55 protein-coding genes and 2 pseudogenes (1 of these 57 only partly in view) are annotated in these 55,135 nt (G+C 68.5%); 34 read left to right on the forward strand and 23 right to left on the reverse strand.

Translation table 11 applies throughout. From position 1 onward, the window contains the following. On the reverse strand, positions 1-258 hold the 5' portion of the coding sequence (locus QZH52_RS18760) for a response regulator transcription factor (RefSeq protein WP_286535772.1). Its footprint begins 468 nt before the window's first position; 258 of the gene's 726 nt are visible here — the first part of the coding sequence; it begins with the start codon at positions 256-258; the stop codon falls past the left edge of the window. Between the two features lie 96 nt (positions 259-354). Between QZH52_RS18760 and QZH52_RS18765 the strand changes: the two genes are divergently transcribed. The 4 genes and pseudogenes from QZH52_RS18765 to QZH52_RS18780 form a co-directional block, all read left to right on the forward strand. Continuing rightward, the gene (locus tag QZH52_RS18765; protein WP_286535773.1) at positions 355-963 is read left to right on the forward strand and encodes a cytochrome b/b6 domain-containing protein; all 609 of its coding nucleotides are present in this window, start codon (positions 355-357) and stop codon (positions 961-963) included. Further along, a complete protein-coding gene (locus tag QZH52_RS18770; protein WP_301811893.1) occupies positions 960-1,751 on the forward strand; it encodes a molybdopterin-dependent oxidoreductase in 792 nt (263 codons plus the stop codon). Before QZH52_RS18765 ends, QZH52_RS18770 begins: the two co-directional genes overlap by 4 nt. 97 nt (positions 1,752-1,848) lie before the next feature. Continuing rightward, entirely contained in the window at positions 1,849-2,085 is a 237-nt protein-coding gene (locus QZH52_RS18775; RefSeq protein ID WP_301811895.1) for a pentapeptide MXKDX repeat protein, read from the forward strand. Positions 2,086-2,244: 159 nt separating this feature from the next. Then, a pseudogene (locus QZH52_RS18780) lies at positions 2,245-2,718 on the forward strand (thioredoxin family protein); the annotation flags it as partial. A gap of 42 nt (positions 2,719-2,760) precedes the next feature. On the opposite strand, the gene QZH52_RS18785 reads toward QZH52_RS18780, so the two are convergent. Together QZH52_RS18785 and QZH52_RS18790 are read right to left on the reverse strand one after the other, a co-directional pair. Then, positions 2,761-3,606 (reverse strand): hypothetical protein, encoded by an 846-nt coding sequence (locus QZH52_RS18785; protein WP_301811896.1) that lies wholly within the window; start codon positions 3,604-3,606, stop codon positions 2,761-2,763. A gap of 137 nt (positions 3,607-3,743) precedes the next feature. Further along, positions 3,744-5,126: a HipA domain-containing protein gene (locus tag QZH52_RS18790; protein ID WP_301811898.1), complete on the reverse strand. Its 1,383-nt coding sequence runs from the start codon at positions 5,124-5,126 to the stop codon at positions 3,744-3,746. Positions 5,127-5,200: 74 nt separating this feature from the next. Between QZH52_RS18790 and QZH52_RS18795 the strand changes: the two genes are divergently transcribed. Continuing rightward, positions 5,201-6,049 (forward strand): class I SAM-dependent methyltransferase, encoded by an 849-nt coding sequence (locus tag QZH52_RS18795; RefSeq protein ID WP_301811900.1) that lies wholly within the window; start codon positions 5,201-5,203, stop codon positions 6,047-6,049. Here QZH52_RS18795 and QZH52_RS18800 read toward each other — a convergent pair. After that, positions 6,030-6,620: a TetR/AcrR family transcriptional regulator gene (locus QZH52_RS18800; RefSeq protein WP_301811902.1), complete on the reverse strand. Its 591-nt coding sequence runs from the start codon at positions 6,618-6,620 to the stop codon at positions 6,030-6,032. The genes QZH52_RS18795 and QZH52_RS18800 overlap by 20 nt on opposite strands. Before the next feature lie 87 nt (positions 6,621-6,707). On the opposite strand from QZH52_RS18800, the gene QZH52_RS18805 reads away from it, so the two are divergent. After that, positions 6,708-7,157, forward strand: coding sequence for a PaaI family thioesterase (locus tag QZH52_RS18805; RefSeq protein ID WP_301811903.1), 450 nt, complete (start codon positions 6,708-6,710; stop codon positions 7,155-7,157). Position 7,158: 1 nt separating this feature from the next. Here QZH52_RS18805 and QZH52_RS18810 read toward each other — a convergent pair whose 3' ends face one another. Next, positions 7,159-7,599 carry a hypothetical protein gene (locus QZH52_RS18810; protein WP_301811905.1) on the reverse strand — a complete coding sequence of 147 codons (441 nt, stop codon included), beginning with the start codon at positions 7,597-7,599 and terminating at the stop codon, positions 7,159-7,161. 202 nt (positions 7,600-7,801) lie between these two features. Between QZH52_RS18810 and QZH52_RS18815 the strand changes: the two genes are divergently transcribed. Further along, entirely contained in the window at positions 7,802-11,341 is a 3,540-nt protein-coding gene (locus tag QZH52_RS18815) for a helix-turn-helix transcriptional regulator (protein ID WP_301811907.1), read from the forward strand. A gap of 1 nt (position 11,342) precedes the next feature. Here QZH52_RS18815 and QZH52_RS18820 read toward each other — a convergent pair whose 3' ends face one another. The 6 genes from QZH52_RS18820 to QZH52_RS18845 form a co-directional block, all read right to left on the reverse strand. Then, a complete protein-coding gene (locus tag QZH52_RS18820) occupies positions 11,343-12,719 on the reverse strand; it encodes an FAD-binding oxidoreductase (protein WP_301811909.1) in 1,377 nt (458 codons plus the stop codon). 120 nt (positions 12,720-12,839) lie between these two features. Further along, entirely contained in the window at positions 12,840-13,133 is a 294-nt protein-coding gene (locus tag QZH52_RS18825) for a DUF4242 domain-containing protein (protein ID WP_301811912.1), read from the reverse strand. Positions 13,134-13,231: 98 nt separating this feature from the next. After that, positions 13,232-13,624 carry a hypothetical protein gene (locus QZH52_RS18830; RefSeq protein ID WP_301811914.1) on the reverse strand — a complete coding sequence of 131 codons (393 nt, stop codon included), beginning with the start codon at positions 13,622-13,624 and terminating at the stop codon, positions 13,232-13,234. A gap of 52 nt (positions 13,625-13,676) precedes the next feature. Further along, positions 13,677-15,971 (reverse strand): LamG domain-containing protein, encoded by a 2,295-nt coding sequence (locus QZH52_RS18835; protein WP_301811915.1) that lies wholly within the window; start codon positions 15,969-15,971, stop codon positions 13,677-13,679. A gap of 19 nt (positions 15,972-15,990) precedes the next feature. Then, entirely contained in the window at positions 15,991-16,968 is a 978-nt protein-coding gene (locus tag QZH52_RS18840) for a tripartite tricarboxylate transporter substrate-binding protein (protein ID WP_301811917.1), read from the reverse strand. A 34-nt stretch (positions 16,969-17,002) separates the two neighbouring features. After that, complete coding sequence (locus QZH52_RS18845) at positions 17,003-18,400, reverse strand: aminotransferase family protein (RefSeq protein WP_301811919.1); 1,398 nt, start codon at positions 18,398-18,400, stop codon at positions 17,003-17,005. Positions 18,401-18,471: 71 nt separating this feature from the next. Between QZH52_RS18845 and QZH52_RS18850 the strand changes: the two genes are divergently transcribed. Next, on the forward strand, positions 18,472-19,389 hold the full coding sequence (locus tag QZH52_RS18850) for a LysR family transcriptional regulator (RefSeq protein ID WP_301811921.1): 918 nt from the start codon (positions 18,472-18,474) through the stop codon (positions 19,387-19,389). Between the two features lie 6 nt (positions 19,390-19,395). Here QZH52_RS18850 and QZH52_RS18855 read toward each other — a convergent pair whose 3' ends face one another. Continuing rightward, positions 19,396-19,815, reverse strand: coding sequence for a hypothetical protein (locus QZH52_RS18855; RefSeq protein ID WP_301811923.1), 420 nt, complete (start codon positions 19,813-19,815; stop codon positions 19,396-19,398). 222 nt (positions 19,816-20,037) lie between these two features. On the opposite strand from QZH52_RS18855, the gene QZH52_RS18860 reads away from it, so the two are divergent. Beyond that, positions 20,038-20,859: a TorF family putative porin gene (locus QZH52_RS18860; RefSeq protein ID WP_301811925.1), complete on the forward strand. Its 822-nt coding sequence runs from the start codon at positions 20,038-20,040 to the stop codon at positions 20,857-20,859. A 160-nt stretch (positions 20,860-21,019) separates the two neighbouring features. After that, entirely contained in the window at positions 21,020-21,508 is a 489-nt protein-coding gene (locus QZH52_RS18865; RefSeq protein ID WP_301811927.1) for a ferritin-like domain-containing protein, read from the forward strand. A 142-nt stretch (positions 21,509-21,650) separates the two neighbouring features. On the opposite strand, the gene QZH52_RS18870 is transcribed toward QZH52_RS18865, so the two are convergent. Beyond that, positions 21,651-22,382 (reverse strand): hypothetical protein, encoded by a 732-nt coding sequence (locus tag QZH52_RS18870; protein ID WP_301811929.1) that lies wholly within the window; start codon positions 22,380-22,382, stop codon positions 21,651-21,653. A gap of 257 nt (positions 22,383-22,639) precedes the next feature. Here QZH52_RS18870 and QZH52_RS18875 point away from each other — a divergent pair, with 257 nt between their 5' ends. From QZH52_RS18875 to QZH52_RS18920, 10 genes are all read left to right on the forward strand, one after another. Beyond that, positions 22,640-22,945, forward strand: coding sequence for a BufA1 family periplasmic bufferin-type metallophore (locus QZH52_RS18875; protein ID WP_301811930.1), 306 nt, complete (start codon positions 22,640-22,642; stop codon positions 22,943-22,945). 28 nt (positions 22,946-22,973) lie between these two features. After that, positions 22,974-23,450, forward strand: a complete 477-nt coding sequence (locus QZH52_RS18880; protein WP_301811932.1) for a DoxX family protein — start codon at positions 22,974-22,976, stop codon at positions 23,448-23,450. Positions 23,451-23,507: 57 nt separating this feature from the next. Continuing rightward, positions 23,508-24,290 (forward strand): 3-hydroxybutyrate dehydrogenase, encoded by a 783-nt coding sequence (locus QZH52_RS18885; RefSeq protein WP_301811933.1) that lies wholly within the window; start codon positions 23,508-23,510, stop codon positions 24,288-24,290. Positions 24,291-24,306: 16 nt separating this feature from the next. Next, entirely contained in the window at positions 24,307-25,443 is a 1,137-nt protein-coding gene (locus QZH52_RS18890; protein ID WP_301811935.1) for a patatin-like phospholipase family protein, read from the forward strand. 27 nt (positions 25,444-25,470) lie between these two features. Continuing rightward, complete coding sequence (locus tag QZH52_RS18895; protein ID WP_301811938.1) at positions 25,471-26,433, forward strand: YeeE/YedE thiosulfate transporter family protein; 963 nt, start codon at positions 25,471-25,473, stop codon at positions 26,431-26,433. An 87-nt stretch (positions 26,434-26,520) separates the two neighbouring features. Then, positions 26,521-27,378: an MNIO family bufferin maturase gene (gene bufB, locus QZH52_RS18900; protein WP_301811940.1), complete on the forward strand. Its 858-nt coding sequence runs from the start codon at positions 26,521-26,523 to the stop codon at positions 27,376-27,378. Then, entirely contained in the window at positions 27,362-28,135 is a 774-nt protein-coding gene (locus tag QZH52_RS18905) for an HvfC/BufC N-terminal domain-containing protein (RefSeq protein ID WP_301811943.1), read from the forward strand. The genes bufB and QZH52_RS18905 overlap by 17 nt, the downstream gene beginning before the upstream one ends. Next, the gene (locus QZH52_RS18910) at positions 28,132-28,848 is read left to right on the forward strand and encodes a response regulator transcription factor (protein WP_301811946.1); all 717 of its coding nucleotides are present in this window, start codon (positions 28,132-28,134) and stop codon (positions 28,846-28,848) included. Before QZH52_RS18905 ends, QZH52_RS18910 begins: the two co-directional genes overlap by 4 nt. Positions 28,849-28,862: 14 nt before the next feature. Beyond that, positions 28,863-29,852, forward strand: a complete 990-nt coding sequence (locus QZH52_RS18915) for a sensor histidine kinase (RefSeq protein ID WP_301811949.1) — start codon at positions 28,863-28,865, stop codon at positions 29,850-29,852. After that, complete coding sequence (locus tag QZH52_RS18920; protein ID WP_301811952.1) at positions 29,849-30,952, forward strand: PAS domain-containing protein; 1,104 nt, start codon at positions 29,849-29,851, stop codon at positions 30,950-30,952. Before QZH52_RS18915 ends, QZH52_RS18920 begins: the two co-directional genes overlap by 4 nt. Here QZH52_RS18920 and QZH52_RS18925 read toward each other — a convergent pair. Further along, positions 30,895-35,970, reverse strand: a complete 5,076-nt coding sequence (locus QZH52_RS18925; RefSeq protein WP_301811956.1) for an AAA family ATPase — start codon at positions 35,968-35,970, stop codon at positions 30,895-30,897. The genes QZH52_RS18920 and QZH52_RS18925 overlap by 58 nt on opposite strands. A gap of 172 nt (positions 35,971-36,142) precedes the next feature. Here QZH52_RS18925 and QZH52_RS18930 point away from each other — a divergent pair, with 172 nt between their 5' ends. Together QZH52_RS18930 and QZH52_RS18935 are read left to right on the forward strand one after the other, a co-directional pair. After that, positions 36,143-36,652, forward strand: coding sequence for a cupin domain-containing protein (locus QZH52_RS18930; protein ID WP_301811958.1), 510 nt, complete (start codon positions 36,143-36,145; stop codon positions 36,650-36,652). Positions 36,653-36,686: 34 nt separating this feature from the next. After that, positions 36,687-38,069, forward strand: a complete 1,383-nt coding sequence (locus QZH52_RS18935; protein WP_301811961.1) for an FAD-containing oxidoreductase — start codon at positions 36,687-36,689, stop codon at positions 38,067-38,069. A 67-nt stretch (positions 38,070-38,136) separates the two neighbouring features. On the opposite strand, the pseudogene QZH52_RS18940 reads toward QZH52_RS18935, so the two are convergent. Further along, positions 38,137-38,241 (reverse strand): annotated as a pseudogene (locus QZH52_RS18940) (SDR family oxidoreductase); the annotation flags it as partial. 1 nt (position 38,242) lies between these two features. Further along, positions 38,243-38,572: a c-type cytochrome gene (locus QZH52_RS18945; protein ID WP_301811963.1), complete on the reverse strand. Its 330-nt coding sequence runs from the start codon at positions 38,570-38,572 to the stop codon at positions 38,243-38,245. A 208-nt stretch (positions 38,573-38,780) separates the two neighbouring features. Between QZH52_RS18945 and QZH52_RS18950 the strand changes: the two genes are divergently transcribed. Then, the gene (locus tag QZH52_RS18950) at positions 38,781-39,188 is read left to right on the forward strand and encodes a CBS domain-containing protein (RefSeq protein ID WP_301811966.1); all 408 of its coding nucleotides are present in this window, start codon (positions 38,781-38,783) and stop codon (positions 39,186-39,188) included. A 30-nt stretch (positions 39,189-39,218) separates the two neighbouring features. On the opposite strand, the gene QZH52_RS18955 is transcribed toward QZH52_RS18950, so the two are convergent. Then, complete coding sequence (locus QZH52_RS18955) at positions 39,219-39,509, reverse strand: DUF1488 family protein (protein WP_301811969.1); 291 nt, start codon at positions 39,507-39,509, stop codon at positions 39,219-39,221. A 230-nt stretch (positions 39,510-39,739) separates the two neighbouring features. Between QZH52_RS18955 and QZH52_RS18960 the strand changes: the two genes are divergently transcribed. Both QZH52_RS18960 and QZH52_RS18965 read left to right on the forward strand, forming a co-directional pair. After that, positions 39,740-40,393, forward strand: a complete 654-nt coding sequence (locus QZH52_RS18960) for a BON domain-containing protein (protein WP_301811972.1) — start codon at positions 39,740-39,742, stop codon at positions 40,391-40,393. Positions 40,394-40,448: 55 nt separating this feature from the next. Next, positions 40,449-40,988, forward strand: coding sequence for a hypothetical protein (locus QZH52_RS18965; protein ID WP_301812059.1), 540 nt, complete (start codon positions 40,449-40,451; stop codon positions 40,986-40,988). A gap of 11 nt (positions 40,989-40,999) precedes the next feature. Here the strand turns inward: QZH52_RS18965 and QZH52_RS18970 are convergent, their stop codons facing one another. Then, positions 41,000-41,608, reverse strand: a complete 609-nt coding sequence (locus QZH52_RS18970) for a nitroreductase family protein (RefSeq protein WP_301811975.1) — start codon at positions 41,606-41,608, stop codon at positions 41,000-41,002. A 158-nt stretch (positions 41,609-41,766) separates the two neighbouring features. Between QZH52_RS18970 and groL the strand changes: the two genes are divergently transcribed. Both groL and QZH52_RS18980 read left to right on the forward strand, forming a co-directional pair. Then, entirely contained in the window at positions 41,767-43,401 is a 1,635-nt protein-coding gene (groL, locus tag QZH52_RS18975; protein ID WP_301811978.1) for a chaperonin GroEL, read from the forward strand. Between the two features lie 11 nt (positions 43,402-43,412). Further along, on the forward strand, positions 43,413-43,829 hold the full coding sequence (locus QZH52_RS18980; RefSeq protein ID WP_301811981.1) for a hypothetical protein: 417 nt from the start codon (positions 43,413-43,415) through the stop codon (positions 43,827-43,829). A 144-nt stretch (positions 43,830-43,973) separates the two neighbouring features. Here the strand turns inward: QZH52_RS18980 and QZH52_RS18985 are convergent, their stop codons facing one another. Further along, the gene (locus tag QZH52_RS18985) at positions 43,974-44,843 is read right to left on the reverse strand and encodes a lipid-binding SYLF domain-containing protein (RefSeq protein ID WP_301811985.1); all 870 of its coding nucleotides are present in this window, start codon (positions 44,841-44,843) and stop codon (positions 43,974-43,976) included. Positions 44,844-45,262: 419 nt separating this feature from the next. Here QZH52_RS18985 and QZH52_RS18990 point away from each other — a divergent pair, with 419 nt between their 5' ends. From QZH52_RS18990 to QZH52_RS19005, 4 genes are all read left to right on the forward strand, one after another. Beyond that, positions 45,263-45,475 carry a hypothetical protein gene (locus tag QZH52_RS18990; RefSeq protein WP_366919307.1) on the forward strand — a complete coding sequence of 71 codons (213 nt, stop codon included), beginning with the start codon at positions 45,263-45,265 and terminating at the stop codon, positions 45,473-45,475. After that, positions 45,442-46,362, forward strand: coding sequence for a L,D-transpeptidase (locus QZH52_RS18995; RefSeq protein ID WP_301811987.1), 921 nt, complete (start codon positions 45,442-45,444; stop codon positions 46,360-46,362). The genes QZH52_RS18990 and QZH52_RS18995 overlap by 34 nt, the downstream gene beginning before the upstream one ends. A 107-nt stretch (positions 46,363-46,469) precedes the next feature. Beyond that, on the forward strand, positions 46,470-48,212 hold the full coding sequence (locus QZH52_RS19000) for a PHA/PHB synthase family protein (RefSeq protein WP_301811989.1): 1,743 nt from the start codon (positions 46,470-46,472) through the stop codon (positions 48,210-48,212). Positions 48,213-48,246: 34 nt separating this feature from the next. Beyond that, a complete protein-coding gene (locus tag QZH52_RS19005) occupies positions 48,247-48,966 on the forward strand; it encodes a beta-ketoacyl-ACP reductase (protein WP_301811991.1) in 720 nt (239 codons plus the stop codon). A 26-nt stretch (positions 48,967-48,992) separates the two neighbouring features. Here QZH52_RS19005 and QZH52_RS19010 read toward each other — a convergent pair whose 3' ends face one another. Together QZH52_RS19010 and QZH52_RS19015 are read right to left on the reverse strand one after the other, a co-directional pair. Further along, complete coding sequence (locus QZH52_RS19010; protein ID WP_301811992.1) at positions 48,993-50,399, reverse strand: phenylacetate--CoA ligase family protein; 1,407 nt, start codon at positions 50,397-50,399, stop codon at positions 48,993-48,995. Between the two features lie 181 nt (positions 50,400-50,580). Beyond that, a complete protein-coding gene (locus QZH52_RS19015; protein ID WP_301811995.1) occupies positions 50,581-51,003 on the reverse strand; it encodes a universal stress protein in 423 nt (140 codons plus the stop codon). Positions 51,004-51,139: 136 nt separating this feature from the next. Here QZH52_RS19015 and QZH52_RS19020 point away from each other — a divergent pair, with 136 nt between their 5' ends. Further along, the gene (locus QZH52_RS19020; RefSeq protein ID WP_301811996.1) at positions 51,140-51,664 is read left to right on the forward strand and encodes a universal stress protein; all 525 of its coding nucleotides are present in this window, start codon (positions 51,140-51,142) and stop codon (positions 51,662-51,664) included. A gap of 9 nt (positions 51,665-51,673) precedes the next feature. Here the strand turns inward: QZH52_RS19020 and QZH52_RS19025 are convergent, their stop codons facing one another. Together QZH52_RS19025 and QZH52_RS19030 are read right to left on the reverse strand one after the other, a co-directional pair. Further along, the gene (locus QZH52_RS19025) at positions 51,674-53,236 is read right to left on the reverse strand and encodes a bifunctional aminoglycoside phosphotransferase/ATP-binding protein (RefSeq protein ID WP_301811998.1); all 1,563 of its coding nucleotides are present in this window, start codon (positions 53,234-53,236) and stop codon (positions 51,674-51,676) included. Position 53,237: 1 nt separating this feature from the next. Continuing rightward, complete coding sequence (locus QZH52_RS19030; protein ID WP_301812000.1) at positions 53,238-53,750, reverse strand: universal stress protein; 513 nt, start codon at positions 53,748-53,750, stop codon at positions 53,238-53,240. 212 nt (positions 53,751-53,962) lie between these two features. Between QZH52_RS19030 and QZH52_RS19035 the strand changes: the two genes are divergently transcribed. Beyond that, the gene (locus tag QZH52_RS19035) at positions 53,963-54,385 is read left to right on the forward strand and encodes an Hsp20/alpha crystallin family protein (protein ID WP_301812002.1); all 423 of its coding nucleotides are present in this window, start codon (positions 53,963-53,965) and stop codon (positions 54,383-54,385) included. Positions 54,386-54,479: 94 nt separating this feature from the next. Beyond that, complete coding sequence (locus tag QZH52_RS19040) at positions 54,480-55,133, forward strand: BON domain-containing protein (protein ID WP_301812003.1); 654 nt, start codon at positions 54,480-54,482, stop codon at positions 55,131-55,133. Positions 55,134-55,135: the final 2 nt, after the last annotated feature.

A 55,135-nucleotide genomic window follows, 5' to 3' on the forward strand; every position in this document is an offset into this window, starting at 1 on the left:
CGAGCGCGCGCTGGTGATGATGATCGGGGTATAGCGCGTCATGGCGCGGGCGCGGCGGCAGATTTCCAGGCCGTCGATGCCCGGCAGCATCAGGTCGAGCACCAGCGCATCCCAGCTGCCGCGCTCCAGTTCGCGCAGGCCGGCGTGACCGTCGGCGGCGTGCGTGACCGCGTAGCCCTCGTCGTGGAGGTGCATGCGCAGCAACTCTGCGATGTGGGCATCGTCCTCGACGATCAGAACGCGCTTGGCGGTATCCATGGCTCATTCTCCCGCTTCCGCGGGGCCCGAGTTATCACGATTAATTGAACTTTTCGTGATGAAACGGCCACCGGGTGCGCCCAACAATCCGGCCTCATGAACCGCGACACCCCGATCCATCCGCTGTGGCTGCGCATCACGCACTGGCTCAACGCCCTGGCGGTGCTGGTGATGGTGGCCAGCGGCTGGCGGATCTACGATGCCTCGCCGTTGTTCCCGTTCGAGTTCCCCGCCGCGCTGACGCTCGGCGGCTGGCTCGGCGGGGCGCTGCAATGGCACTTCGCCGCCATGTGGCTGCTGGCCGCCAACGGCCTGGTCTACCTGGCGCTGAACCTGGCGAGCGGCCGCCTGTGGCGCAAGTTCTTCCCGCTGTCGATCTCCGGCATCTGGCACGACGCGCTGGCGGCGCTGCGCGGCCGGCTCTCGCACGCCGACCCGCGCCACTACAACAGCGTGCAGCGCTTCGCCTACCTGTTCGTGATCTTCGACATCGTGCTGCTGGTGCTGTCCGGGCTGGTGCTGTGGAAGTCGGTGCAGTTCGGCCTGCTGCGCGATCTGCTCGGCGGCTACGAATTTGCCCGCCGCATCCACTTCTTCGCGATGGCGGCGCTGGTGGCCTTCGTCGCCGTGCACCTGGTGATGGTCGCGCTGGTGCCCCGCTCTCTGCTCGCCATGCTCGGCAGCCGTTCCGGAGTCGAATCATGAATCTCTTCAAGCGCCCTGCCCTGGACACCGTCGACGCCGAGGCGGCCCTGGCCGAGGCGCGCGTGCTGATCGGCCGCCGCGTCGCGCAGCCGGCGCGTCGCGCCTTCCTGCAGCGCTCGCTCACGCTCGGCGGCCTGTCGCTCCTGACCGGCTGCAGCATCAGCGACAACGACAGCGTCGAAGCCGCGCTCGGCGCGGTCTCGCGCTTCAACGACAGGGTGCAGGGGCTGATCTTCGATCCGTCGCGGCTGGCACCGACCTACCCCGAGTCGATGATCACGCGGCCCTTCCCCTTCAACGCCTACTACGGCGAGGACGAAGTCCGCACGGTCGCGGAAGAAGGCTTCACGCTCGAGGTGACCGGCCTGGTGGCCGACCGGCGGCGCTGGACGCTGGCCGAGCTGCGCGCGATGCCGCAGCAGGACCAGGTCACGCGCCACATCTGCGTCGAGGGCTGGAGCGCGATCGGCAAGTGGGGCGGCGTGCGCTTTGCGGACTTCCTGCAGCGCGTCGGCGCCGACACCGGCGCCAGGTACGTCGGCTTCAAGTGCGCCGACGACTACTACACCAGCATCGACATGCCGACCGCCCTGCATCCGCAGACGCTGCTGACGCTGAGCTACGACGGCCAGCCGCTGCCGCCGAAGTACGGCTTCCCGATGAAGCTGCGGATGCCGACCAAGCTGGGCTACAAGAACCCGAAGCACATCCAGGCCATCTTCGTCACCAACACCTACCCTGGCGGCTACTGGGAAGACCAGGGCTACAACTGGTTCGGCGGCAGCTGAGTCGCCTCAGGCGACCCGGCGCTGCTGGAACGCGCGGCCGTGTTCATTCGGAACCGAGCCTTTTTTTCGCAAACGACTCTCTTGAAGGACCACTGACATGAACACGCTTTCCGCCACACTGCTCGCCACCTGCCTGGCCATCGGCTCGGTCTCGGCCTTCGCCGCCGACGAGATGAAGAAGGACGACATGGCCAAGGACAGCATGTCCAAGGACGCCATGGCCAAGGGCGGCATGAAGAAGGACTCGATGGCGAAGGACGCCATGAAGAAGGATTCGATGGCCAAGGATGCGATGTCCAAGGACGCGATGGGCAAGGACGAGATGAAGAAGTAGCCGCCACCGCGCCGTCGCAGAGGCCTTGCCATGCTGCTCTTTCTCTTTTCGCGCGTCGGCCGCGTTCTCGCCATCGGCGGCTTGTCGCTGCTCGCCGGCGTCGCACCGACGCTCGCCGCTGCCGACGCGCCGACGCAGGAGCGCGGCAGCGCGGCGCGGCTCGAACTGCCGGTCGAGGGGACGCTGCCGCGGCTCGTCGGCGCCGTCGACTGGCTCAACTCGCCGCCGCTGAGCGCCGAAGGGCTGCGCGGCAAGGTGGTGCTGGTCGACTTCTGGACCTTCGGCTGCATCAACTGCCGCAACGCATTGCCGCACGTGCGCGAATGGCATCGCAAATACAAGGACCAGGGCCTGGTGGTGCTCAGCGTGCATGCGCCCGAGTTCGCCTACGAGAAGAACATCGCGAACGTGAAGAAGGCCGTCGCCGACCTGGACATCGAGTTCCCGGTGGCGATCGACAACGACTTCGCGATCTGGCGGGCGTTCGGCAACACCTACTGGCCGGCGCTGTACTTCGTCGACGCGCAGGGGCGCGTGCGCTTCCACCACTTCGGCGAAGGCGAGTACGCGAAGTCGGAACAGGTGATCAGGCAACTGCTCGACGAGGCGGCCAGGGACCGCAAGCCGGGCTGAAATCCAACGGACGCCACCCGGCAGGTCTTCGACCGCCTGGCGTCAAGGCCCTGGCAGGTGTTGATCCGGCGACAGGCCGGCGATCGCGCCGGCCGGCGGCAAGGCGGCCGGCTGCACCCGGCAGTTGCCGAACTCGCAGCGCACCGACAGTTCGACCCTGGCCGTGCACGGCACCCGATGGACCTCGAAGCCGGCCCCACGCTCGATCAGCACCGCGCGCGGCGTCGCGCTGCATTGCATCGCCAGCGCGAGCTTCTCGGCGTTGTAGGTATCGCGGCCGGTGCGGCGGGCACCGGGGCGCAGCAACTGGCTGGCCGTGACGCTGTAGTTGGCGCGGTAGTAGTTGGGGCCCTGCATGACGGGAGCGACCGTCAGGGCCACGGCACCGGACGCACCAGGCGCACCGGCACCGAGCCGGCTGACGAAGATGCCGCCCGAAGGCCCATCGGCACTGTCCCGGCGGTCGTAGCTGCGCTCCTCTCCGGCCACCAGCGTGATCCAGCCCGGGTACGCGAAGGCCGCGCCGGACAGATGGTCGATGGTCGCGCTGAGCACGCCACCCACCGCCAGGCTGATGAGCCCCATGTCGGAACGCGAGATCACCTTGGCGGACGCCACCACGCGGCCTTGCGACAGGCAGCGAACCGAGAGGTCGTCACCCGAGCGCCTGACCGTGAGCCGCGGCGCGGAGATGCCCGCCGGTGCCGCCGCCACGGCGTCGCCTGCGCGGCACTCGACGCCGTCGAGCGCCTTGCCGTCGGCGGACACCGCGTCGACCTGGATGTCCTGCTGCGTGCCGCGCACGACCAGCGCGCAACCCGGCAGCGCCAGGGCGGCGCACGCCCCGAGCAGGGCCGACGCTGTGCAGGATCGCAGGCGGGGTCTCATCGGACTGCATTCCTCTGGAAGCCTGTCGGAGGGAGTCGGTCGAAAAGAGAACTTTAGATGTATCTAAAAGTATCTATTTCGCGCCACTCGATCATAGAGGCCAGGCGGCATTGCGCAAGGACCCTGTGCAAAGACGTTCAGCGCGTCGGCGCGGCGGGCAGCAACGGGGCGACCACCTCGGCCACATGCATGCCGTTGGCGCCGCTGATGGCGCGCATCGGCGCGGACAGCCTGGGATCGGCGGCCGCCGCGGCCCAGAAGCTGCGGGCGGCCTCGAACGCCGGCTGCCAGACGTCGGTCCTCGCGCCCAAGCCGAGGAACGAAGGGGCGACGCGGCGGAGCTCCGGCTCGATGCCGCCGCCCACCGGCGCATAGACCATCGGCAGCATGTCGTAGGCCGGCGCGAGCGCGTTCGGCCGATCGTGGTCATCGGTCAGCAGCGACAAGTTTTCGAAGTGACGGTCGCCGTTGCCGATGAGTTCCGAGAAGGCGGCGAGGACGAGGACGCAACGCACGGCGTCGGCATCGAGGATCCGGGCCTCTTCGCATCGCTGCGCGAAGGCCGGCCAGTTGTCCCTCATCCCGAACCGTTCGTCGTCGACCGCACCTGCGGAGATCAACCCGCGCCGGCCGAAACGGCCCACTCGGTCGAAACGCTCGACTTCCAGGTAGCCGTAGTCATCCAGTTCCAGGTAGTGGGCGCGGGCCGCCGCGATCCCCGCCTTCGACAAGGACCGCAGCGCCAGTTCCTCCAGGACGAGCAGCTCGGCCGAGCGGCTCGCACGGCGCGCGAACTTCACGATCAGGTGGCCGCGCGCCTCCGTCTCGCAGGTGAACTTCGGCTGCTCCCCTCCGGCACTGCTGCCTGTACCGGTCTGTGCGGTCCCGGTCGCCAGGTCGCGATACACACGCGGAATGTCCGCCGCCGGCACGGCCGCGGCCCGGCGCGACGCCATGTGCAAGGCAAAGGAATCGGCGCCCCAGATCAGCGCCCCGCCGACGTCCGCACCGAGGCGGCACAGGAAGCTGGCGCGATGATCGTCCGACCAGTCCCGCAGCGGTGGTGGCACCCCCAACGCAGCCGCCACGGCCTTTGCCAGGCGGGCACCCAGATAGCCCGACGGCGCGGCGAACGCCATCGCCGGGGGAAGACCCTCATGGAATGAACTCGTCCCGCGAGGCGCGTCCACCCACGTGCCGCCCCCGCGCAGGAAGCTGACCGAGCCGATCTCGGCGACCCGGCCCTCCGCATCGACCCGGAACATCGGTTGCGGCGAGGCGACCGGCTCCGCGCGAAGCAGGCCGTAGCGAGGCGTCCGCACCCCCGGCTCCCGGAAACGGATGACCTCGGGCCCCAGCTTCTGAATAGTTCGAGAGAAGGTCGGTTGACTGGCCTGAAGCATCGCCAGCAGTTCCACCGATGACCGCGGTCCCTGGGAAAGTGCGCTGCGCAGCAGGGCGACCCGCTCGGCTTCGCCCTGCACTTTGGATGTCGATGAATTGTTCAATGAATAGTTCAATGAATTTCATCGGGATTCTAGCGCGGCGAAGCAGTGGCAGACTGCATGTTTCGCGCGTTGCGAGGAGTCCTGACATGGCGTTCCACCTGCCCCTGCCCCGCCCTTCGGGCATTGTTCGGCCACTGGCTGCCGCGGCCGCCATCGCGCTCGCCGTGACCCTGGCTGGCTGCGCAACCCGCGCCCCGACCTTGACCCGCGACCAGGTCGCCGCCCTGGTGGCCGACCCGGAGCGCAGCGAAGCCGATCGCACCAACGACCAGCGCCGCAAGCCCCAGGAGATGCTGATGTTCATCGGCGTCAAGCCGGGCATGCAAGCGCTGGACATCAGCGCCGCCGGCGGCTACACCACCGAACTGCTGGCCCGCGCGGCCGGCCCGTCGGGGCGTGTCTATGGGCAGACCCCGCCGCGCCGGACCGGCCCGCCGCCGGCCCAACCCGAAGGCGGCGCGCCGCCGATGGCTGCCGGCGCCGCGCCGCGACCGCCATCGACGGGCCTGGCGGGCCGCGCCGAACGGCTGCGCAGCGGACACATCGTGGCGGTGGTCCAGCCGTTCGAGCAGCCGGTGCCGCCCGAGGTCGCGCCGGGCAGCCTCGACCTCGTCACGCTGATGTTCAACTACCACGACCTCGGCCACCTGGGTGCCGACCGCGCTCAGCTGAATCGCGCCGTCTTCGCGGCGCTGAAGCCCGGCGGTCTCTACGTGCTGGCCGACCATGCCGGCCGACCCGGCACCGGCATTTCCGAATCCGGCACGCTGCACCGGATCGAGGAATCGTTCCTGCGTGCCGAGGTCGAACAGGCCGGCTTCAGGTTCGCCGATGAAGGCTTCTTCCTGCGCAATCCGAACGACCCGCGCGATCGCAACACGCCGGAGCCGCCGCAGCCGAAGGACGACTTCGTGCTCAAGTTCGTGAAGCCCTGATCGCGGCCTCGAACGCCAGCGCCAGTTCCTCGGCCGCGTCGACCAGCGGTTGCCGGCTCTCGGCCACGCGGGCCTGCAGCAGCGCCCCCTCGATCGAGGCGACCGCCAGCGCCGCCAGTCGGGCCGCGCGCAGCGGCTCGGCGCCCCGGGCTTGCAGCGCATCGCTGAACACACGCGCCCAGGCCGCCAGCGCCACCGCACCCGCGTCGCGGATCGCAGCCGAGCGCGGCGCGGTCTCCAGCAGGGTCGTCGCGATCGGGCAACCGTCCCTGAAGTTCGATTCGGCCATCCAGCCACCGAGCAGGGCCGCATAGCGGCGCAGAAGTTCGCCGGGCCCGTCGCTCTCGCTGGCCAGGCCGGCCAGCGTGTGCACCACGCGTTCACCGGCCCAGGCCACCGCGGCGGCGCCGATGGCCTCCTTGCCTTCCGGGAAATAGTGGTAGATCGACCCCTTGGGTGCCGCGCTCTCCTCGACGATCTGGTTCAAGCCGGTCGCCGCGAAGCCCTGCTGGCGAAACAGGCGGGCCGCCGTCTCGACGATCGCTTGCCGGTGTCTGGGCGCCTGAGCCATTCGTGTGTGTCCCTGAGGTGTCTGGATTCGAATGCCGAATTATATAGACTGGTCTACATCAAATCACTACGTAGAAGAGGTGCGCCGATGACCGATGCCACGATCCCCCCACCGGCCGCCGGGCCGGCGCTGCTCGCCGCCATCCAGGCCGTGAACGCCAGCGCAAAATTCAACCGCTGGGCCGGCTTCGAGGTGCTCAGCGCCAGCCCCGGCGACGTCGAATTGCTGATGCCCTGGCGCGAGGAAGCCGGCCAATACAGCGGCTTTCTGCATGCGGGGCTGATCGGCGCGTTGATCGACACCGCCTGCGGCTTCGCCGCCAGCACCCTGGCCGGACGCGTGCTGGCCTCGCACTTCTCGGTGAACTGCCTGCGGCCCGCGGTCGGCCAGCGATTCGTGGCCCGGGCGCGGGTCGTCAAGGCCGGGCGCACGCAGATGTTTACCTCTGCCGAGCTGTTCGCCGAAGAGGCACCCGGTGCCGCGCGCAAGCTGGTGGCGACCGGCGACGCGATCCTGGTGCCGGTGGCGGCGCAATAGCCTAGTAGCGGCGCCGGCCGCGCAGCGCCGACATCAGCAACGTGGTCAGCACCGCCCCGGACGCGGCCGCGATCAGCGACGCCTTCACGGGCTCGTCGGCAATGAACTGCGTGCACGCATCCCGGGTGCGCTGCATGCGCCCCTGGGCGTCGTGGAGCTTCTTGCCGGCGGCGTTGACGGCGTCCTTGGCATAGGCGCGGCCGGTGGCGGCCGCATCGGCCGCAATGTCCCGGGCATCGCCCGCGATGCCCCGCACGGTGTCGAGCCCCTCGCGGCCCGTGGCTTTCGCGTCCTCGATGCTCGGCCGGATCGACTGCATCGCGTCGGCACCGACCCGCCGGGCCTCGGCGGCGTAGCCCTGCGCCGCCTCGACCGCATCGCGGCCGACCTGGCGCGCTTCGTCCGCGAGTTGGGCGGGTGTCTTGACGTTGTCTGATTCCATGGCGTCGCTCCTTTGTTGCGTTCCCTGTACTGTCGATGCCCGCGGCGGCCCGGACTGTGAGCCTGGGGATGCGGGCCGTGTAGGGCAATGGCGAGGCAGGAAATCTTCTCACAAGGACCGGGCCGGGGGATCCCCGCCGCAAGACCGGTCGACGTGCTTCAATACCGCAGTTCCCGTTTGCAACGACGAAGGCCGCAAAGCCATGGACGATTTCTCGGTCAGGCAGCGACTCATCGCCATCCTCTGCGCCGATGCCGCCGGCTTTTCGCGGCTGATGGCCGGCGACGAGCACGCCACGCTGGCGGCGCTCGACGCCGCGCGCGCGCTGTTCAGGGCCCGGATCGAGTCGAACCACGGCCGCGTCATCGACATGGCGGGCGACTCCATCCTGGCCGTCTTCGAAACCGCCACCGGCGCGGTCAGCGCGGCGATCGCGATCCAGCAGGACCTCGCGCAGGCCGCCACTGAGGCCGCTTCCCAGCCGCGGATGCCGTTTCGCATTGGAGTCCACCTGGGCGACATCATCGAGAAGCAGGACGGCACGGTCTACGGTGACGGCGTCAACGTCGCCGCCCGGCTCCAGGCGCTGGCCGAACCCGGCGGCATCGTCGTCTCGGATGCGGTGCGCGGCGCCGTCGGCAGCCGGGTCGATGCGAGCTTCGCCGACAAGGGCGAACAGCCGCTCAAGAACATCGCGCGCCCGATCCACGCCTTCGTGGTCCGTCCGGGCCGCGACTCGGAGGCACCGGCGGCCGCTCCCCCGCCCCGCGCCAGCCCGCGGCCATCCGGGGTGTTCGTGGGCCGGAGAGCCGAGCTGGCGCAGCTCAAGAGCGCGCTCCAGGGCGCTCGCAAGGGTTTCGGCCGGATCGTCCTGTTGGCCGGCTCCAGCGGCATGGGCAAGACCAGCCTGACCCAGCAACTGGCCCTGCACGCCCAGGACAGCGGCACGCTGGTGCTCTGGGGCCGCTGTCTGGAGGAAGCCGGAGCGCCCCCCTACTGGCCGTGGCGGCAACTGATCCGCAGCTACCTGCGCGGCAGCGGCGACCCCGCCCTGGCCCAGACCTTCGGGGCCGGGCTGGCCGACATCGCCAGCATCGCGCCCGAGGTGGCCGAGCAATTCGCCACCCCGCCGGGCGACGCCTCGGTCGTCGATTCGGCGCAATCGCGCTTTCGGCTGTTCGATGCGATCGCCGGGTTCTGGCGCCGCGCGGCGCAGCGCGCGCCTGTCCTGCTGATCTTCGAGGACCTGCACTGGGCCGACGCCACCTCGCTTCGGCTGTTCTCCTTCCTGGCGGGCGAACTGGACGATTGCGCCATGCTGGTGGTCGGCACCTACCGGGACACCGAGCTGTCGCGCCAGCATCCGCTGTTCGAGACCCTGGCCGAACTCGCCCGCTCGCCGGTGTGCCAGCGCGTCGAACTGCAGGGCCTGAGCGCACGCGAAACCGCGGAGTTCGCGATCGCCGCCAGCGGCGGCACGGCCAGCGCCAACCTGGTGGATGCACTGCACGCCCGCACCGAGGGTCATCCCCTGTTCCTCGAGGAAATGCTGCGCTACATGATCTCGGCGCGGGCACCGCACGAAGGCCATGCACCCATCGACGATGCGCGGCTGCTGACCAAGGTCCCGACCGGCGTGCGCGAAGTGATCGGCCGACGGCTGAACCGCCTGTCGGCGCCGGCGGCGAGGCTGCTGTCGACCGCGGCCTGCATCGGGCGCAGCTTCGACCTGCCCCTGCTGGCGCGGCTCGAAGCCGACAAGTCCGAGGACGAGCTGCTGCAGGCGCTCGAAAAGGCCATGGGCGAGCAGATCATCGAAGCGGTGCCGGACACGCAGCAGTTCCGCTTCGGCCATGCCCTGATTCGCGACGCGCTCTACGACGAGATGCTGGGCATGCGCCGCGCGCGCCTGCACCTGCGCATCGGCGAGACGCTGGAGCAGCAGCACGGCAGCGACGACGGCATGGTGTGGTCGCAGCTGGCCTATCACTTCAGCGAGGCCGGCCCGGGCAGCGCGGCGACCAAGGCCCTCGCCTATGCCCGGCGCGCGGCCGGCCATGCGGCGCGGCTGCTGGCCTTCGAGGAGGCGGCACGCTTGCTCCGCCTGGCGCTGCAGTTGCTGGACCGCCATTTTCCCAACGACCTGGTGCAGCGCTGCGACGTGATGGCGGCGCTCGGCGATGCCGAGCTCTGGTGCGACGTGCCGGAAACGGCGGTCGCGTCCTATCGGCAGGCCGCCGAACTGGCGCGCCAATGCGGCTTGAGCGCCCAGTTCGCACGGGCCGCCATCGGCTTCTCCAGCAGCAGCACGCAGGCCGGCCAATCGGGGGAAGCCGCCGTGGCCCTCCTGCTGGAGGCCATCGCCCTGCACCAGGGCAACGATGCCGAGCGGGTCGAATTACTGAGCCGGCTGTGCGTGGCCTACATCTATTGCGATCGCTCCGCCGAGGCCAAGGAGGCGCACCGGCGTGCGGTCACGCTGGCGCGGCAGATCGACGACATGCGCAGCCTCTACCTGGCGCTCTCCGCGATCGCAGCGGCCGGCTACTGGCCCGAGTTGCTGGGCGAACGCATCGCGGCGGCGGCCGAGGCCTGGGCGATCGCCGAAGAACTGGCGATGCCGGAACGCATCCCGAACCTGCTGGCGTTCTACCTGTGCGACCTCATCCGGGTCGGCGACGTCGCCACGCTGGGCCGCGTGCGCGACCAGGGCCTGCGGTTGTCGGCGCAGTGGCGTGCCCACTACTGGCTGTCGCTCTGCCGGCACATCGAGGTGCTGGTCGCCCTCAACGAAGGGCGCTTCGAGGACGCCGAGCGCTGGGCGACCCGGGCGCTGGACGTCGGCCGGCGGGTCGCCGAGGACAAGGCGGTGGGTGCCTTCGGCATGCAGATGTTCTGCCTGCGGCGCGAACAGGGGCGCCTGCGCGAAGCGCTGCCGATGCTGCAGCAGTTCGTGCGCGAAACGCCGACCGCGCAGACCTGGCTGCCCGGCCTGGCGCTGCTGTATGCCGAACTCGGCATGCGCGACGAGTGCCAGGCCGTGTTCGACACCCTCCCCTGGACCCGCCTGTCGCGGCCGCCCACCGATGGCGGCACGCTGACCCTGGTCATCTTCGCGGCCGAGCTCTGCGTCTACCTGGGCCACGCCGAGCATGCCGCGCTGATGTACGGCCAGCTGCGCGGCCACGCGGGCGCCAACCTGCTCGGCGACTCCAGTGGTCCCTGCATGGGATCGACCGACCGGCTGCTCGGCGCCCTGGCCTCGGTGATGGGGGAGTGGGACCTCGCGCAGATCCATTTCGAGGCGGCCCTGTCGATGGACCGCCAGACCGGCTCGCGGGTCTGGCTCGCCCACAGCCGCCATGACTACGCGCTGATGCTGCATCGGCGGGCCGAGCCCGGCGACCTGGCCCGGGCCCGTGCCCTGCTCGCGGATGCGCTCGCCGACAGCGTGGCCCTGGGCATGAACGCGCTGACACCGCGTATCGAGGCGCTGGCGCGATCGCTGGACGAACCGGTCGCCGCGCCGGCCGCCGGCCATCCCTGCGGGCTCACCGAGCGCGAGGTCGGCGTGCTGCGCCTGATCGCGATGGGCCGCAACAACCGCGAGATCGGCCAGGTGCTCGGGATCAGCCCAAACACCGTGGCCAACCACGTGCGCAGCATCCTCGAGAAGACCTACACCGCCAACCGGACCGAGGCGGCGGCCTTCGCCAACCGCGAGGGCCTGCTGAAGCCGTAGCCTACTCGGGGCGGATGTTCTGGTTGACCCGGAACAGGTTCTTCGGGTCGTACCGGCGCTTGGCGGCCACCAGCCGCGGGTAGTTGTCGCGGTACGAGGCGCGGATCCGCTCGTCGCCTTCGTCCATCATCATGTTGACGTAGGCGCCGCCTGCCGAATGCGGATGCAGGGCGTTCCAGTAGTCCTTGGTCCAGGCCGTGATGCGGGCGGCATCCTTCGGGTCCGGGCTCACCCCGACGATGACCTCGGCCCAGTTCGCATCGCGGTAGGCGAACGGCGTGTCGGAGGCCTTCGGCCGATGCGCCGCACCGTCGATCGGATAGAGGTGCATGGTCGACTGCGGGGTCGGCATCTCGGGGCCGAAGCGCAGGTGCTCGGCGATCGCCGCGTCGCTCAGCTGATTGACGAAGTCGGCCCGCCAATACCATTGGTCGCCGGGCGGGAACAAGGCGTCGAAGGCCCCCTGCAGCGCCGGGAACGGCATCGGCTGGACGCCATGCATCAGCGGCGGCCCGAATTCGGCGACCGGCTTGAAGACGGCATCGGCCTCCGCCAGCTCGCCCGTGTAGCACCAGACGACGCCGCACACCTTCCGGCCTTGCAGCGCGGCCGGGAAGGGATCGACCGGCGGCACGGTCAGGTAGGCGAAGAAGCCGTTCAGGGTCTCCGGCGCCGCGAGGATGAAATCGCGGTACCAGCGCATCACGTCGCCGGCCTGCTCCAGCGCCCAGAAGGTCGGCCCGGCGACCACCGTGTCGATCGGGTGCAGCCGGAACAGGAAGGAGGTCACGACGCCGAAGTTGCCGCCGCCGCCGCGCAGCGCCCAATAGAGCTCGGGATGCTGCTCGGCACTGGCGGTGACCAGCGTGCCGTCGGCCAGCACCACGTCGGCTTCGAGCAGGTTGTCGACCGACAGGCCGCAGCGGCGCGTCAGGTGGCCGAGGCCGCCGCCGAGCGTCAGGCCGCCCACGCCGGTGGTGCCGATGATGCCGCAGGGCGTGGCCATGCCGAAGGCGTGCGTGGCGTGATCCACATCGGCCCAGGTGCAGCCGCCCTCGACCCGCACGGTGCGGGCCGCGGGATCGACGCGGATGCCGTTCAGCCCCGACAGGTCGATCACCAGCCCGTCGTCGCAGGTGCCCAGGCCGCCCCCGTTGTGGCCACCCCCGCGCACCGCCAGCAGCAGCGACTGCTCGCGGGCGAAGTCGACGCTGTGCATCACGTCGGCGACGTCGCGGCAATGGACGATCAGGCGCGGACGGCGATCGATCATCGCGTTGTAGACGCGGCGCGAGGCATCGTAGTCGGCGTCTCCGGGCTGCACGATGCGCCCGCGCAGCGAGGCGGAAAACTGGGTCAGTTGCTCTTGGTTCAGCATGTCGGATCTCCGGTGGGTGGCACGTCCGGAAGAACGTGAACCACGGCCCCGGTTGTAGGCTCCGCCGGGCCGGACGCAAATAGTCAGACCTGACCATCGGCCAGCGGCCGGGATTGACTATCAGCCGGTGGCGCCTGCCGATGCCTGCGCCCGCAGCCCGCCGATGGCCGCGCCGTAGGCCTGCGAGACCTCGACGATCACGTCGGCCGGCACGTTGGCCCGCCGCGCGGCCTCGCGGATCGCCTCGGGATCCTTGGCTTCGTAGAGGCAGTAGGTCTTGCGCTTGTCGGCGCTCAGGAACGAGAACAGCCAGTTGACGCCGACGTCGCCATTGATCCTCGTGATGGCGATCACGCCATCACTGTCGATTTCGAGCTGCTCGGCGAAATTGCGTTCGATGATGAAGAGCGGCATGTGAATCCTCGGACGGGTCGAAGCGCGCCATGGCGGCCATGGCGCCAAGCCGCATCAGTATGCGCCTAGGTCGAATGCCCCGCCAGCCGCCCCATGGTTCAACGAGGCAGGAGTTCGATCACCTGCCAGGCCCCCTTGGGCTGGCCCTTGCTTCTGCAGAACAGGTAGCTGCCGGCGTTTTGCAGGCTGCGGTGGCGGTTCTCGATGCGCGCCGTCCGGCAATTCGCCCTGTCCTGCGGGTCCTTGCCCGGTGTGACGCTGCCGCCGCTGGTGCCGCGGGGGTTCTCCCACGTGACCGCCACCCCGTCCGGGCCGCTGTCGAGCGCCCGCTGGACCGTCTGCGTCATGAGGTCGACATCGGCGCTGCTGAATCGGGTGATCGGCGTGTCGCGCATCGCGTTGAACAGGTTCAACGGCCTCGCCTGCGCCGAAGCCACGGCCAGTACCGCGACGGTTACCGCAAGCAATCGGCCCCTGTGGCGCACGCCCATAGTCGAATCCTCCGGTCCGGTGAATGGAAAGAAACCGGCTGGATTCTATCGATCAGCCTTCGCCGGGCCGCACGCCGAAATCATGCAGGACGTTGTGCAGGAGCCTGCCGAAAGCCGGGTCGCTGCCGACGACCCAGGCCGAACCCACCGCGCCGGCATGGAACACCCGTCCGCCCTGCGGTCGCTCCCAGTAGATCATCTCGGCCGACAGGCCGCCGAGCGACTCGGTGAGGTTCGAGAAGTAGTCGAGGTAGGCATCGAGGGCGCCGGGCCGCTCCCGGATGCCCTGCGCGATCACGGTCATCCCGCCCGGCGGTTCGGGCAGCGACGCGCCGGCCGGAATCCTGTGCGTCATGCGCGCGAGCGTGGCAACGCTCAGGTCCCATTCATGGCCGATGGCGCGCGGGAGTGCGCCGCCGGCCCCGTGGCCGAAGGTGTCGCCCTTCGCCAGCCCCAGCGGCTGCGGCCCCTTGAACAGGAAATGGTCGGGCGCATGCACGTGGTAGACGCCGAAGTCGCCCGCGTCGGCAAAGGCCCAGCCCGCGGTCTCGAGCCCGATGACCTCCGCCGCAGGACGGCCCGATGACTTGAGCCGCCCGCCGCGGGCCCAGTCCTGGCTGTGGTACTGCTCCCCGAACGGGCCGGCCGGCGGGCCGACCGAGGGCACCGACTCGTCATGGTCCGGGCCATTGACCTTGCGCTGCTCCATGACCGTGATGTCCTCGTCGTAGCTCACGCGCAGGTACATGCTGTTGCCCGAGAGCACGATCGCATTGCCGCCGCGGCGCAGGTAGTCGTCGAGGCCGTCCACCGCCGGCAGCGACCAGTATTCGCTGTGGCCGTTGACGATCACGGTCCGGTGCCGCGACAGCATCGCCGGGTCGCGATGCAGGTCGATGTCGCTGGCAATGTCCCAGTCGTAGCCCTGCTGCTCCAGCCACACGTGCAGCTTGCGCTCCAGCCGGGTCCACTGGCTGAAGCCGCTGTCCGCGGGGTCGTACAGCGCATTCGGGCTCGCATTGGGCCAGGGCATGCGCAGGCCGACCTGATAGCAGGGCTGGCCGGCCCGGTGGAAGGTATAGCTGTTGTACGCGGGCGCCTCCGGATGGCAGTTCTCCAGGCCGGCCGAGCGCCTCGGCCACACCGGGTCGTCGACCACGTTCTTCGCGAACGGGGTGGCGGCATAGGCGATCCAGCTGTTCACGGCACACAGCACCAGCACCGGCGCCGGCGCCGCGTGCCGTGCCCGCTTCACGATGAACGTGATGTCGTAGTCGGCCTCGCGGCCGTCGAGTTCGAAACGCAGCCGGCCGACGTAGATGCCGGGGCGGGCGTCGGGCGGCACGGTCCAGCGCTGGGTGGCGTCCCAGCGGCAGTCGTACAGGTCGTCGCCCGCGAAGCGCAGGCCATGGCCGCGCGTCGGATCGGCCAGCGGGTCGTAGCCGTCGTTCGCGTGTTCCGGCACCTTCGAGGCTTCGAAGGCCGGCCCGACGATCATCCAGGTGGCATGGTTGACGATGCGGCCGGTGCGCTGGTGGCCGCTGCAGTCGGCCACGCGGTCGCCGCGCTCTTCGCGCAATGGCCAGCATGCCAGCACCATGCGTCCGGTCGCGGCCTGCAGCCCGCGCAGCGCCATGCGCGCGCGGACTTCGTCCGCCGACAGCGCGACAGCGTGGATCACGGGCATCGCGAGGTCGGCTTCGAGAAACACGCTCGCCTGCCCTTCGATGCCGCTGGCACCGAGCCGCAATGGCGCCGGACCCGGACGCAACTCGGCGGCAGCGGGCCAGCCGCCGACCTCGCGGCCGTCGATCCACAGGCGCGCGGTCCGGCCGTCCCAGGTCGCCGCCACGTGCTGCCAGCGCCGCGCCGCCAACCGGCCATGGGCCTGCTGCGCCTCGGCGCGAAACACATCGCCGTCGCCCAGGTACAGGCCCAGCGCGCCGCCCGGCTCGATGAACAGGCCGAAGCCGCAGCGCGCCGGATGATCGAACTGGCTGATCAGCGTCTGCCGGGTCTCGACGGTCCAGGGCTTGACCCAGCATTCGATGCTCAGGCCGCGCAGCGGGATGTCGGCGGCGAGCCCCTTGGCCACATGCACGTAGGAGCCCGGGTGGATGGCCTGCACGCGCGCCGGTGCCGGCTCGAAACGGTGCACTGCCAAGTCGTCGCTGCGCCGTTCGACGTCGTGCCCAAGCCGGCAGATGCTCATCCGGTACGGTCGGTCGCTGCTGACGTAGAAATTCAGCGACTCGCCCGCATGCAGGCTCTTGCAGTCCGCATAGCCGTGCACGCCCGGCAGGTGCAGCGGTCGATGGGCGGGGATCGGCGTGGCGTCGGTGGGCATGTCAATCCTGCAGCGCCGCCTATTCGGAAGTGAAGCCCGAAGCCTTGATCACCGGGCCCCAGCGCTGCAGGTCATCGGCGATCAGGCCGGCAAGCTCCTCGGGCGTGCTCGGGCTCGGCTCGCTGCTGAGCTTGATCAGGCGCTCCTGCACGTCCTTGTGGCCCAGCACCTTGTTGAGCGCCGCATGCAGCTGCTCCACCGTCGCCTTCGACGTGCCGGCCGGAACGAACAGACCGGTCCATTCGAGGTTGTCGAAGTGGGGCTGCCCCAGTTCCTTGAGCGTCGGCACGTCGGGCAGCAACTGGGCGCGCCTGGCACCGTTGACCGCCAGCACCTTGAGCTTGCCGCTCTGCTGGTAGGCCACCAGGTCGGCGATGGGCGTGATGCCGGCGGCGACCTGGTTGCCGAGCAGGTCCTGCACCAGCGGTGCGGCACCGCGGTAGGGCGCCGCAACCAGCGCAACCTTGGCGTCGGCACCCAGCCGGTAACCCATGAACTGCGCCACGCTGCCCGGCGCCGGCACGCCATAGGTGGCCTTGCCGGGGTCCTTGCGCGCGATGTCGAGCCACTGGCGGACGTTGGCGGCGGGCAGGTCGGCGGGCACCGCGATGCCCTCGTAGAAGCTGGCGATGCGGCCCACCGCCTTGAAGTCCTTCAGCGGGTCGTAGCGCACCGACTTCGAGGTCAGTGGCAGCATCACCATCATGTGCATGTTGGCGAGCAGCACCGTGAGCCCGTCCGGTGCGGCGGCGCGCACGTAGTCGGCCGCGATCTGGCCGCCGGCGCCGGTGCGGTTGTCCACCACCACGGCCACGCCGAGCTCGGCCGCGAGCTTGTCGGCCAGCGTGCGCGCCTGCACGTCGGCCGAGCCGCCGGCCGGATAGCCGACGATCAGCTTCAGCGGCCCCTTCTGGGTCGGGACCTGGGCCGGCGCGGCCGCGGCGATGCAGAGCGAGGCGCTGGCGAGCGCGATCTTCAGGAGTGCGGGCAGTTTCATCGGGAACCTTTGGGCGGGGAGTGGGAAATGACGTTCAGGCCGGTTGGCGGACGGCGATCTCGTCGGCGAGGTCGCGCAGCGCAGCCTCGAGCATGTCGGCCAGCAGGTCGACCTCGGCCTCGCTGATGGTCAGCGGCGGCGTCACCAGTTGCATGTCGCCGTAGGCGCCGAGGTTGGCGCGGCGGTTGTACAGCGCGATGCCGCGCCGCAGCCCGTGCTCGGTGAGCCGCGCCGGCGCGTTGAAGCCTGCCGGCAGCTGTCGCTTGCTTTCATTGTCGGCGACGATCTCGATCGCCGTGAGCAGTCCCTTGCCGCGCACGTCGCCGACGATCGGTGAGCGCTCGGCCAGCGCCCGCAGCCGCCCCATGAGTTGCTCGCCGCGAATCCGCGCCTGGGCCACCAGGTCCTGGCGCACCACCTCGTCGAGCACCGCATCGGCCACCGCGCACGAAAGCGGATTGGTGAAGTAGGTGTGGCCGTGCACGAAGCCGCCGGCGCCGGCGACCGCATCGACGATGCGGTTCGGCACCAGCATCGCCCCGAGCGGCGTGTAGCCCGCCGCCAGGCCCTTGGCGAGCGTGACGATGTCGGGCCGCGCATCGGCGAAGTGATGCGCGGCCAGGAAGGCGCCGGTCCGACCGGCGCCGCTCATGATCTCGTCGTAGATCAGCAGCACGCCGTGGCGGTCGCAGATCTCGCGCACCCGTCGATAGTAGGCCGCTGGCGACACCACCGCGCCGCTCGACAGTCCGCCGACCGGCTCGAGGATGAAGGCCAGCACGCTGTCGGGGCCTTCGCGCACGATCGTCTCCTCGAGCGCATCGGCGCAGGCCATCGCGTGGGTGTCGGCCGTATGGCCTTCGGGCAGCCGGTAGCTCAGGGGCGCCGGCACCTTCGGCATCTCGCGCACCATCGGCCCGTAGAGGCCGAGTGTGTGGGCGTCGCCGGTGACCGCCAGCGCACCCAGCGTCGCGCCGTGGTAGCTGGGCTCGCGGGAGATCACCTTGAAGCGCCGGGCCTGCCCGCCGACGACCGCGTACTGGCGCGCCAGCTTCAACGCCGATTCGTTCGCCTCCGACCCGCCCGAAACGAAGAACGCGCGGTCGAAGCCCTCGCCCGCCAAGGTGCAGACCTTGTCCGACAGCGCGATGCTGTGCTCGCTCTCGAAAAAGCGCGGATAGGCGAAGGTCACGCGACCGGCCTGTTCCGCCATGGCCGCCAGCACGCGCGGATTCCCATGGCCGATGTTGGCGACCACGGCGCCGGCAGTGGCGTCCAGGTAGCGCCTGCCATCGGAATCCCACAGGAAGATGCCCTCTCCGCGGGCGATGCGCGGCGGCCGCGGCGTGCCCCGCGGCGCGTAGAAGCCAAGGACGGAGCCGCCCTTCGGCGTATCGCCGACGCGGCGTTCGATCGGATTCGTTGTGCTCATGCTGCGACGATACGGAGCCCGTCGGACTTCGAGAAGACGCATGGAGTGATGAAGTGCTATACGTATGGCGTATGAAGCACACCCATGACCGGCTCGACCTGCTCGACACCTTCATCAAGATCGGCGAAAGCGGATCCCTCAGCAAGGCGGCGCGCCTGCTCGGCACCTCACAGCCGACGGTCAGTCGCCGCCTGCTCGAACTCGAGCGCATGCTGGGCTGCAAGCTGGCCCTGCGAACCACGGCCAGTTTCTCGCTCACCGACGAGGGCCGTTCGTTGCTGGCCGAGGCGCGCGATCTCGGCGACCGCTGGTCGAGTCTGTCGCATCGGCTGTCGGGCGGCCAGAGCCGGCCCGAGGGCATGCTGCGCGTGATCGGTCCCTCGGGCTACGGCAACGGTTTCCTGACCGACGCCGTGACCGACCTGCGCGCGGCGCACCCCGCGCTGCGGGTCGAGCTGACCCTGACCGACCGGGTGATCGACCTGGTGGCCTCGGGCGCCGAGTGCTGGATCTGCGTCGGCGAGGTTCGCGACCCCGACCTGGTGAGTCGCAAGCTGGGCGCGATGGAACGCATCCTGCTCGCCACCCCGGAGTTGCTGAAGCGGCTCGGGCCGGTCACGATCGCGCGGCTGCCATCACTGCCCTGCGTCGGGCTGGTGCCGTATGTGCAGGGCAATGTGCGGCTGCTCGACCGCTCGGGTCGCCCGCGCATGGTCGCCCTCGACACGCCCATCAAGACCGACAGCCTGCTGTCGAGCTACCGGGCGATCCTGAACGGCGCCGGCATCGGTGCCGCCGCGCCCTGGATGTGCCAGGACGACCTGAAGGCCGGCCGGGTGCAGCGCGTGCTGCCGCACTGGTGGCTGGAACCGATCGGGATCCACGTCGCGCTGCCGCCGGGCCTCTACCGGCCCGCCAGGGTGACGGCCTTCATCGATGCGCTCAAGGGGCGGATGCACTCGCTGCCGGGCTTCCGACCGGCAACCTGAAACGCCTCAGCCGACGCGCTTGATCGTCACCTTCACCGAGCCGTGGTTGTTGAGGTAGGCGAACCAGGCGTCGTTCGCGAACAGGCACAGCTCGGGATCGGCGTCGCCGCTCTGCCCGGTGTAGGTCCAGGCGGCATGCATGCCGATCGGGAACATGCAGGCGTCGGAGCGCCCGACGGCCCCGATCAGCTGGAACCAGCGGCCCTCCTTGCAGCGCAGCGCCCAATGCGCCATCGACTGGATCAGGCTGGGCTCGATCCGGCCGTCGGCGCTGGACGCCTGGTGCCAGTCGACCCATCGGCTGTCGTCGGCGGCGATCTCGTAGGTCTCGCCGGGCGCCAGCAGCACGCCGGTCGGGTTGTAGTAGCTGGCGCTCGCGATCGCGAGCGGCCCGGATGAGTCCCCGACCGCTAGATGTCTGGCCATGACTGCCCTCCTTTTACGGGTCCCTGCGCTGAAGAGGCGTCTGCAATTTCCTCTTCCCCCGACGTATTTGTACTCCTTCTTTCGAGGCGGCGCCGCCGGTTCGTCGTGTTTGAGACACCCGGATTTTCCCGATGGATTCCTTACACGGAGTGCCTCGTTCTTTACGCGGTGTTTACGCACGCGACCGTAGGCTCGACGCTTCTTCATTTCGCTCTTCGATCCATGCACCACGTGATAGCCAGAACCCTCTCGATCGCCGCCCTGACGACCCTGCCGATGCTCGCGAGCGCCCAGCTCGCGGGCAACCTCGCGCTGACGACCAACTACAAGTTCCGTGGCCAGGACCAGGACATGCTCGGCAAGGACGACTTCGCCAACAACAGCTACTTCAAGCCGGCGATCCAGGGCGGCCTCGACTACGCCTTCGGCGACAGCGGCTTCTATATCGGCAACTGGAACTCCAGCGTCAACTGGCTCAAGGGCAACTCCATCGAGATGGACTTCTACGGTGGCTACAAATTCAAGGGCGGCCCGATCGACTGGGACGTCGGTGTGCTGACCTATGTCTACCCCGGCAACACCGCCGGCAACACCACCGAGATCTACGGCGCCGGCACCTGGGCCAACGAGTCCTTCGGCGCCTTCACGGCCAAGTACTCCTGGACCGTGTCCAAGGACTACTTCAACTACGCCGGCAACCAGGGCGGCTCGGGCCTGGACGGCACCCACACCGGCTACCTGAACCTCGCCTACACCAAGGAGATCATTCCCAAGGTGACGCTGAAGGCGGCCGTCGGCTACACCTTCTTCAGCAGCGACATCCGGAGCCTTGGCTACAAGGACTACGTCGACTTCAACGTCGGCGCCGCCTACGACTTCGGCAGCGGGCTGTCGCTCGGCGGCTACGTCCAGGGCGGCAACGAGCAGAGCGCCTTCAATGCGGTCGTCAGCCCGGGCATCCCGTCGCCGATCGGTCCGATCGGCCAGACCAACTACTCGCCCAACGCGACCCGCTTCATCCTGGTCCTGACCAAGACGCTGTAGGGGAAGGCTCTACACGCGGCGTGCCCCGCGGCTGACGGCCCGGGCCCGGCATCGCGGCGATGGTGAGCCCATGTCTCGGGGAGGTCTCCTCGAGTTCTCAACCGGCCTTCTCCGCCTGAAGGCTCTTGAAAGGACTGACACCATGGCACTCGACAATGAATTGCTCGACCGCCGCGATTCCCGCGGCGAACCCCTGGCCCACGAGGAGGTCGTCGATGTCCTCAACGATCTCCTGGAAAACACGCGGGATGGCGGCTACGGATTCCTGGCCTGCGCCGAGGAGGTCGAATCCCCGGCCGCGAAACAACTGTTCGCAAGCCGCGCCGAGGGTTGCCGCCAAGCCGAGGCTGAATTGCTGCAAATGATCGCGGCCTACGGCGGCAAGCCGGCCGATGGCGGCACCGCCGCGGGTGCCTTGCACCGCGGCTGGGTCCACGTGAAGGGATCGCTCGGCGCCAACAGCGAGTTGTCGATCCTCGAGTCCTGCGAACGCGGCGAAGATACGGCCATCGCGCGCTATCGCAAGGCGCTGAAGCAGAACCTGCCGCCCGACGTGCGCAGTCTGGTCGAACGCCAGGCGGCGGGCGCGCAGCGCAACCACGACCAGATTCGGGACCTGCGGAACGCAGCGCGCGCTGCCAAGAACTGACCGGCGCGGTCCCGCGGGCGACTTTGGCTGCGGGATTCGGCGTCCTAGAATCGCCGACCCCCAGCCAGGGCCCGCCCGATGACCGAAGCCTTCACCCAAGCACCCACCCTTTGCGGGCCGCTGCCGGATGCATCAGCGCGCACTACCAGAACATGGTGGTCGAAGGCGAGGAAGTACGGGCCTTCGTCGACCGCGATGCGTTGCAGCCGCGCTTCGTGCGCCCGCGGCGGCAGCGCGCTCGCGCGCAGCGTTGATCGGAGGCTCGTGATAGTCGTAGCCGACGAAGGTGGAAGCCGGGTGGCCTCGGCCAGAACGATCGTCGATGCGCCGAAGCCGCAGCCGACGTCGGCCACGCGGGCACCTGCGTGCAGCCGCTCATGCCGTCCAGGGTCGCAATCCAGCTCGGCGCCAGGTTCGCGTTGTAGCCGGCCCTGAAGAGGCGCTCCGTGCCTGAGAACAGGCTCGGGTGATGCTCGTGCCAGGCGAGGCCGGTGCCATCGCGAAAGGCCCTCTGTACCTTGTCGATGTCGAGGAACATCGACATCAGGCATTCGAACCCACCGCCCATGAAGGCAGGACTGCTGTCGTCCGCTAGCACCAGTGCGGCCTCGGGCGACAGCGCGTAGGTCTGCGCCTCGGGGGCATAGTCGACGAAGCTGCTTGCCGCCTGCGCGCTGAGCCACTCCTGCGCGTAGCGCAAGCGCAGGTGCGTGCGTTCGCTGAACTCGTCCATCGTCATCGGCCCGGCGCCGGCCATCGCCTTGTACAAACCCAGGCGGTCTCCGAGGATGACCAGCGGCGCGCTGGCGAGCGCGCCGAACTCCGTGACCATCCTGCCCATCAGGGCATCCAGCTTGCCTTCATCGATCTGCAATGACTTCACTCCTCAGGGTTGCGTCGTGCCGCATGACCGATCGCGCGGGTGACGGGTTGGACTCGTTGGATAGTTCGGGCCGTGGTGTCCCGCGTTACGCGACATGACTGGGCTTCCGGGATGTGACGAAATCGTGAACTTTCATTGATGACCTCGTGAGGCCATGCGGCCAGACTTGAGTCCGGAGTAATCCTCGATGCAACGCAGCAACGAGCCACTCCGCCAGCCATTCAACTCAACGCCCAAAGGAGTTTCAAATGAACGCAAGTCATCAACTGGTTCAGGGTGCCATCGCCGGCCTGCTCGCACTGGGCCTCGGCGCGGCCAGCACCGGCGCCTTCGCGCAAAAGGTCGAGACCGAAAAATGCGCCGGCATCGTCAAGGCCGGCAGCAACGACTGCGGCACGAGCAAGAGTTCGTGCGCCGGTACTTCGACGTCAGACCGCGACCCCGAAGCCTGGATCTACGTCGCGAAGGGCACCTGCGCGCGCATCGCGGGCGGCACCGTGACCAACAAGCCCGAGAACGTGCACGGTGGCGCCGCCGCCGTGAAGAAGGGCTGAGGAGACCATCGTGCACTACGCAGGCTCCATGACTGCCACGCACGCGACCCGCACCGGCCTGCACTTGCGCATCATCGCGCGGGTGCGCGCCGTCGGCCGCTGCCTCCAGGCGTTCGCTCCGGCGGTCGACCTCGGCGTACGACTCTTCGTCGCCAGCGTGTTCTTCAGGTCGGGGCTGACAAAGATCGCCACCTGGAGCTCCACGTTGTCGCTGTTCGAGAACGAGTACGCGGTGCCTCTGCTGCCGCCGGAGTTCGCAGCCTACCTCGGCACCGGCGTCGAGTTGCTCTTCCCGGTCCTGCTGGTGATCGGCCTGGGCACGCGCTTCTCGGCCTTCGTGCTCTTCGTGTTCAACATCATCGCCGTGGTCTCCTATCCCGATCTCGGCGCAGTGGGACTGCGTGATCACCAGACCTGGGGCCTGCTGCTGCTGGTCACGCTGCTGCACGGACCGGGCAAGCTTTCGCTCGACCACCTGGTCGCAAGGCGCTTTCCCGTGCCATGAACCCGGGAGCGCATCGAAGCGCTCTCGACATCCCAGTTCCATCCCCAGGAGCCTTCCATGCTCAAGCACAAATCCGCCATCGTCACCGGCTCGACCAGCGGCATCGGCCTCGGCATCGCCCGCGCACTGGCCCGCGATGGCGCCGACATCATGCTCAATGGCTTCGGCGAGCCGCAGGAGATCGAATTCACGCGCGCCGAGCTCGAGCGCCAGTTCGGCATCGAGGTGCGCTACTCGAGCGCAGACATGAGCCAGCCAGACCAGGTGCGGCAGATGGTCGCGCTGGCCGAGGACAAGTTCGGCAAAGTGGACATCGTGGTCAACAACGCCGGCATCCAGCATGTCGCACCGATCGAGGCGTTCGCCGACGAGAAATGGGACGCGGTGCTGGCAATCAACCTCTCTTCGGCCTTCCACGTCATCAAGGCCGTCGCGCCCGGCATGAAGGCGCGCCGCTTCGGCCGCATCATCAACGTCGCCTCGGCGCACGGGCTGACCGCGTCGCCGTTCAAGTCGGCCTACGTGGCTGCCAAGCATGGGCTGATCGGCCTGTCGAAGGCCGTCGCGGTCGAACTCGCCGAGTTCGGGGTCACCTCCAACACCATCTGTCCCGGCTACGTGAAGACGCCGCTGGTCGACAGGCAGATCGCCGACCAGGCCAAGGCCCACGGCATCTCGCCCGATGAGGTGGTGCGCAACGTCATGCTGTCCCACCAGGCGCGCAAGGAGTTCATCCGGGTCGAGGAACTGGCGGCGCTGGCCGTGTTCCTGGCTTCCGACGCGGCCGCCTCGATGACCGGCACTGCGCTGGCCATGGACGGCGGCTGGACATTGCATTGAGTGCAGGGGGTCGACCATGGCGAATTCAGGCAAGCCGCGAGGCCCGGCCGGCAACGGGCGCGGCAACGGCGATCTCCCGGGCCAGGTCGTTCTGGTGCTGCAGGGTGGCGGCGCGCTCGGCGCCTACCAGGTCGGCGTCTACGAGGCGCTGCACGAAGCCGGCATCGAGCCCGACTGGGTCATCGGCACCTCGATCGGGGCGATCAATGCCTCGTTGATCGCCGGCAACCGGCCCGAACACCGGCTCGAGCGCGTGAACGCGTTCTGGAATCTGATGCAGGCGTCGACGTTCGCATTCGGTGTTCCGGACTGGATGGGCCTGGGCAACATGATGTCGAACATGGCGACCGTGCTGCGCGGCATCCCGGACTTCTTCACGCCCAACCTGCATGCACTGCGCGGATCCGCCGCGCAGCTCGGGGCGGAGGCGGCTTCCTACTACAGTACGGCGCCGCTGCGCGGGACGCTGCAGTCGCTGGTCGATTTCGAGTACCTGTGCCAGTGTCGCACCCGTCTGACCGTCGGTGCGGTGAACGCCTGCAGCGGCGAAATGCGCTATTTCGACACCCGCAAGGAAGTGCTCGGCGTCGATCACGTGATGGCCTCGGGCGCCCTGCCCCCGGCCTTCCCTGCCGTGCGCATCGACGGCCAGCCCTACTGGGACGGGGGCATCTACTCCAATACGCCCATCGAGGCCGTGCTGGACGACAAGCCGCGGCGCGACTCGGTGATCTTCGCTGTCAACGTATGGCACCAGACTGCGCCCGAACCCGACTCGATCTGGCAGGTGATGGCGCGCCACAAGGACATCCAGTTCGCCAGCCGCGCCGACAGCCACATCGCGCGGCAGAAGCAGATCCACCGGCTGCGCCATGTGATTCGCGAACTGCACAAGCAGATACCGGCATCGAAGCAAGCCGACCCGAGGGTGATGGAGCTGGCTTCCTGGGGCTGCGGCACGACGATGCACGTGGCGCATCTGGTCGCGCCGCGCGTCGACGGAGAGGACCACACCAAGGACATCGATTTCACGCCCGCGGGCATCCGCGCGCGCCGCCAGGCGGGCTATGCCGACACCTGGCACATGATCAGGCGCGCGCCCTGGAAGGAGGCCGCGACCGATCCTATCGAAGGTGTGATCGAGCACCGCTGATTCTCGGGAAGCCACCGGGGTGCAACGATGACCATCGCGCTCGCCAGTCTCGCGTTCGCGATCGCCGCCTGCTGCGCCGTCGTGATGGGCTTCGCCATCCAGCGCGGCGCCACCTGCACGGTCGCCGCCATGGAGGAGATCGTGCACGAGCGCAGTTGGCTGCGCCTGCTGGGCCTCGCCGAGGCTTCGCTGTGGGTGGCCGGGGGCCTGCTCGTGGCGCAGGCGCTCCACCTGCTGCCGGCCATGCCCCCGGGCTACCCGCTGAACCGCTGGACGGTGCTGGGCGGCGCGCTCCTCGGTCTTGGCGCCTTCGTCAACCGGGCCTGCGTATTCGGCGCCATCGCGCGCTTCGGGTCGGGCGAGTGGGCCTATCTGTTCACGCCGCTGGGCTTCTACCTGGGCTGCCTGAGCGTCGGGCCGCTTTTCGCGGCTGGCGCGCACACCCAGCTGTCGGAGGGCTCGCCGGTGCTGCGTGCGCCGGCATGGGTGGCGTGGCCGATCCTGCTCCTCATGGCCTGGCGCCTGGTCCGTCAGTTGCGGGGCGGGCCGGGCTTGCGCGACGCGCTGACCACGCGCATCTGGTCGCCGCATGCGGCCACCACGGTGATCGGCATCGCCTTCCTCCTCATGCTGTTGCTGGTCGGCGCGTGGGCCTATACCGACGTGCTGGCCGAACTGGCGCGCGGCATGGCCACCCGCCTCTCGGCGCGCTGCCTGCTGCTGCTGGCCCTGCTGTGCGGCGCTGTGTGGGGCGGCTGGACGGCCGGGCGCTTTCGCAGCACGCCCGTCTCGGCGCCGCAGCTGCTGCGTTGCCTCGCCGGCGGCGTCCTCATGGGCTGGGGCAGCCTGCTGATCCCGGGCGGCAACGATGGGCTGATCCTGGTGGGGATGCCGCTGCTCTGGCCCTATGCCTGGGTGGCATTCCTCGCGATGTGCACCTCGATCGGGGCGGCCCTGGTGGCCCGAATGGCGTGGGGTCGGCCGCACTGACGACTGACGGACAAAGATCACATTTCGATCACGGGTGCGGCGGCGCAGCGGCGCAATCCTAGAATCCCCATGACCCAGGAGGCAGCGATGGAAAAGTCCTCGGAATCGTTGACAGCATGCGCCGGCATCGGCCTGCGCTCCGAGCATTGCGCGGCGTTCATCGCATCGCGTCCACCGGTCGGGTTCATCGAGGTCCACAGCGAAAACTACTTCGGCCGCGGCGGCAAGCCGCTGCATTTCCTCCGGCTCGCCCGCCAGAGCCATGCGCTGAGCCTGCATGGCGTGGGACTGTCGATCGGCTCGGTCGATCCCCTGAGCCAGCCCTACCTGGCGCGGCTGGGCGAGCTGATCGAGATGCTCGAGCCGGCGCTGGTGTCCGACCACCTGTGCTGGAGTTCGGTGGGCGGCATTCACGCCAACGACCTGCTGCCCCTGCCCTTCACCGAGGAGGCGCTGTCGCACGTCGTCGCCCGTGTGCAGCAGGTGCAGGAACGCCTGCGCCGACGCATCCTGCTCGAGAACGTGTCGAGCTACCTAGCCTACGTGCAGTCGACGATGCCCGAGTGGGAGTTCCTCGCCGAAGTCGCGCGCCGCAGCGGCTGCGGCATCCTGCTGGACGTCAACAACATCTTCGTCAGCGCCCACAACCACGGCTTCGAGGCGATGCACTACCTGCGGGCCATCCCTCGCCAGGCCGTGGAGGAAATCCACTTGGCCGGCTTCACGCGCACGCCTCTGGGCGACGGCGCCGAGATCCTGATCGATACGCACAGCGCGCCGGTGGCCGACGCGGTATGGACGCTCTATGCGGCCGCGCTGGAGCGCTTCGGGCCGGTGCCGACCCTGGTCGAATGGGACGCCGACCTGCCGGCCTTGTCGGTGCTGGTGGCGCAGGCCGCAAAGGCCGAATCGCTGATGGAGCTGCGCGATGGGTGCGCTGCCTGAGGTCCAGGCCCGCGTCATGGACGCGCTGCTGCACGATGGCGCGGCCGCGACAGCGCTGATTCGGCCCACGGCGTCGCTGTCCGCGCGGCAGCGCCTGCAGGTCTATCGCCACAACATGTTCGAGAGCCTCACGGCCGCGCTGGGCGCCGTCTATCCGGTGGTGGCGCGCCTCGTCGGCGACGGCTTCTTCAGGCAGGCGGCGAAGGCCTTCATCGTCGCGCATCCCTCGCGCTCGGGCAATCTGCAGGACTTCGGCGGCGCGTTCGCCGGCTTCCTCCGCGCCTGGCCCGTCGCCGCCGGCCTGCCCTACCTCCCGGATGTCGCCACGCTCGAATGGGCCCTGCACCACGCCTACCACGAGGTCGAGCTGCCCGCCCTCACGCTGGAACGGCTGGCGCAGGTGCCGGCGGCCGAGCAGGCCGGGCTGCGCCTTCGCCTGCAGCCCAGCGCGCGCTTCGTCGGCTCGCGCTACCCGCTCCTGAGAATCTGGCAGGCGAACCAGCCGGAGGCCCTCGACGACGAATCGACCATCTCGCTCGATGAAGGCGGCGTGGACCTGCTCGTCGTCCAGTGTGCGCTGGAGATCGAGTTCAGGCACCTGGGCCCCGCCGAGGGCCGGTGGCTTCGTGCCCTCGCCGGCCAGGCCGGCCTGGCGGAAGCGACCGGGCGCGCGATGGATGCCGATCCGGCCTTCGATCTCATGGCGGCGCTGGCGCGCCATCTGGGACTTGGACTTTTCACGTGGGTGTCGACATGAGCCGCCGCGTACTCGTGATCGAGGACGACCCCGACATCGGCCGCCTCGTGATGCTCCAGCTGGCCGAGCTCGACTGCGAAGGCCGCCTGATCACGGACGGCGTGGCCGGCCTGGCCGAATGCGAGGCCGGCAACTACGACCTCCTGATCCTCGACCTGATGCTGCCACGCATGGATGGACTGCAGATCTGCCGGCGCCTGCGAACGCAAACGCGCTACACGCCGATCCTGATGCTCACCGCCAAATCGTCAGAGCTCGACCGCGTGCTGGGCCTGGAGCTCGGCGCCGACGACTACCTGACCAAACCCTTCAGCATGCTCGAACTCGCCGCGCGCGTGAAGGCGGTCTTCCGGCGCGCGGACCATCAGCAGGCGGCCCAGGCCGCGCAGAGCGCCAGCGAGGCGCGACTGATCGAAGCGGGGGGCCTGCGCCTCGACCTGCATCGCCACGAGGCGATGCTGGACGGCAAACCCGTTGACCTGACCGCCAAGGAATTCGACCTGCTGGTGTACTTCGCGCGCAGTCCCGGTCGCGTCCACACGCGGGCGCAGCTGCTCGACCAGGTCTGGGGCTACAGCCACAGCGGCTACGAGCACACCGTCAACTCGCACATCAACCGGCTGCGCAACAAGATCGAGCGCGATCCCGGCAACCCCGACTACATCCAGACGGTATGGGGCGTGGGCTACAAGTTCGGCGAGCCGCGGCCCTGAAGATCGGACCCGCCGTGGACCTCGTCGACATGGCCCTCATCGCCCTCGTCTCAGGCGCGGTCGCCGCCCTGTACGTCTCATGGCGGGCTGCGCGGCGACTGAAGCGCCTGGCCGACACCGTCGACGCCTTCGCGCGTGGCGGCTGCACCGATCGCCTGCGCGTCGCGGGCGCCGATGCCCAGGGGGACGCGATCGATCGCCTTGCCGCGCACCTGGAACGCATGTCCGCCCGCATCGGCGAGCAGTTCGCCGAGATCGAGCGCGGGGTCGATCGGCGTCGCGAACTCCTCGCCAACGTCTCGCACGACCTGCGCACCCCCTTGACCTCGATGCAAGGCTACCTCGAACTGCTGCTGCTGCGGCACGGCAGCCTGCCGCCCGCCGAGGAGCGCAACTACCTCGAGACGGCGGTGCGCCATAGCGAGCGCCTGGGGCGGCTGGTGAACGACCTGTTCGAGCTGACCCAGCTAGAGGCCGCCGAAGCGCTGCCGCAGCCGGAGGCGTTCTCGCTCGCCGAGCTGGCCCAGGATGTGGCGCAGAAGTTCGCCCTGGACGCCCGAAGCCGCCACGTGCAGTTGCGCGCCGCGGACAACGCAGGCAGCGGCACGGTCCGCGCGGAGGCCGACATCGGCATGGTCGAGCGGGTCCTGGAAAACCTGCTCGACAACGCCCTGCGCCACACGCCCGACGGCGGCAGCGTGACGATCGAGTTCAGCGCCGATGCCCGCCGCGCCCGGATCGCCGTGCGTGATACCGGCTGCGGTATCGCACCCGCCGAGCTGTCCCGCATCTTCGAGCGCTATGAACGCGCGAGCCGCTCCGCGCCCGGCATCCAGGGCGGCCTGGGACTGGCCATTGCGCAGCGCATCGTGCGCCTGCATGGCGGCGAGCTGTCGGCCACCAGCGTCGCGGGCGCCGGCAGTTGCTTCGCCTTCGACCTCCCGCTGGCGGCGGCAGGGCCGGCCGCATCGCCGGCCCGCCGCATCGAGAGGATGTCCTCATGACCCCGCAGCACCCGATGGCGTTCGTGCTCCTGTTCGCCCTGGTGGCGGCCTTGCTCGCGGGGCTGGCCTGGTCGACCTCCCTGCGGGCGCGCCGACAGCGCGCGGCATCGGAAGAGCGGCTGGCGCAGCTCGAACGGCGGCTGGCCGAGCAGCGCGCCGCGGCGAGCCGGGCGGAAGCCTCGCGTGCCGCTGCCGAGGCCGAACTGCGCGCCAGCGAGGAGCGCTGTGCCGCGGCGCTGCGCGGCAGCCAGGACGGCATGTGGGACTGGGACATCGGCTCGGGCTGCGTCGAGCTCTCCCCGCGCTGGAAGAGCATGCTGGGATTCGAGGCCCATGAACTCGCCGACGACCTGGCAGGCTGGCGATCGCGCGTGCACCCTGACGACCGGCCCGCGTTCGAGCGATCGCTGGCCCAGGCGACCGCTGCGCATGCGGCGCCGGACGATGCGCGCTTCGAACACGAGATGCGCATGCTGCACAAGGACGGCAGCGTGCGGTGGGTGCTGTCGCGCGGCGTCGCCCTGCGGCGCGCCGGTGCGCCGCCCTACCGCATGGTGGGACAGGATACCGACGTGACGCCGATCCGGCGCGTCCTCGACGTGCTCCAGGCCGTGGCCGACGGGACGGCGGGGGCGGTCGGCGAAGCTTTCTTTCCGGCGATGGTGCGCCACTTCGCGCGCGCGCTCGGGCTCGATTGCGTCTTCGTCGCCGAATGCGCGGACCAGCCCGCGACGCGGGTGCGCACGCTGGCGTACTGGGCGGAGGGCAGCCTGCGCGACAACTTCGAATTCGCCCTGGCCGGCACGCCCTGCGAAGCCGTCGTCCAGGGCGGAAGCGCGTGTTTCCACCGCAGCGGCCTGGCGCGGATGTTTCCGCGCGAAGTCGGTTGGGAGGCCTATCTCGGGATGCCGATCGTTGCCAGCGACGGCCGCACCCTCGGCCACCTGGCGTTCTTCCATCGCACGCCGCTGGGCGACGAAATGCTGGTCGATTCGGTCTATCGGATCTTCCTTGCCCGCGCGGCCGCCGAGCTCGAACGGATTCAGGCGCTGGCCCGACGCCCGACAGGCGCATCGCCAGCCGGCGCACCGGCCGCCTGAGGCGCCGGGGACTTCGCCGCCGGCAGGTCGAACGAGAAGCAGCTGCCCACCCCCTCGCGGCTCTCCACGGCGATCTGGCAGCCGTGCAGCTCGACGATGCGCCTGGCGATCGCGAGACCCAGTCCGGCGCCGCCCGGCAGAGGGTTGCACGCCTTGCCGCCACGGTAGAAGCGATCGAAGACAAGCGGCAGCTCGGACGGCGGAATGCCGCTGCCGGTGTCGGTGACGCTGGCGATGACGCGCTCGCCCTCCGTCCTCAGCCTGACGCTCACCGAGCCGCCGCTGGACGTGTGCTTCAACGCGTTGCCGATCAGGTTGTCGAGGACACGCTCGACGAGACCCAGGTCGGCGTCGACCGCCGGCAGCGCGTGTGCCGGCTCGATCCGCAGCGTCACCGCCTTGCGGTCGGCCGCGAGCTGGAACTTCTGCACCACGTCGACCGCCAGTTCGGGCAGATGGAAAGCCTCGCGATCGAGCCGGAGGCCCTTGAAGTCGAGCTTGGCGAGCTCGAACAGCTCGTCGATCAGGGTTGCGAGGTACTCGCTCTGGCGCAGCGCGATCTCGAGGTAGCTCTGCCGGGTTGCGGGGGGCAATCGATCGCCCTTCAGCACCAGCATCTCCAGGTAGCCGCGCAGCGAAACCAGCGGCGAGCGCAGGTCGTGCGAGACGTTGGCGATCAGTTCGCTGCGCAGGTACACATTTTCGGCCTCGAGCTCTTCCTTGAGCCGCCCGACCTGCGCCAGCGCCTCGCCGAGCTGCTGGCGCGCCTCGCGGTGCTCGTGCACTTCGCGCTTCAGCCCCTCGAACAGCCGCGCGTTCTCGAGCGCGATGGCGGCCTGGGTCGCGAGCACGCGGACCACCCGCATGCGCTCCGCGGTGAAGGCGCCCGCCAGCACGCTGTTCTCCAGGTAGAGCACGGCAACCAGCCGTCCCTGCTTCTGCACCGCCACGCACATGACCGATCGGGGCATGTGGCGCAGCATGTACGGATCGCTGCCAAAGCGATCGTCCATGGCGGCGTTGGCCAGCACGACGCTTTGCGCGGTGCGCCGCACGTAGTTGACGATGCTCGCAGGCAGGTTGCGAGATGCGGCCAGCGGCGTTCCGGGTGCCATCGTCCACGCCGGCGCCTGCTGCGGCTCGGCGGCATAGACCAGCGCCTCGCCCTCGCGTTCGAGCACCAGGCAGCCGCGCTCGGCGCCCGCGTTCTCGATGGCGATGCGCATGAGGCGCGCGAGCAGCCGGTCCAGCTCGACCTCGCCGGCGATGGCTTGCGCGGCTTTCAACACGCTGTCCAGGTCCAGGTCGTCGACCTCTGGCGAACCCGGCATCGGTGCTGCGGAGGTCGGCGTCGGCGCCGGCAACTCGCGCGGGGCCTTGACGGCATCGCTCAGCAGCTCGGGGTACCTGCAATCGAGCTGCCCGACCTTGGCCGCGGCGCCCCAGCGCGCGTAGCCGGCGCGCGCCTGTGCCATGAACAGGCCCGCCAGCGCCGCATCGCCGCGCGCGAGGCGGAATCTTGCATGGAGTTCGTTGGCCAGCGCGAGTTGTTGAAGCATCCCGGGCCGCCCGGCGGAGTACTCGATCGCTTGCTCATAGTGCGTGATCGCTTCATGTTCACGGCCTTCGATCCGGTCGAGTTCGGCGGCGAGGAGCAGCGCGGGGCAGTGAAAGTTCTCCGCGCAATGCATGGCCAGACCGTCGAACGATGCGCGCGCCTGGGCGATCCGCGCCACGGCCGCCGGGCGCGCCTCTTCGCCCGCATCGGCGAGGCCCGCGGCCAACGCCAGCGCGCTCCAGAACTCGTAGACCAGGGGCCAGACCGTGCCGGCCATGTGGTGCACCGTCGCCCCCGCCACGCGCGCGGCCGCCAGTGCCTGCGCAGGGGTCCCGAGCATGCAGCAGACATGCAGTTTCGCCACGGCATGGACAGTCGCGAAGAAGGGGCTGTCGCGGTACGTGCACAGGTAGGCGTCTTCGTCGATCGCGGCGTCCGACAGGGACAACGGCCCCAGGGTCAGGCCCTGCAGCGCGCGGGCCCAGTTCAGGATCAGCTTCGTCGAATCGGCAAAACCCTGGTTCTTGAGCCTCTGGATCAGCGCAACGCTCGGTGAATACTCCCGCACGAACTCGGCCAGGTCCTGCGTGGCAAGGATGGCCGACCAGAGTTCGGTGCCGGCGCCATAGGCGGCATAGAGGAAGTCGCCGCTCTCGAGTCCGCTGCGGCAGGCTTCGCGGGCGTAGGGAATGCAGCTCGCCCAGGGCTGGCACCAGAAGTTCACGTGGGCGTGGAACTGCTGGTAGATCTTGGCGCGTCGCCGCGAATCCTCGAAGCGATGGTTCACGGCGAGCGCCAGCTTGCCGAAAGCATCGGCGCCCCGATAGTCGCCCCGCACCGGGCCGACCGTGATGGCATGCGTCACGTAGCCGTAGGCGGAGTCCTCGACGTTGCCGTGCACCAGCGACAGCCGGACCATCGTCGCCGAGATCAGCCGCGCCAGGGTCGGGTCGCCGAGAATGTAGGCCGAGGCCCAGATGTCGGTCAGCATCCGCATGACGATGAGGATCTTCGGGTCGTCCATCGCCGGCAGGTCGACCAGCGTGGCGATGTCCCGATCGCCCAGCAACGACGCGATGAGATCCATCTCGCGGGCCAGCGCGCGCTCCTTGTCGGCGGCGGCCTCGGGCAGCGAGACGTCGAACAGCGCGAGGCCGGCGCGCGTGTTCGCCAGCGCGTCGGCATAGCGTGCGGTGTGCTCGTACTGCACACTTCGCAAGCGATGGACACGCGCCCTGTCGATGTCGGTCGCGGCGCGGCGCAGAAGCAGTTCGAACTGCTGGTGCGCTGCCTCGAAGCGCGCGCACAGGTACAAGCTTTCGGCCGCTTCCAGGTGCAGGGCGAAGCAGAGCGCGTAGTCGGACGACCAGTGCGCCTCGGCAAGCAGCGCGATCCCGGCCTGGAAGAAATCCAGCGCCGCCTCGTGCGCGGTCGACTGTTTGGCCTTGCGACCGGCGTTCAGGTCGAGGCGTGCCACGGCGAGCCTTTCGTCTGCGCCGCCGATCAGGTCGCTTCCGCGGTTGAGGTGATGGACGATGTCGAACAGGCCCTGCTCGAGCTGGTGCGGCGTGGCACGCGACAGCAGCAGGCGGCCGATGCGCAGGTGCAGCATCGGCTTGCGCTCATCGGAAATCATTGCGTAGGCCGCCTGCTGGACCCGGTCGTGCAGGAAGGCGTGTGCCGGCTCCGCATCGCCGTCCCGGCGCGCCGCCGGGACGATCAGGCCCTCGGCCTCCGCCTCGGCGAGATCCTCGGCCACCTCCAGCGGTGGCTGCTCGCTGATGATCGCCAGCGTGCGCTGGTCGAAGCTGTTGCCGATGCAGGCGGCCAGCGTCAGGGCGTATTGGGATCGGTGAGACAGGCGCTGGATGTTGTGCTTCATCAGGTCGACCACGTCATCGGCCAGCGGCGCGCGTGCGATCGCCTCGATCCGGCAGGTCCATCGGCCGAGCGCCTCGTCGAAGCGGATATGACCGTCGCGCACCAGCAGCCTGAGGAACTGGACGACGAAGAAGGGATTGCCGCCGGTCTTCTCGAGCACCAGTCGCGCGAGCGGCTGCGCGTCGGCGGGTTCCCAGTCCAGCGTATCGCGGACCAGCGAACTGAGATCGGCCAGCCGGAGCGGACCCAGTTCCACGCGCTGAAAAGCAATGTCAGCGGCTGCCAGACCGTCGAGCGCCCGCGTCAGGCGATGAGGATCGTCGAGCTCGTAGTCGCGGCAGGCGCCGACCAGCAGCAGGCCGCGGATGTCGGCGCTCGCGAGCATCGGCTCGAGCAGGCTCAACGTGGCGGCGTCGGCCCACTGCAAGTCGTCCAGGAACACCACCAGCGGATGCGCGGGCTGCGCGACCGCCGCGACGAAGTTCTGGAACACGCGCTGGAAGCGGTTGAGCGTCTCGGCCGCGCCGAGCGGCACGGGCGTCGGCTGCTCGCCGATGATGAACTCGATCTCCGGGATGACTTCAACAAGCACGCTGCCATTGGCGCCCAATGCACGCAGCAGCTTGCCACGCCATTCGTCGAGGCGGCTCTCGCTCTCCGTGAGCATTTGCCGCACCAGGTCCCGAAGGGCCTGGACCAGCGCGCTGAACGGGACACTGCGGGCCACCTGGTCGAACTTGCCCGAGACGAAATAGCCTTGCTGGCGGACGAGGGGTTTGTAGAACTCGTGGATCAGGGCCGTCTTGCCGATCCCGGGATACCCGGACACGAGCAGCATCGGGGCCCGGCCGCGCCCGTCGCCTGCGCGCTCGAAGGCGGCCCGCAGCACGGCGACTTCATCCTCGCGCCCGTACAGCCTGGGCAGGTCCGGCAACCGCTCCCGGATGTCGCGCCGCCCCAGCGCGAACGCGTCGATGCGCCCGCGTGCGCTCCACTCGCGTTGGCAGAGCATCAGATCGTCGATCAGCGCAGCGGCGCTCTGGTAGCGCTCCTCGGGGGACTTCGCCAGCAGCTTCATCACGATCTGAGACACGGGGAGCGGGACATGGGCGTCGATGTCGATCGGCGCAGGCGGCCTGCGCGCGATGTGCGCATGGATCAGCTCCAGTGCGTCCTCCGAGCGGAACGGCGGCGCACCGACGAGCAATTCGTAGAGCACGACGCCCAGCGCGTACAGGTCGCTGCGATGGTCCGGAACGCGATCCATGCGTCCGGTCTGCTCCGGCGAGGCATACACGAGGCGCGCCACGTTCATCGAAGCCGCCGATGCAGGCGCACCATGGCTCATGTCGCCCAAGTCGATCAGCCATGCGCGATCGGCGGCGGGATCGCAATGCACCGCTTCGGGGCGCACGCCGTTGTGGACCCTGCCGCCGCGATGCAGCGCTGCCAGCGCCGCCGCGAGCTGGATGCCGAGCGCGAGCACCCGGCCCACGGGCAGCGGGCCCGCCGCCGCCAGCATGGACAGCGGCTCGCCTTGGGCAGCAGGCAGGTCGGACGATGCGTCTTCGGCGTTCATGGCTCTTCGGAAGGCGTGCTGGCCGCACTGTGCGCCCGTTTGGCAGACGATGGCAAGCCCGTGACCAAAGCGTGAAGTTTCATTGATCGGGGCGTGAGACTCGCAGGCCACAGTGGATTCCGGAGCCGCCATCGCGCGATCCGTCCACTCAGCCACCTTCAGGAGTCACACCATGCACACTGCCATCCCCCAATGTCATTCGATCTGGCGCCTGGCCGCGGCCGCCGCGCTCGTCACCGGCGCCTTCGCCGCGCTCGCGCCGGCCGCACAGGCCGGGCAATGCCCCGCCGACAAGGTCGTGGCCGATGGCCAAGGCCAGAAACCCGGTCCCGCCATGCCGAAGGACGTGACCGACGTGGTCCGCTACAGCACCGATCTGTCGAAAGAGCCGCTGGCGTTGCAGGGGCGCCTGTTCCGCCTGCGCCAACTCGAGATGAAGCCGGGAGGCATCGTGCCCTGGCACAGCCACAACGAGCGGCCCGCCATGATCTACATCGTCTCGGGCGAGGTGGTGGAATACGCGAGCAACTGTGCGGTGCCCATCACGCACCGGAAGGGCGACGTTGCACCGGAAAAGAACGGCACCTCCCACTGGTGGAAGAACACGGGCACCACGACAGCCGTGCTGATTTCGGTCGACCTGTTCCCCACCGAGATGAAAATGGACCCTCACGCGATGTAGACCGGCTCGCAGGCACCGAGGAAAGGCGGCCACCATGCAGACACCCTTCGACGCATTGATCATCGGCAGCGGCCAGGCCGGGCCTTTCCTTGCCGTGCGACTGGCCGGCGCCGGCCTGAAGGTCGCACTGGTCGAGCGCGAGCACCTCGGGGGCACCTGTGTCAACGACGGCTGCATGCCGACCAAGACGCTGGTGGCCAGCGCGCGCGTCGCCCACCTGGCACGCCGGGCGAGCGACTACGGCGTGAATGTCGGCCCTTCGGTCAGCGTCGACATGCGTGCGGTCAAGGCGCGCAAGGATCTCGTCGTCCGCAACGCAGTGGACGGCCTCGCGCGGTGGCTCGACGAAACACCGGGCCTGCGCGTAGTCCTCGGCCACGCCCGCTTCGTCGCGCCGCATGCCATCGAAGTCAACGGCGAGACCTTGGAGGCGCCAAGGATCTTCATCAACGTCGGCGCCCGGCCCATGCTTCCCGACTGGCCGGGGATCGCCGACATGCCGGTGCTCACCAACACATCCATGATGGACCTCGATGTCCTGCCCGAGCACCTGGTCGTGGTCGGTGCCAGCTACATCGGCCTCGAGTTCGCGCAGATGTTCCGCCGCTTCGGCTCGCGGGTCTCGGTGCTGGAATACGCGGATCGCGTCATCGCGCGGGAGGACCCGGAGGTCTCGCACGAAGTGCAGGCCATCCTCGAGGGCGAGGGCGTGCGGTTCCTGCTCGGCGTGCGCGAGGCCGTCGTGTCACGAGCGACCGGCGACGCGCCGATTCGCATCGCGTTGAAGTCCGGCGGCGTCGCGCAGGAGGTACGTGGCAGCCATCTGCTCGCCGCGGTGGGCCGGCGTCCCAACAGCGACTGGCTCGACCTCGACCGGGCCGGCATCGCGACCGACGCGCGCGGCTTCATCACCGTCGACGATCAGTTGCGCACCAGTGTCCCCGGCATATGGGCGCTCGGCGACGTCAATGGACTGGGCGCCTTCACCCACACCTCCTACAACGACCACGAGATCGTCGCGGCCAACCTGCTCGACGGCGAAGCGCGCCGCACCACCGATCGCATCCCCGCCTATGCGCTCTTTACCGACCCGCCGCTCGGGCGGATCGGCATGACCGAGGCACAGGTACGGGCATCGGGCCGGCCTGCCCTGGTCGGCGTGATGCCGATGAGCCGCGTGGGACGCGCGAAGGAACGCGGCGAGACGCAAGGCTTCATGAAGGTACTGGTGGACGCGCACACCGAGCGCATCCTCGGAGCGGCGCTGCTGTGCATCGAGGGCGACGAGATCGTGCACTCGCTGCTCGACGTGATGGCCGCCGATGCGTCCTGCCAGGTGATCCGTCGCTGCGTGCACATTCATCCGACCGTCAGCGAGCTGATTCCGACCCTGTTGGGCAACTTGACGCCGCTCTGAGAGGCGGGCTGAGGGTCGCCGCAGTTCCTGAGCGCGCACGCACCTACAACGAGCGCATCAGGCCACAGGCGGCGAGCCCGGCGCGGAATACACCCGATACCGGGAACATCGCGCTGGGCTCCACGGCCCATGCCGACGAGATGTTGATGATCGCGCCGCCCTTCTGCTTCCGATCAGGGCCGCTCGCGCGCCGCTGGCCCCAGTACCACCGGCGGTCCCGAGGGCGCCTTGAATCCATAGAAGCGCTCGTTGAGATACTGCGCGACAGCGGCGATGTCGTCCTCGCTCCAGTTCAACGCGGCTGCGGCTTGCCAGTTCACCACTTGCGCCTGGAGGCTGTTCCAGTCCTTCGCCAGCCTCCGGTCTCGCCAGTGAACCTGCGTGGTGTGGCAGGCGACGCAGTGCGTCGTGTACAGCAGTTCTCCGCGCGACTGGGCAGCGGCCGGCACGCCGGAGAGCGCGGCGACCGCCAGGAGGCACGCTGCCAACGGTGGAACAGTCATGGGATTCCTCTCATTCAGGCCGGCGCAGGCGGGGCCGAAAGGAGAGCATTGCGCAGTGGTGAAGCCCCGAGCTTGATGCAGCGCAATGACAAGCGACGTCATCGCCTCGCGCGAATGGCCGTTCTCTGGTTTGCGCACGATCAAGCCCCGGACGTTCCGATGGATCTAGCGTTCGCTCACGTCCCAACCCTCTTCAGCGAGGAAAGCCATGAGCCAACTGATTTCATCCCTGATGCATGCGAGCGTCCACAGCGCAGGCATGGACGACACGGTGGCGCAGGTCGAAGCATTGCTGGTCGACAAGCGATTGAGCTGGGTCCCGGTCATCGAGCCCTCGAAGCGCGACGCCATCGGCGTCATCAGTGCTTCGGACATCGTCGGCTTCCACGCCCGGTCACGTGACGCCGCCACCACGCGAGCATGGCAGATGTGCACCTACAAACCGATCGTGGTGGACATCGAGACACCCATCGCACTGGTCGCGGCGCTCATGGTCGAACGAAGCGTCCACCATGTGGTCGTCACCGACCGCAACGGCATCGCGGGCGTGGTGTCGTCGCTCGATTTTGTCCGGACTTTCGTTCCAGACCGCGGCGGCCCGAAGACGCTTCCATGAACATGGCGGGGCCGTCGCGCCGGCCTCCGCTCAATTCACCGAATCGGCCGCCAGCGACCACGGAAGCTCGAAGTCGGCGGTCTGCAGCAGCACCGGCTTCTCAGGATCGTGCCGGTAGTGCCGCATTGCCGCCCCCTCGATCCGGTCGGCGTGCTCCCGACACGCCTCGACGAGGCTGTCGCCCCCTCCCTGGGCGCCGAAGATGTCGCGCAACGCATCTTCGGTTATCTCCGCCACGACGCGAGGGCCTCCGTCGCCCTCCGGATAGATCGCGAACAGAACGCTCGCTCGATCGAAGCAGTAGATCGCATCGGTGGTCATGGGATGGCTCCTGTGTCTTTTCGCGCCTTCACGGCGAGACTGTCAGAGTGAAGCCGAACCGGCGCCCGCGCCTTGCGTCAGATCAAGGATCGCGAATGGCGCGCGTTGGCGCCGACTTGATCCAGCGCAAGTCGCGCCGCAGCCCACTGCCTACAGTGGCCCAAGCAGCATCGCAACACGTGTTTCTCGGGTGCGAAATCCGCAAACCTGTCTGTCATGAAAGGAATCATATGAAATCCGACGTCCAACTCAAGGAAGACATCCTGGCCGAGCTGAAGTGGGACCCGATCGTCAATGCCACCGATGTCGGCGTGATCGTCAAGGACGGCGTCGTGACGCTGACCGGCCACCTCGCCAGCTTTGCCGAGAAATACGCCGCCGAGCGGGCGGCTCAGCGAATCGGCGGGGTCAAGGCCCTGGCCGTCGAGATCGAGGTGCGGCCGCCTTTCGCCCACAAGCGAACCGACGCCGAGATCGCTTCGGCCGTGGACAGCGCGATCCAGTGGAACTCCCTGGTGCCGAAAGGCAAGGTCCACCCGATCGTGGAAAAGGGCTGGATCACCTTGAGCGGCGAGGTCGAGTGGGACTACCAGCGGCGTGCCGCGGAAGCCTCGTTGCGCAATCTCCTCGGCGTCGTCGGCGTCACGAACCTGGTCAAGGTCAAGCCGAAGGTGGACGCGACAGGCCTCGGCAAGAAGATCCAGGATGCGCTGGTTCGCCAGGCCACCCGCGAAGCGAGGCACATCGATATCTCGGTCGATGGCGGGCAGGTGACGCTCGAGGGCAAGGTTCACTCCTGGGCCGAACGCAAGGCGGCACAAGGTGTCGCGTGGGCGGCTCCGGGCGTCTCGAGCGTGATCAATCACCTGCACGTCGGCGCCTGACCCACCTCTCGAAGCTTTGGGGGACCTTGCCATGTCATCGAAGATTCTCTTGGCGATGCTCGTTGCCGTGGCAAGTGCCGGAGCGACCGCCGCCGACTACACGGCGCCCGGTCAACTGAGTCCCGCATCGACGCCGACGCAGAAGATTCGCGATGCCGCAAGCAAGGCCGCCCGCGATGCACAGATCGCCGCACAGAAGGCGGCCGACGCAGCCAAGGCCGCGGCCGAGCAGAGCCAGGTGAATGCCGGCAAGGTCTCGCAAGCGATCGCCGAGGCCATCCGCCGGGCGGCGAAAAAAGCGGCGGATTCGGCGAACCGCTTCGAGGAGAAGGCGTCGGAATCCGCCAGCCGGGCGCTCGATGCCAGCAAGGAAGCCGCGCTCAAGGCCCAAGAAGAAGGCAAGAAGGCGTCCGCCGCCACCAGGGAAGCTCTCGCGAAGGCCGAGGCGGCAGTCCAGAGCGCCATGGCTGCCAGCAAGGAAGAAGCCGAGGCGGCCGCTGGCGCAGCGCGTGAGGCGCTGCAAAAGGCCGCAGAGGCCACCCGGCAGGCGGCGCAGGCGGCGAAGGATGCGGTGGCCAGGACGGCCGGCAAATGAACGCCTGCCCGTCAAGCCGTCGCCGCGGCATACCCCACTGACTGCGCCAGCGTGATGCGCTGGTTCGGCGGCAGGCCCAGGGCCTGCGCCAGGCGGCGCCTGTCGATCAAGGCCCGGACCACCGTGCCCAGACCGAGCGCGGCGCAGCAGAGATAGACGTTCTGCGCCATGAACCCGGTGTCCGCGCCGGCAAGGAATGGCCGGTCTTCCGATGCGGCATCGACCATGCGGTCCAGCTCGGCCACGTAGACCAGGTTCAAGGGTGCCTGCGCCACGAAATCCTGTACGCCGGTGGCGCTGCGCAGATCCTCCGGGCTGACCAGAAGCAGGCGGTTCGTGCGAGGGTCATACCGGTAGGTCCCCTCGGCAAGGACGGCGTAGACATCGACCTCTTTCCAGTCGCGCGCCGAGGGCGCGGTACGTCCGCCCACCTGCTCGCGATTGACGCCCGAAGCTGCCCAGAGCAAGGCGGAGAGCGCCGCCGGCGGAATCGGATCGGGCCGGAACGAGCGCGTGCTGTGGCGCCGCTTGAGCACCTGGTCGAGCGTCGCCTGCGCGGGCATGGCCGGCGCCGGCAGCTTGAAGTCATCGGTTTCGAGGTTCAACGGAAGGGTCGACATGACAAGACTCCTGAGACGACGCGACAAGGATCGCGCAATGCCCCCGCCATCTCTTTGACCTGGCGCAATCGATTCGATGCTTGCGCGCGATCAAACCGCCCGCGAATCGGGCGACCTACCGTATGCGGCATTCGTCCAATTTCACCGGAACCATCGCCATGGCAGCCAAACAACTTCTCTTTCGCGAGGAAGCTCGCAGCAAGATCCGCAGCGGTGTGAATACGCTGGCGGAAGCGGTTCGCGTGACGCTGGGTCCGAGGGGCCGCACGGTCATCATCGACAGCGACTACGGCGCGCCGCAGATCGTCAACTCCGGCGTCGTCGTCGCCCGGTCGATGGAGCTCGAAGACCGCTTCGAGAACATGGGCGCGCAACTGCTGCGCGAGGTCGCCGCGCGCACCAGCGAGATGGCGGGCGACGGCACGACGACGGCAACTGTCCTGGCGCACGCCATGATCGAGGAAGGCCTGAAGTATCTGGCCGCCGGCATGAACCCGATGGACCTCAAGCGCGGCATCGACCACGCCGTCGAGGTCGTCGTCGCCGAATTGAAGGCCATCTCGCAGCCCTGCGGATCGTCGCAGGAAATCGCCCATGTCGCCTCGATCTCGGCGAACAACGATCGTTCCATCGGCGAGCTCATCGGCCAGGCGATCGACAAGGTCGGCCGCGAAGGCGCCGTGTCGATCGAGGACGGTTCCGGCCTCGTGAGCGAACTGGAGGTCGTCGAAGGCATGCAATTCGATCGTGGCTACCTGTCGCCCTACTTCGTCAACAACACGGAGAGGCAGACCGTCGAGATGGAGAACGCGCTGATCCTGCTGTGCGACCAGAAGCTGTCGACCATCGCCGACCTGGTCCCGCTGCTCGAGGCGGTTGCGAAATCGGGTGCTCCGCTGCTCGTGATCGCCGAGGACGTGGATGCGGACGCACTGGCCACGCTGGTCGTCAACAGCGTGCGCGGCGTGGTGAAGACCTGCGCGGTCAAGGCGCCGGGCTTCGGCGATCGCCGCAAGGCGATGCTGCAGGACATGGGCGTACTGACCGGCGGCCATGTCCTTTCGAGCGAGCTCGGCCAGACCTTGGCCAAGGCCACCCTCGATCACCTCGGGCGGGCCCGCCGCATCGTGGTCGATCGCGAGAACACGACGCTCATCGGCGGCGCCGGCGACGCGAAGGCGATACGGGAGCGCGCCGCGGCCATCCGGAAGGAACGCGATGCGCAGACCAGCGAATACGACCGCAAGCAGCTGGACGACCGGATCGCCAAGCTGTCCGGCGGCGTCGCGCTCGTGAAGGTCGGCGCGACCACCGAAACCGAGCTGAAGGAGCGCAAGCTGCGGGTAGAGGATGCGCTGCACGCGACCCGCGCGGCCATCGAGGAAGGGATCGTTCCCGGAGGCGGCGTCGCCCTGCTCCGCGCGCGGCGAGCGCTGAAGGATTCGGACGCCTCGAACCTCGACCAGGTGTCGGGCCTGCGGATCGTGCAGCGTGCGCTCGAGGAGCCCCTGCGCCAGATCGTGCTGAACGCCGCGGAGGAGCCTTCCATCGTGCTGCAGCGGGTCGACGATTCGCCACAGCGCAACCACGGCTACAACGCGGCGACGCGCGCGTACGGCGACATGCTGGAAATGGGCGTCATCGACCCGGCCAAGGTGACCCGGCTGGCATTGCAGAACGCGGCATCGATCGCGAGCCTGGTGCTCACGACAGCCTGCATGATCGCCAACGCGCCGAAGAAGCCGTCTGCCGATGCGCGTGCCGGCTTCGATCCGGCCATGGCGGGTCTTTGAGGAGCCTGGCCATGCGTCGTTTGCTGCCCGTCGCCGCCGCGCTGCTCGCGGCCGCGCACTGCGCCGGTGTGATCGCGCGCGATGCGCCGGTGCCGGTCCTGGCCCCGGGCGCATACCTCAGCGGCGGCGTCGGCGACAACGAAAGGCAGCGCATGCGCGAGAGCCGCGACCTCTTCAACCTGCGCCTCGCCTTTGCTGAAGTCGGCACCGGCGCCTACATCCCGGGTGTCGAGGTCCTGATCGAGCCGGTCGGCCCGGGGCCCTCGTACGGGCCATTCGTGGACGTCGGCCCGATCCTCTACGTGACGCTGAGGCCGGGCACGTACCTCGTTCGCGCCACCTATGCCGGCGTGGTCCGTTCGGCGACCTTGCGGGTGGGAAAGGGCGCGACGGCTGCCACGCTCTACTGGCCCGTCATCCCTGGCTGAGCCTGCCGCTGCACGGCGGTCCCGAACGCCGGAAACACCGGCCGCGCGCCGGCCCGCAAGGCCCGCCCGTGAAGATTCGGCCGCCGCGCGCCATCCGACTTTTCGAGGGAGCCGGCGACGTGCACCAGCGGGCAACCGATCGCCTCAAAGGTCCAGCTTGGCCACCCTCTTCAACGCATTCCGCAAGCCCGCTGCCGCGGGATTGCGGGTCTTGCCTTCGACGAGCACCTGGCTCGCCGAGACGGCTTCGCCGTAGTAGGCCCGGTTGAGCGCATCGTCGATATCGATCACTGATCCGTCCATGGCCAGGCCCATGAACACGCCCTGGACCGTCGAATAGGCAACGAACGCGCTGTCGAGGGAAGCACTGCCGGTGACGCCTTTTTTCCAAAGCGAGAATGAAGCCGAGGCGTCTGAACCGAGCTTGACCTTGCCTTCGTACAGCGCCTGCAAGGCCTTCTGCGTCCGCACGACCAGCACGGTCTGGGTCGTCGATGCGCCGACCTGGAGGCCAATGCTGGCGGACACCATGCTGTAGAACACGGGGCCGGCCCAGGCGCCGGTCTCCGGGTCGCGCACCAAGAGCGTCCCCTTGCCGGCGGAGCCCCCGACCAGTTCGGCCGCCTTCACGATCTGCGGAAAGATCAGCACGGCCTTGGCCTGTGCCAGCGCCTGCCTGAAATCTCCCAGATCCGGGTTCTGCGCGAAGGCATTGACCGTCGCCTCGGCCTTCCGGACCCACGCGGCGGCGGCGCTGTCGTCGTCTGCCGCTCGGACCGGCAGGCCACCCAGCGCGGCGGCGAGGCCGAGGGCCGCGCCCGAGACAATGACGCATCGCCTTGCGGGGTTCATGTGTAGCTCCAGAAAAAGGGAAGCGTGTCGCTCGCCTCCGATGGCTCTTTCGATAACTGCTCCGATCGTAGAGAGGGCGACGTCGGGAGGATTGACCTGCGTCAAGTCGTAGGCTGCGCTCGGTGGCGAAGCTTGCGCGCGGTCAAGTTCGGACTCGGCCATCGGCTTTAGCGTCGATGTGTTCGTCCTCGCGCCAAAGGCAGCAGATCATGAAAAAGCACTCGAAGCCCCGCCCCGCCCCCGGGCCGGGACGCACGCGCCGAGCCGCAGCCCCAACCCTTGACGAAGCGCCTGGAGGTGAGTCGCCCCGGCCCGTCTGGGATCCGGACCGAACCGACATCGAACGGCCGAACGAGCTGCCGGAACCTTCGATCGAGAGCGCGTCACGCGATGACGAGCCCGGCGGCGTGGAAGCGGCCGAATCGATCGTGAGGAAGGCCACGCCCTTCGAATAGACGCCGGCCGTCATCGTCCCGATACCGACGATTGACACACTGTTTCCGCTCGATGCGCCAGGTTCGCGATCGCTTTGCGAGGCCCGAATATCTTGGAGTCATGGAATCAATCGCGCACAGGAGACCATGATGAACGCCTCACATGCATCCCAAGCCTATGAACTCCGCTTCAACGCCCTCGCCACAGACCGGCGTTCTTTTTCGTTTCCCTGCGACGCCGCGGGGCATGTCGACCTGGATGCGCTGAGCCAGCGTGTATTCAACAACTACCTGTATGCCCGCGCGATGATGGGCCGGGAAGTGTCGTGGCCGGACGTGCGTCCGAGCACGACGCATTGATCGTCCGCGCCCACATGCCTGGCTGCCGCCGCCACTTCATCGCCGCGTTGGGGTTGGCCCTGGCACTGATCGTTTCGGGAGCCTGCCGGGGCCAGAGCCCGCCAGGGCCCGGCGACCTGCGTTCCGCCTACCTCGAACAGGTCGATCGGCGCCTGGTCGTGCCGCCCGACGAGAGCCTGCGCTACACCCGGATCATGCTCGACGCGCTGGCCGCCGCCGCCGCCGACCTGAGCGCCCCGCAGTACCTTGCATTGGTCGACCGAAGCCCGAACGTCCAGGCCATCTTCATCTTCTGGCTTGCACCGGGCGCGGTGCCCGAACCGATCGGCGCGTCACCGGTCTCGACCGGACGCGGCGGCGAGTTCGACCACTTCCGCACGCCGCTGGGCGTTTTCGAGCACACGCTCGCCAATCCCGATTTCCGCGCCGAAGGCACCTTCAACCAGAACGGCATCCGCGGCTACGGCCTCGCCGGCATGCGGGTCTTCGATTTCGGCTGGCAGCAAGCGGATCGCCTGTGGGGACGCGGCGGCACCAGCACCATGCGGCTGCAGATGCATGCGACCGATCCGGACCGCCTGGAGCCCCGCCTCGGCACCGCGCAATCGAAGGGGTGCATCCGCATACCGGCCGCGCTGAATCGCCTGCTCGACCGCTTCGGCGTGCTGGACGCCGACTACCTCCGGGCCCGCGACGAAGGCGCGCCGCCGTGGGTCCTGCCGGCCACGCAGACGCCGGTCGACGGCAGCGGACGCCTGCTCGTCGTCGTCGATACGCAGCGGACGGAGCGGCCCGCCTGGGCCGCTGGGCCGGCCCTCGTTCGGCCTGGCCCGAAGCGGCTGAGAGTTGATCGGGCGCAAGAAGCCGCCGCGCCCCGCCTTCCTTGAGCCAGGCGCCGCATTTTTATCGACGGATGTCCTGCCGTCTTGACGCTGATCAAGCCCGCCGCTGCAGCCATGGCGAGACTCCAGCATTGCCGTCGAGAACCGAGAAGATGGACGACCCGAAGGATTCACTGGACCGCACCCTGCATGCCGGCATGGCCTGGCTGACCCGGGGCCTGTCGCCCGCCTCCCTGATGCTTGCCTGGTCGGACTGGGCGCTCCATCTGGCCGTGCAGCCGGCGCGCGGCACGCAGGTGCTGATGGTCCGGCCCTGGTTGATGGCGATCGAAGCCGCCATCGAGGCGCTGAAGTCCGCGTCCGGCCGCCGCGCGCCGGAACCCTCCTGGAGCGAAAGCGATCGCCGGCTGTCGGACCCCGCGTGGGATACGTGGCCGTTCAACCTCTACCGCCAGTCCTTCTGCGCCGGCGAACAGTGGCTGCACGCGTTGACCGAAGGCGTGCCCGGCGTCGACCGCCATCACGAGCAGGTTGTGGCCTTCGCGGCGCAGCAGGTGCATGACATCTTCTCCCCGGCGAACGGGCTCGCTTCCAATCCGCAGGTCCTGCAGCGGACGGCGATGACCGGCGGACTCAACCTGCTGCAGGGCGTGCAGAACTGGGCGGAAGACCTGCAGCGCACGCTTCGCCGCCTGCCGCCCCTGGGCGCCGAGGCCTTTGTACCCGGGCAGGCCGTCGCGGTGACACCTGGCAAGGTGATCCTGCGCAATCGCCTTATGGAACTGATCCAGTACTCGCCCACGACAGGGACGGTCCACCCCGAACCCGTGCTCATGATGAGTGCGTGGATCATGAAGTACTACATCCTCGACCTGTCGCCGCACAACTCGCTGATCCGCTATCTGGTCGACAAGGGCCACACCGTGTTTGCGATCTCATGGAGAAATCCCGGCGCCGAAGACCGCGAGCTCGGCATCGAGGACTATGTGGCCCATGGCCTGATGGCCAGCCTGGACGCCATCCGGGCGATCGTTCCCGACAGCCGCGTCCATGCGCTCGGCTACTGCCTCGGCGGCACCTTGCTCGCGATCGGGGCGGCCGCCATGGCGCGGGACGGCGACGATCGGCTGGCGACAGTGACGTTGCTGGCCGCGCAGACCGACTTCACCGAGCCCGGACCGCTCGGCCTCTTCATCGACGAAAGCCAACTCACTTTCCTGGAGGACCTCATGGCACGCCAGGGGTACCTCGATGCCAGGCAGATGGCCGGCGCCTTTGCCCTGCTGCGCGCGGTCGACCTCATATGGTCGCCCATGGTTCAGAACTATCTCCTGGGAGAGCGCGCGCCGATGACCGATCTCATGGCGTGGAACGCCGACGGCACCCGCATGCCCTACCGGATGCACGCCGACTACCTGCGCCACCTGTTCCTCGAGAACCGACTGGCGGGAGGACATTTCAGCGTCGCAGGAAAGCCGGTCTCGCTGGGGGACATCAAGGTCCCGATGTTCGCGGTCGGCACGCGCACGGACCACGTGGCGCCCTGGCGCTCGGTCTACAAGCTGAACCTGCTGTGCGACAGCGACATTCATTTCGTGCTCACCGACGGCGGCCACAACGCCGGCATCGTTAGCGAGCCGGGCCATGCGCACCGCAGCTACCGCATTCTTCGGCGTTCCGCGAATGCGCCCTATGTTTCGCCGGACGCCTACGAGGCTGACGCCGAGGCCGTCGAGGGCTCGTGGTGGCCGGCGCTCCAGGCCTGGCTGGCCGGCCACTCCGGCGCCCGGCGAAAACCGCCCGGCATGGGCAACCCGCGTCGAGGTCTGGCGCCGATCTGCGACGCGCCGGGAACCTACGTCCATTCCTCCCTCCCGACCGAAAGGAAGCCATGAAACCCGAAACGAATCCCCTCCTCGAGGCTTGACCATGCGCGCCGCACTGGTCACCGGCGCAAGCGCCGGCATCGGAGCCGCCACGGCGGAGGCGCTGCTCGGCGCCGGCTACCGGGTCGCAGTGAACTACGGCTCGCGAACCGACCTGGCACAGGCGTTCGCCGCCCGGACCGGCATCCCGGCCTTCGCCTGGAACGTGGCCGATCCGGTCGCATGCCGGGACGGCGTAGCGCGCGTGGAAGCCGAGATCGGCCCGGTCGAGGTGCTGGTCAACAATGCCGGCATCACGCGCGATGCGATGCTGCACAAGATGAGCTTCGAGCAATGGCGCGAGGTGATCGACGTGAACCTCGGCGGTTGCTTCAACATGTGCCGCGCCGTCATCGAAGGGATGCGGGAGCGCCGGTTCGGCCGCATCGTCAACATGGGTTCGGTCAACGGCCTGTCGGGCCAGGCCGGCCAGTGCAACTATGCGGCCACCAAGGCCGGCCTGATCGGCTTCACGAAGTCGCTCGCGCTCGAAGGCGCGTCCCGGAACATCACGGCCAACGTGGTCGCGCCGGGCTATACGGACACGTCGATGGTCGCGGCCGTGCCGTCGGAGGTGCTGTCGCAGATCCTGAAGTCGGTGCCGGCAGGCCGGCTGGCGACCCCGGCCGAGATCGCGCGCGCCGTGGTGTTTCTCGTGTCGGACGAGTCCGCCTTCATCACCGGCATCACGCTGTCGATCAATGGCGGCAAGTACATGCCCTGACCGGCGCCGCGCATCCTGCGCCCGGCTCAGGGCGGCGCCGCCACGACTCGCAGCACCTTTCCGCTGCGCCCGGCACGTCCGGGTTCGCCGCTGCGGCAGCGGACATGCACGCCGACCGCGCCCTGCGATTCGAGGAACCGGTCGAGCACCCGGTGCGCCCGCTCCAGGAGCAGGTCCGCTTCAGTGCCACGCAAGCCGGTGCGCAGCAGCAGCTCGCACGGGCCTTCCTGCACCAGCTGGAAGTCGAACAGGCCGGCGTCGTCCTCGAGCATCGTGGTCAAGGCCAGGGGCAGCACGCTCACCGAGCCTCGGCCGGCTCGCCCGAGATGGAGCGTGTCTTCGCTGCGGCCCTGGACGCGGATCACGGGCAGGCTGGAGCCGCAGCTGCATGGCCCCCGCTGCACGGTGACCCGATCGCCGAGGTCGTAGCGGATCAGAGGCTGCACGTGATTGGCGAGGTTGGTGAGCAGCGTCGTCGCGCCTGCCTCGCCAGGCAGCAGGGCGCGGCCCTGCCCATCGACCGGTTCGAGGATCACCCAGTCGCTGTTGAGATGCAGTTGGCCCTGCTCGCACTCGGACGCGATCGACAGGAACTCCGAAGCGCCGTAGCTGTTGGCCACGGGACAACCGAAGCCCCTGCGGACAAACTCGCGCTTGGCTGGCGAAAGGTCCTCGCCGCCGGTCCAGATCTCGCCCGGCGACGCCCGCAGCCGACCGGCCGCACGCTCCTCGGCAAGCAGGACGGCGGCACTCGGATAGGTCGCGATGACGGTCGGGCGATAGTCGTTCAGGGCGTCCACGATGCCACGAACCGGCTGGAGAAAGGAGATGCTGCGAATCCGGTCCAATCTCACCGGATCCAGGCGACGCAGCCGTTCGATGGACACCGTGCTGGCGAAATGGCCACCTGTCGCCCCGACGAATGCGATGCGGTCCGTCCAGCCCCACGGGTCCCAAAGTCTCTTCAACGGCCTGAGCGCCGGTTGCCGCAAGGCTTCCAGCGCGTCGTACACCGCCATCGCCTTGGCGTCCTGGACAAACATGCCGGGCTCGCCGGTGCTTCCGGAGCTTTCCCACACCACGTAGCGCCCGAGGAAGGGGTCCGCGATGCGGTCAACGTCCGAGACGAAGCGCCGCAAGTCGTCCAGACGCAGGCCAGGGTCGGCGACCCACTCGTCGAAGCGGCCCATCAGATCGGCCTTGCGCGAAATGGGCAGGTCGCTCAACCGCACGCGGTCGAGGTCATGGCCCTCGAGCAGGCCACGATACAGCGGCGAATGCAGCCTCGCCGAAGCGAGCAGGTCGGCCAGCCGTCGGGCCTGCAGTGCGGCAATCGCAGACGAAGACCCGCGAGACGCCAGGGCGACATCGACCGCCATCGCCCCTGACAACCAGGGATCGTGGGCGGACGATCCAGGATGGCGAATGGTCATGAAGGCCTCCTACCGGTGGCGCCCGCAGTCAATGCGCCGGCCAGGCGGAGCGCCGGCATCTCATCGTTGCGATACCCCGGCCCATCCGACCGAGGGTCCCTGATCGGCCTCCCCCAGTCCGGCGGCGACCAAAATCAGAGTCGCGAGCAGGGTCGCGGCGATGAACATGAACGTCTTCATGTCAACGCACCAGAAGAACCGGTACCGTGCATTTCGCCAGCACCTTGGTGGCGACCGAGCCCATCACCAGGTTCTTCAAGGCGCCCACCCCGTGCGACCCCATTACCAGGAGGTCGAACTTGCCCTTTTCCGCATAGGACGCTATCTCGTCCGCCGGGTGGCCCACCTTGTGGACCACCTCCGCGGCGATCCCCTGCTCGGCCAATTGTGCCCGTACGGGCTCGAGAACGACACGGGCATCGTCCTCGTAGTAGGCGTGCACGATGTCCGGCCCGGCGAAAGCCGCGGCCCGGTGCGGAACGGGCAGGACGATGTGCAGCACCGTGAACGCATGCCCCGTCACCCACAGGTCCCGGTGCGCTCCGAGGTAGGAAATCATCCGCTTCGTGTAGTCGCTGCCGTCGACGGCAAGAAGAATCTTCATGGTGCACTCCGGAGAAAGATCTGGGGTCCCCAATGTTCGATGCCAGCGAGCGGACGGAGTTGCGCCAGATCAAATCTCCGACGTGCAATGTCCGGATACTGAAGACCCTCATCACTGGATTCCAGAAGGGCCTGACATGTATCAACGAATTCTTGTACCGGTCGACGGCAGTCCGACATCGGAGCGCGGGCTGGACGAAGCCATCCGCATCGCCCAGCTCACCCATGGCCAATTGCGGCTGCTGCACGTGATCGATGAACTGTCCTTCGCCCTTGCCATGGATGCCTATGCGGGCTATGCGGGCGACTGGCTCAACACCTTGCGCGAGCAGGGCCGGACCCTCCTCGAGAAATGCAAGGCCACCGCGCAGGCGGCGGGTGTCGAAGCCGACATCGCGTTGCGCGACACCTTCTCGGGGTCGGTGCACGAACAGGTCACGACCGAGGCCGCCAGCTGGCCCGCCGACCTGATCGTCCTCGGCACCCACGGCCGGCGCGGTGTCGGCAGGGTGGTGATGGGAAGCAGCGCCGAGAACATCCTGCGCTACGCCACCGTGCCGGTGCTGCTGGTGCGCGCGCCGGCCGAATCGAAGGCGAAGACCGAGTCCCCGGGCGAGTCGACAAAGGTGGATCTGCCCTCTGCGGCGCTGTCGTTCGAATAGGCGCCCCCGTCAACGCTTCAGCGCGAGCCAGCGGTCCACCAGCGGCGCGATCTTCAGCGACGCGTCGCTCACCACGTGGAACGTCGTCGCACGCTCCCCCTCGTCGAGTGGCTCGTGCGTGGCCAGTTGCCGCTCCAGCACCGGCAGGGTCGCCTCGGACGCATCGTTCCCGCTGGACTGGCGCGCCGCGACCCGCTCGCGCAGCTGCGCTGGGGTCGCTTCGCAATGGAGGATCGCGAAAGGCACCCCAAGTTCGATGGCCAGGGCGCGGAACGCCAGCCTCTCGTCCCGGCGCAGGAACGCGGCATCCACGATCACCGGATAGCCGGCCTGCAGTGCGGTCCTGGCGCAGGCCCACAGCCGATCGAAGGTGCGCCGGGTCGCGTCGGGCGTGTAGATGTCATGGCCCAGATCCATGGATCGGTGCAGGGGCTGCAAGCCGAAGAGCCGCTTGCGCTCGACGTCGGACCGGATGCGTATCGCCCCGGCCGACGCCAGCATTTCTGTCGCGATCGTCGTTTTTCCCGACCCCGACAGGCCATGCGTGATCATCAGTCGCGCCGTCGGACGGCCGGCCTGGCCGGCGAGGCCCGCCGCGCAGGCAAGATAGTCGGGGCCGGCCGTCGTCGCGCGATCCCCGCACTCACGATCCCGAAGCCTCGCCACCATGGCGCGCACCAGCGCGCGATACACCTCGTAGGCCCGCAATACCGGTATGGCGGCATAGTCTCCGGTGTGCTGCAGATAGACGTCGAGAAAGCGATGCGCGAGGTCCGCGCGGCCGTGGGCCTTGAAGTCCATCGAGAGGAAGGCGACGTCGCTCATCACGTCGATCCAGCGAAGCGCGGGATCGAACTCGATGCAATCGAACGCCGTCAGCTCGTCGTCGATCAGCACCACGTTGGACAGGTGAAGATCGCCGTGGCACTCGCGCACGAAGCGCTTGCAGTGCCGTTCGGCCCATGCGGTCCAGAGCGCGCTTCCCTGTGCGTCCACCCAGGCCCGCAATGCCGCCAGCGGGGCGCCAACGGTCTCGTCGGCCAGGCCCGCGAGCGCGGTCTGCATGGCCCGGAGAACTTGCTCGGGCGTACCGAATCCTGACGAGAGCGCCACTGCGTCCGCCCGCTCGTGGAACCCGGCCAGGCGCTGCGCGAAGCGCGCCAGCTGGTCGATCTGGAGCCGGCCGTCGAGGACCAGGTTGCGCAGCAGGGAAGCCTCCGGAAAACGCCTCATGCGAACCACATAGTCGATCGGCACGCCGGCACCCAGGCGCGGCGCATCGGACGTGCCGCACACCGCCGTCACGTCGATGTAGATCTCGGGCGCAAGGCGGCGGTTGAGCCGCAATTCCTCTTCGCAAAAATGCTTGCGAGCCGCCAGCGTGCGGAAGTCGACGAACGGCAAGCCCACCGGCTTCTTCAGCTTGTAGGCCAGGCGATCGGTCAGCAGCACCCAGGAGATGTGGGTTTCGATCAGCGGCACCGCTTGGCCTGTTTCCGCCTGCAGGTGTTGCTGCAGCGCATTGATCAGCGTGCGGTCCACGGGGTGGAAGGCGGTGTGGATCGAATTCACTTCACGCAGTTGCCGTTGCGGCCGCGGAGGCGGACGCCTGCAGCGATTCGGCAGGGGCATCCTTCCGGGCCGGCGGGCGGACCAGCAGCACGGGCACGGGCGCCTGCCGCACGATGCGCTCCGCGCCGCTTCCCAGAACCAGCCGCGCCGCGCCGCGCCGTCCATGGGTGCCGACCACGATCAGGTCAGCGCCCCAATTCAACGCCTCGGACGCGACCTTGTCCTGCACGGAGCCGGGAACGTTGTCGCCAAGGAGCGTGTCCACATCGACCCCGGCGGCCTGGACGGTGGTCCGCGCCTCGTCCAGGATTCGCGAGCCTTCGGTGCGCAGCAGTTTCAGAAGATCGTCCGCATGGCGCGGTTCGCTGCCGAGGGCCAACGCGAACGAGAGGTCGTCGATGACGTGGAACAGACGAATCCGCCCCTTCGTCAGTGTCGCGATGCGGATCGCTTCGTCGAGACCGTGGTTCGAAGTTGAACTGCCATCGACGGGAACAAGGATTCGCTGGTACATGGGGTCTCCTTCGAAAGTGGATCGAGGCATTCGAGTATTGGCGCGCTCCGCCCCCGCGAGTTGATGCAGCGCAAATTCGGCATCGACCTGCCCGTTCCTTGATCGAGCGCAATTCGGCGCCCTTCCCCGTGCCTAGACTGATTCTGTCGATCGACAGCCGTCCCCCCGGGACCGCCGATTGATACCGTCCAATCAACACTGGAGTACCTCAAATGAACGCATTGACCCGCTTCGATCGAATCGACAATCTGTTTCCCGAGCTGTTCCGCCGCTGGGCACGCCCGATGCAACTCATCGACGAGAACACGCTGCCGGCGGACATCCGCGTCGACATCAGCGAGAACGACAAGGAGTATCTCGTGAGCGCTGAACTGCCCGGCGCCAAGAAGGAAGATATCCGCGTCTCGATCGATGGCAACTACGTCTCCATCGCCGCCGAGGTCAAGAAGGAGCAGGAAGAAAAGCACGGCCGCTCGCTGGTTCGCGAGACCTACCACGGCACGGTCTCGCGCGGCTTCACGCTCGCCAGCGACGTCGACGACAAGGCCGCCGTCGCGAAGCTCGACGACGGCGTGCTGCGCCTCACCCTGCCCAAGCGCGAAGGCTCCGCGAGCCGGACCCTGCAGATTCAGTGACCGCTCGGGTTCGCCCAGAAGCCACGGCGAAGCCGGCGCTGGCGCGTCATGCGCGCGCCGCTTCGCCAATTGCAGATGAACGAAAGGAAGCATCATGAGATCGGACGCTGAACTTCGAAGCGACGTCCAGGCAGAACTGGACTGGGAACCGGCGATCAAATCCACCGGCATCGGCGTCGCGGCCAGCGACGGCGTGGTCACGCTGACCGGCCATGTGGCGAGCCACGCCGAGAAATACGCCGCCGAACGCGCGGCGCAGCGGGTCAACGGCGTCAAGGCGCTGGCGGTGGAGATCACGGTCAAGTTGCCTGATTCCGACCAGCGCACCGACACCGACATCGCCCTCGCGGTCGAACGCGGGCTCGCATGGTCGGCGCTCGTGCCCGCCGACAAGGTCAAGGCCATGGTGGAGAACGGCTGGGTCACGCTCACCGGTGAGGTCGAATGGGACTACCAGCGCAAGGCGGCGGAAAAAGCGGTGCGCAACCTGATGGGTGTGACCGGCGTCTCCAACCTGATCGTCTTCACGCCGAAGGTCGTTCCTTCCGATGTCGAGAAACGCCTTCGCGACGCCCTGGAGCGGCAGGCGGACCGGGAGGCCGAGCAGATCGACATCACGGTGACCGGTTCGCAGATCAAGCTGCGGGGTACGGTGCATTCGTGGGCCGAGTTCAACGCGGTACAGCACGCGGCATGGTCCGCGCCCGGCGTGACCTCGGTGATGAACGACCTGGTGGTCCAGGACTGAGC

The sequence above is a fragment of the Variovorax ginsengisoli genome, from assembly GCF_030486595.1.
GTDB classification, from domain to species: domain Bacteria; phylum Pseudomonadota; class Gammaproteobacteria; order Burkholderiales; family Burkholderiaceae_C; genus Variovorax; species Variovorax ginsengisoli_B.

Coding starts and splice junctions, on each gene's coding strand:
- QZH52_RS18765 (WP_286535773.1), top strand. CDS start 355: ATGAACCGCGACACCCCGATCCATCCGCTGTGGCTGCGCATCACGCAC.
- QZH52_RS18770 (WP_301811893.1), top strand. CDS start 960: ATGAATCTCTTCAAGCGCCCTGCCCTGGACACCGTCGACGCCGAGGCG.
- QZH52_RS18775 (WP_301811895.1), top strand. CDS start 1,849: ATGAACACGCTTTCCGCCACACTGCTCGCCACCTGCCTGGCCATCGGC.
- QZH52_RS18785 (WP_301811896.1), bottom strand. CDS start 3,606: ATGAGACCCCGCCTGCGATCCTGCACAGCGTCGGCCCTGCTCGGGGCG.
- QZH52_RS18795 (WP_301811900.1), top strand. CDS start 5,201: ATGGCGTTCCACCTGCCCCTGCCCCGCCCTTCGGGCATTGTTCGGCCA.
- QZH52_RS18800 (WP_301811902.1), bottom strand. CDS start 6,620: ATGGCTCAGGCGCCCAGACACCGGCAAGCGATCGTCGAGACGGCGGCC.
- QZH52_RS18805 (WP_301811903.1), top strand. CDS start 6,708: ATGACCGATGCCACGATCCCCCCACCGGCCGCCGGGCCGGCGCTGCTC.
- QZH52_RS18810 (WP_301811905.1), bottom strand. CDS start 7,599: ATGGAATCAGACAACGTCAAGACACCCGCCCAACTCGCGGACGAAGCG.
- QZH52_RS18815 (WP_301811907.1), top strand. CDS start 7,802: ATGGACGATTTCTCGGTCAGGCAGCGACTCATCGCCATCCTCTGCGCC.
- QZH52_RS18820 (WP_301811909.1), bottom strand. CDS start 12,719: ATGCTGAACCAAGAGCAACTGACCCAGTTTTCCGCCTCGCTGCGCGGG.
- QZH52_RS18825 (WP_301811912.1), bottom strand. CDS start 13,133: ATGCCGCTCTTCATCATCGAACGCAATTTCGCCGAGCAGCTCGAAATC.
- QZH52_RS18830 (WP_301811914.1), bottom strand. CDS start 13,624: ATGGGCGTGCGCCACAGGGGCCGATTGCTTGCGGTAACCGTCGCGGTA.
- QZH52_RS18835 (WP_301811915.1), bottom strand. CDS start 15,971: ATGCCCACCGACGCCACGCCGATCCCCGCCCATCGACCGCTGCACCTG.
- QZH52_RS18840 (WP_301811917.1), bottom strand. CDS start 16,968: ATGAAACTGCCCGCACTCCTGAAGATCGCGCTCGCCAGCGCCTCGCTC.
- QZH52_RS18845 (WP_301811919.1), bottom strand. CDS start 18,400: ATGAGCACAACGAATCCGATCGAACGCCGCGTCGGCGATACGCCGAAG.
- QZH52_RS18850 (WP_301811921.1), top strand. CDS start 18,472: ATGAAGCACACCCATGACCGGCTCGACCTGCTCGACACCTTCATCAAG.
- QZH52_RS18855 (WP_301811923.1), bottom strand. CDS start 19,815: ATGGCCAGACATCTAGCGGTCGGGGACTCATCCGGGCCGCTCGCGATC.
- QZH52_RS18860 (WP_301811925.1), top strand. CDS start 20,038: ATGCACCACGTGATAGCCAGAACCCTCTCGATCGCCGCCCTGACGACC.
- QZH52_RS18875 (WP_301811930.1), top strand. CDS start 22,640: ATGAACGCAAGTCATCAACTGGTTCAGGGTGCCATCGCCGGCCTGCTC.
- QZH52_RS18880 (WP_301811932.1), top strand. CDS start 22,974: ATGACTGCCACGCACGCGACCCGCACCGGCCTGCACTTGCGCATCATC.
- QZH52_RS18885 (WP_301811933.1), top strand. CDS start 23,508: ATGCTCAAGCACAAATCCGCCATCGTCACCGGCTCGACCAGCGGCATC.
- QZH52_RS18890 (WP_301811935.1), top strand. CDS start 24,307: ATGGCGAATTCAGGCAAGCCGCGAGGCCCGGCCGGCAACGGGCGCGGC.
- QZH52_RS18895 (WP_301811938.1), top strand. CDS start 25,471: ATGACCATCGCGCTCGCCAGTCTCGCGTTCGCGATCGCCGCCTGCTGC.
- bufB (WP_301811940.1), top strand. CDS start 26,521: ATGGAAAAGTCCTCGGAATCGTTGACAGCATGCGCCGGCATCGGCCTG.
- QZH52_RS18905 (WP_301811943.1), top strand. CDS start 27,362: ATGGGTGCGCTGCCTGAGGTCCAGGCCCGCGTCATGGACGCGCTGCTG.
- QZH52_RS18910 (WP_301811946.1), top strand. CDS start 28,132: ATGAGCCGCCGCGTACTCGTGATCGAGGACGACCCCGACATCGGCCGC.
- QZH52_RS18920 (WP_301811952.1), top strand. CDS start 29,849: ATGACCCCGCAGCACCCGATGGCGTTCGTGCTCCTGTTCGCCCTGGTG.
- QZH52_RS18925 (WP_301811956.1), bottom strand. CDS start 35,970: ATGAACGCCGAAGACGCATCGTCCGACCTGCCTGCTGCCCAAGGCGAG.
- QZH52_RS18930 (WP_301811958.1), top strand. CDS start 36,143: ATGCACACTGCCATCCCCCAATGTCATTCGATCTGGCGCCTGGCCGCG.
- QZH52_RS18935 (WP_301811961.1), top strand. CDS start 36,687: ATGCAGACACCCTTCGACGCATTGATCATCGGCAGCGGCCAGGCCGGG.
- QZH52_RS18945 (WP_301811963.1), bottom strand. CDS start 38,572: ATGACTGTTCCACCGTTGGCAGCGTGCCTCCTGGCGGTCGCCGCGCTC.
- QZH52_RS18950 (WP_301811966.1), top strand. CDS start 38,781: ATGAGCCAACTGATTTCATCCCTGATGCATGCGAGCGTCCACAGCGCA.
- QZH52_RS18955 (WP_301811969.1), bottom strand. CDS start 39,509: ATGACCACCGATGCGATCTACTGCTTCGATCGAGCGAGCGTTCTGTTC.
- QZH52_RS18960 (WP_301811972.1), top strand. CDS start 39,740: ATGAAATCCGACGTCCAACTCAAGGAAGACATCCTGGCCGAGCTGAAG.
- QZH52_RS18965 (WP_301812059.1), top strand. CDS start 40,449: ATGCTCGTTGCCGTGGCAAGTGCCGGAGCGACCGCCGCCGACTACACG.
- QZH52_RS18970 (WP_301811975.1), bottom strand. CDS start 41,608: ATGTCGACCCTTCCGTTGAACCTCGAAACCGATGACTTCAAGCTGCCG.
- groL (WP_301811978.1), top strand. CDS start 41,767: ATGGCAGCCAAACAACTTCTCTTTCGCGAGGAAGCTCGCAGCAAGATC.
- QZH52_RS18980 (WP_301811981.1), top strand. CDS start 43,413: ATGCGTCGTTTGCTGCCCGTCGCCGCCGCGCTGCTCGCGGCCGCGCAC.
- QZH52_RS18985 (WP_301811985.1), bottom strand. CDS start 44,843: ATGGCCGAGTCCGAACTTGACCGCGCGCAAGCTTCGCCACCGAGCGCA.
- QZH52_RS18990 (WP_366919307.1), top strand. CDS start 45,263: ATGATGAACGCCTCACATGCATCCCAAGCCTATGAACTCCGCTTCAAC.
- QZH52_RS19000 (WP_301811989.1), top strand. CDS start 46,470: ATGGACGACCCGAAGGATTCACTGGACCGCACCCTGCATGCCGGCATG.
- QZH52_RS19005 (WP_301811991.1), top strand. CDS start 48,247: ATGCGCGCCGCACTGGTCACCGGCGCAAGCGCCGGCATCGGAGCCGCC.
- QZH52_RS19010 (WP_301811992.1), bottom strand. CDS start 50,399: ATGACCATTCGCCATCCTGGATCGTCCGCCCACGATCCCTGGTTGTCA.
- QZH52_RS19015 (WP_301811995.1), bottom strand. CDS start 51,003: ATGAAGATTCTTCTTGCCGTCGACGGCAGCGACTACACGAAGCGGATG.
- QZH52_RS19020 (WP_301811996.1), top strand. CDS start 51,140: ATGTATCAACGAATTCTTGTACCGGTCGACGGCAGTCCGACATCGGAG.
- QZH52_RS19030 (WP_301812000.1), bottom strand. CDS start 53,750: ATGTACCAGCGAATCCTTGTTCCCGTCGATGGCAGTTCAACTTCGAAC.
- QZH52_RS19035 (WP_301812002.1), top strand. CDS start 53,963: ATGAACGCATTGACCCGCTTCGATCGAATCGACAATCTGTTTCCCGAG.
- QZH52_RS19040 (WP_301812003.1), top strand. CDS start 54,480: ATGAGATCGGACGCTGAACTTCGAAGCGACGTCCAGGCAGAACTGGAC.